Origin of the sequence: Micromonospora sp. DH14, from assembly GCF_029809455.1 — a bacterium.
Lineage (GTDB): Bacteria > Actinomycetota > Actinomycetes > Mycobacteriales > Micromonosporaceae > Micromonospora > Micromonospora parva.
Window position 1 is genome coordinate 1 of sequence record NZ_JARVKT010000031.1, and the last position, 56,128, is coordinate 56,128.

General features: G+C 70.8%; 50 protein-coding genes, 1 tRNA gene and 2 pseudogenes (1 of these 53 cut by a window edge). 35 read left to right on the forward strand and 18 right to left on the reverse strand.

All coding sequences use genetic code 11. The features are described 5' to 3' along the window. The first annotated feature begins 232 nt into the window (after window positions 1-232). The 3 genes from QCZ28_RS28030 to QCZ28_RS28040 all read left to right on the forward strand — a co-directional run bounded on the left by QCZ28_RS28030 (window position 233) and on the right by QCZ28_RS28040 (window position 4,543). Window positions 233-979, forward strand: coding sequence for an SDR family NAD(P)-dependent oxidoreductase (locus QCZ28_RS28030; protein ID WP_279519443.1), 747 nt, complete (start codon window positions 233-235; stop codon window positions 977-979). Window positions 980-1,088: 109 nt separating this feature from the next. Continuing rightward, window positions 1,089-3,221: a DEAD/DEAH box helicase gene (locus QCZ28_RS28035; protein ID WP_279519444.1), complete on the forward strand. Its 2,133-nt coding sequence runs from the start codon at window positions 1,089-1,091 to the stop codon at window positions 3,219-3,221. Between the two features lie 380 nt (window positions 3,222-3,601). Further along, window positions 3,602-4,543, forward strand: a complete 942-nt coding sequence (locus tag QCZ28_RS28040; protein WP_279519492.1) for a hypothetical protein — start codon at window positions 3,602-3,604, stop codon at window positions 4,541-4,543. A 135-nt stretch (window positions 4,544-4,678) separates the two neighbouring features. Here the strand turns inward: QCZ28_RS28040 and QCZ28_RS28045 are convergent, their stop codons facing one another. Then, window positions 4,679-5,095 carry a helix-turn-helix domain-containing protein gene (locus tag QCZ28_RS28045; protein WP_030329791.1) on the reverse strand — a complete coding sequence of 139 codons (417 nt, stop codon included), beginning with the start codon at window positions 5,093-5,095 and terminating at the stop codon, window positions 4,679-4,681. Between the two features lie 247 nt (window positions 5,096-5,342). On the opposite strand from QCZ28_RS28045, the gene QCZ28_RS28050 reads away from it, so the two are divergent. Next, window positions 5,343-5,786, forward strand: a complete 444-nt coding sequence (locus QCZ28_RS28050; RefSeq protein WP_279519445.1) for a hypothetical protein — start codon at window positions 5,343-5,345, stop codon at window positions 5,784-5,786. Window positions 5,787-5,801: 15 nt separating this feature from the next. Here the strand turns inward: QCZ28_RS28050 and QCZ28_RS28055 are convergent, their stop codons facing one another. Both QCZ28_RS28055 and QCZ28_RS28060 read right to left on the reverse strand, forming a co-directional pair. Next, window positions 5,802-6,962, reverse strand: a complete 1,161-nt coding sequence (locus QCZ28_RS28055; RefSeq protein ID WP_279519446.1) for an SAM-dependent methyltransferase — start codon at window positions 6,960-6,962, stop codon at window positions 5,802-5,804. Between the two features lie 88 nt (window positions 6,963-7,050). Continuing rightward, window positions 7,051-8,739, reverse strand: a complete 1,689-nt coding sequence (locus tag QCZ28_RS28060; RefSeq protein ID WP_279519447.1) for a DEAD/DEAH box helicase — start codon at window positions 8,737-8,739, stop codon at window positions 7,051-7,053. Window positions 8,740-9,134: 395 nt separating this feature from the next. Here QCZ28_RS28060 and QCZ28_RS28065 point away from each other — a divergent pair, with 395 nt between their 5' ends. Then, window positions 9,135-9,770, forward strand: coding sequence for a ferritin-like fold-containing protein (locus tag QCZ28_RS28065; protein WP_279519448.1), 636 nt, complete (start codon window positions 9,135-9,137; stop codon window positions 9,768-9,770). 102 nt (window positions 9,771-9,872) lie between these two features. Here QCZ28_RS28065 and QCZ28_RS28070 read toward each other — a convergent pair whose 3' ends face one another. After that, the gene (locus QCZ28_RS28070) at window positions 9,873-10,100 is read right to left on the reverse strand and encodes a DUF3107 domain-containing protein (protein WP_030329796.1); all 228 of its coding nucleotides are present in this window, start codon (window positions 10,098-10,100) and stop codon (window positions 9,873-9,875) included. Between the two features lie 64 nt (window positions 10,101-10,164). Continuing rightward, window positions 10,165-10,803, reverse strand: coding sequence for a TetR/AcrR family transcriptional regulator (locus tag QCZ28_RS28075; RefSeq protein WP_030329797.1), 639 nt, complete (start codon window positions 10,801-10,803; stop codon window positions 10,165-10,167). 1,226 nt (window positions 10,804-12,029) lie between these two features. Here QCZ28_RS28075 and QCZ28_RS28080 point away from each other — a divergent pair. The 6 genes and pseudogenes from QCZ28_RS28080 to QCZ28_RS28105 all read left to right on the forward strand — a co-directional run bounded on the left by QCZ28_RS28080 (window position 12,030) and on the right by QCZ28_RS28105 (window position 19,248). Continuing rightward, a complete protein-coding gene (locus QCZ28_RS28080; RefSeq protein WP_279519493.1) occupies window positions 12,030-14,180 on the forward strand; it encodes a hypothetical protein in 2,151 nt (716 codons plus the stop codon). A gap of 23 nt (window positions 14,181-14,203) precedes the next feature. Further along, a complete protein-coding gene (locus QCZ28_RS28085; RefSeq protein ID WP_279519449.1) occupies window positions 14,204-15,178 on the forward strand; it encodes an alpha/beta hydrolase in 975 nt (324 codons plus the stop codon). Window positions 15,179-15,183: 5 nt separating this feature from the next. After that, complete coding sequence (locus tag QCZ28_RS28090; RefSeq protein WP_279519450.1) at window positions 15,184-16,038, forward strand: DUF3152 domain-containing protein; 855 nt, start codon at window positions 15,184-15,186, stop codon at window positions 16,036-16,038. 185 nt (window positions 16,039-16,223) lie between these two features. Further along, entirely contained in the window at window positions 16,224-16,961 is a 738-nt protein-coding gene (locus QCZ28_RS28095; RefSeq protein WP_279519451.1) for a DUF3152 domain-containing protein, read from the forward strand. 56 nt (window positions 16,962-17,017) lie between these two features. Further along, window positions 17,018-18,266, forward strand: a pseudogene (gene moeZ, locus QCZ28_RS28100) (adenylyltransferase/sulfurtransferase MoeZ). A gap of 94 nt (window positions 18,267-18,360) precedes the next feature. Beyond that, the gene (locus tag QCZ28_RS28105; protein WP_347815137.1) at window positions 18,361-19,248 is read left to right on the forward strand and encodes a prenyltransferase/squalene oxidase repeat-containing protein; all 888 of its coding nucleotides are present in this window, start codon (window positions 18,361-18,363) and stop codon (window positions 19,246-19,248) included. 12 nt (window positions 19,249-19,260) lie between these two features. On the opposite strand, the gene QCZ28_RS28110 is transcribed toward QCZ28_RS28105, so the two are convergent. Further along, the gene (locus QCZ28_RS28110; RefSeq protein ID WP_279519454.1) at window positions 19,261-20,502 is read right to left on the reverse strand and encodes a glutamate-5-semialdehyde dehydrogenase; all 1,242 of its coding nucleotides are present in this window, start codon (window positions 20,500-20,502) and stop codon (window positions 19,261-19,263) included. A gap of 33 nt (window positions 20,503-20,535) precedes the next feature. After that, a complete protein-coding gene (gene proB / locus QCZ28_RS28115) occupies window positions 20,536-21,693 on the reverse strand; it encodes a glutamate 5-kinase (protein ID WP_279519455.1) in 1,158 nt (385 codons plus the stop codon). Between the two features lie 13 nt (window positions 21,694-21,706). Here proB and QCZ28_RS28120 point away from each other — a divergent pair, with 13 nt between their 5' ends. The 4 genes from QCZ28_RS28120 (at window position 21,707) to QCZ28_RS28135 (ending at window position 25,914) form a co-directional block, all read left to right on the forward strand. Next, window positions 21,707-22,021 carry an MGMT family protein gene (locus tag QCZ28_RS28120; RefSeq protein ID WP_279519456.1) on the forward strand — a complete coding sequence of 105 codons (315 nt, stop codon included), beginning with the start codon at window positions 21,707-21,709 and terminating at the stop codon, window positions 22,019-22,021. Window positions 22,022-22,340: 319 nt separating this feature from the next. Continuing rightward, window positions 22,341-23,756 carry an MFS transporter gene (locus QCZ28_RS28125; protein ID WP_279519457.1) on the forward strand — a complete coding sequence of 472 codons (1,416 nt, stop codon included), beginning with the start codon at window positions 22,341-22,343 and terminating at the stop codon, window positions 23,754-23,756. Beyond that, on the forward strand, window positions 23,753-25,246 hold the full coding sequence (locus QCZ28_RS28130) for an aminotransferase class V-fold PLP-dependent enzyme (RefSeq protein WP_279519458.1): 1,494 nt from the start codon (window positions 23,753-23,755) through the stop codon (window positions 25,244-25,246). Before QCZ28_RS28125 ends, QCZ28_RS28130 begins: the two co-directional genes overlap by 4 nt. An 86-nt stretch (window positions 25,247-25,332) precedes the next feature. Further along, window positions 25,333-25,914 (forward strand): NADH-quinone oxidoreductase subunit B, encoded by a 582-nt coding sequence (locus QCZ28_RS28135; RefSeq protein ID WP_210864768.1) that lies wholly within the window; start codon window positions 25,333-25,335, stop codon window positions 25,912-25,914. Between the two features lie 59 nt (window positions 25,915-25,973). Here QCZ28_RS28135 and QCZ28_RS28140 read toward each other — a convergent pair whose 3' ends face one another. Further along, window positions 25,974-26,897: a hypothetical protein gene (locus QCZ28_RS28140; protein ID WP_279519459.1), complete on the reverse strand. Its 924-nt coding sequence runs from the start codon at window positions 26,895-26,897 to the stop codon at window positions 25,974-25,976. A 176-nt stretch (window positions 26,898-27,073) separates the two neighbouring features. On the opposite strand from QCZ28_RS28140, the gene QCZ28_RS28145 reads away from it, so the two are divergent. Then, window positions 27,074-28,390: a DUF2252 domain-containing protein gene (locus QCZ28_RS28145; protein WP_279519460.1), complete on the forward strand. Its 1,317-nt coding sequence runs from the start codon at window positions 27,074-27,076 to the stop codon at window positions 28,388-28,390. 16 nt (window positions 28,391-28,406) lie between these two features. Here the strand turns inward: QCZ28_RS28145 and QCZ28_RS28150 are convergent, their stop codons facing one another. Beyond that, complete coding sequence (locus QCZ28_RS28150; protein WP_279519461.1) at window positions 28,407-29,453, reverse strand: glucose 1-dehydrogenase; 1,047 nt, start codon at window positions 29,451-29,453, stop codon at window positions 28,407-28,409. Window positions 29,454-29,558: 105 nt separating this feature from the next. Here QCZ28_RS28150 and QCZ28_RS28155 point away from each other — a divergent pair. Together QCZ28_RS28155 and QCZ28_RS28160 are read left to right on the forward strand one after the other, a co-directional pair. After that, window positions 29,559-30,140, forward strand: a pseudogene (locus tag QCZ28_RS28155) (NADH-quinone oxidoreductase subunit C); the annotation flags it as partial. 338 nt (window positions 30,141-30,478) lie between these two features. After that, entirely contained in the window at window positions 30,479-31,441 is a 963-nt protein-coding gene (locus QCZ28_RS28160) for a complex I subunit 1 family protein (RefSeq protein WP_210861411.1), read from the forward strand. A 638-nt stretch (window positions 31,442-32,079) separates the two neighbouring features. Here the strand turns inward: QCZ28_RS28160 and QCZ28_RS28165 are convergent. Beyond that, entirely contained in the window at window positions 32,080-33,099 is a 1,020-nt protein-coding gene (locus QCZ28_RS28165; RefSeq protein WP_030329817.1) for a glutathione S-transferase C-terminal domain-containing protein, read from the reverse strand. An 81-nt stretch (window positions 33,100-33,180) separates the two neighbouring features. Here QCZ28_RS28165 and QCZ28_RS28170 point away from each other — a divergent pair, with 81 nt between their 5' ends. The 9 genes from QCZ28_RS28170 to QCZ28_RS28210 all read left to right on the forward strand — a co-directional run bounded on the left by QCZ28_RS28170 (window position 33,181) and on the right by QCZ28_RS28210 (window position 42,560). Beyond that, window positions 33,181-33,609 carry an ester cyclase gene (locus tag QCZ28_RS28170; protein WP_279519462.1) on the forward strand — a complete coding sequence of 143 codons (429 nt, stop codon included), beginning with the start codon at window positions 33,181-33,183 and terminating at the stop codon, window positions 33,607-33,609. Window positions 33,610-33,712: 103 nt separating this feature from the next. Further along, entirely contained in the window at window positions 33,713-34,309 is a 597-nt protein-coding gene (locus QCZ28_RS28175) for an NADH-quinone oxidoreductase subunit I (RefSeq protein WP_030329819.1), read from the forward strand. Between the two features lie 25 nt (window positions 34,310-34,334). Beyond that, a complete protein-coding gene (locus tag QCZ28_RS28180; RefSeq protein WP_210860238.1) occupies window positions 34,335-34,895 on the forward strand; it encodes an NADH-quinone oxidoreductase subunit J in 561 nt (186 codons plus the stop codon). Then, window positions 34,892-35,254: an NADH-quinone oxidoreductase subunit NuoK gene (nuoK, locus tag QCZ28_RS28185; protein WP_279519463.1), complete on the forward strand. Its 363-nt coding sequence runs from the start codon at window positions 34,892-34,894 to the stop codon at window positions 35,252-35,254. The genes QCZ28_RS28180 and nuoK overlap by 4 nt, the downstream gene beginning before the upstream one ends. Further along, the gene (locus QCZ28_RS28190) at window positions 35,251-37,182 is read left to right on the forward strand and encodes an NADH-quinone oxidoreductase subunit L (RefSeq protein ID WP_279519464.1); all 1,932 of its coding nucleotides are present in this window, start codon (window positions 35,251-35,253) and stop codon (window positions 37,180-37,182) included. The genes nuoK and QCZ28_RS28190 overlap by 4 nt, the downstream gene beginning before the upstream one ends. Beyond that, complete coding sequence (locus tag QCZ28_RS28195) at window positions 37,179-38,687, forward strand: NADH-quinone oxidoreductase subunit M (protein ID WP_279519465.1); 1,509 nt, start codon at window positions 37,179-37,181, stop codon at window positions 38,685-38,687. Before QCZ28_RS28190 ends, QCZ28_RS28195 begins: the two co-directional genes overlap by 4 nt. After that, on the forward strand, window positions 38,684-40,171 hold the full coding sequence (locus tag QCZ28_RS28200; RefSeq protein WP_279519466.1) for a proton-conducting transporter membrane subunit: 1,488 nt from the start codon (window positions 38,684-38,686) through the stop codon (window positions 40,169-40,171). Before QCZ28_RS28195 ends, QCZ28_RS28200 begins: the two co-directional genes overlap by 4 nt. A 116-nt stretch (window positions 40,172-40,287) precedes the next feature. Next, window positions 40,288-41,163, forward strand: a complete 876-nt coding sequence (gene htpX / locus QCZ28_RS28205) for a zinc metalloprotease HtpX (RefSeq protein ID WP_210864763.1) — start codon at window positions 40,288-40,290, stop codon at window positions 41,161-41,163. Between the two features lie 137 nt (window positions 41,164-41,300). Then, window positions 41,301-42,560 carry an MFS transporter gene (locus tag QCZ28_RS28210; protein ID WP_279519467.1) on the forward strand — a complete coding sequence of 420 codons (1,260 nt, stop codon included), beginning with the start codon at window positions 41,301-41,303 and terminating at the stop codon, window positions 42,558-42,560. 179 nt (window positions 42,561-42,739) lie between these two features. Here the strand turns inward: QCZ28_RS28210 and QCZ28_RS28215 are convergent, their stop codons facing one another. Beyond that, window positions 42,740-43,234: a YajQ family cyclic di-GMP-binding protein gene (locus tag QCZ28_RS28215; RefSeq protein WP_030329827.1), complete on the reverse strand. Its 495-nt coding sequence runs from the start codon at window positions 43,232-43,234 to the stop codon at window positions 42,740-42,742. 147 nt (window positions 43,235-43,381) lie between these two features. Between QCZ28_RS28215 and QCZ28_RS28220 the strand changes: the two genes are divergently transcribed. After that, window positions 43,382-43,465 (forward strand) — tRNA-Tyr (locus tag QCZ28_RS28220). A gap of 936 nt (window positions 43,466-44,401) precedes the next feature. On the opposite strand, the gene QCZ28_RS28225 is transcribed toward QCZ28_RS28220, so the two are convergent. The 5 genes from QCZ28_RS28225 to QCZ28_RS28245 all read right to left on the reverse strand — a co-directional run bounded on the left by QCZ28_RS28225 (window position 44,402) and on the right by QCZ28_RS28245 (window position 48,309). Continuing rightward, window positions 44,402-45,046, reverse strand: a complete 645-nt coding sequence (locus QCZ28_RS28225; RefSeq protein ID WP_279519468.1) for a DUF6338 family protein — start codon at window positions 45,044-45,046, stop codon at window positions 44,402-44,404. 324 nt (window positions 45,047-45,370) lie between these two features. Then, window positions 45,371-45,847 carry a hypothetical protein gene (locus QCZ28_RS28230; protein WP_279519469.1) on the reverse strand — a complete coding sequence of 159 codons (477 nt, stop codon included), beginning with the start codon at window positions 45,845-45,847 and terminating at the stop codon, window positions 45,371-45,373. Then, on the reverse strand, window positions 45,844-46,797 hold the full coding sequence (locus QCZ28_RS28235; RefSeq protein WP_279519470.1) for a caspase family protein: 954 nt from the start codon (window positions 46,795-46,797) through the stop codon (window positions 45,844-45,846). The genes QCZ28_RS28230 and QCZ28_RS28235 overlap by 4 nt, the downstream gene beginning before the upstream one ends. Continuing rightward, complete coding sequence (locus QCZ28_RS28240; RefSeq protein WP_279519471.1) at window positions 46,794-47,210, reverse strand: TIR domain-containing protein; 417 nt, start codon at window positions 47,208-47,210, stop codon at window positions 46,794-46,796. Before QCZ28_RS28240 ends, QCZ28_RS28235 begins: the two co-directional genes overlap by 4 nt. 676 nt (window positions 47,211-47,886) lie before the next feature. Beyond that, window positions 47,887-48,309 (reverse strand): GntR family transcriptional regulator, encoded by a 423-nt coding sequence (locus tag QCZ28_RS28245; protein ID WP_279519472.1) that lies wholly within the window; start codon window positions 48,307-48,309, stop codon window positions 47,887-47,889. 551 nt (window positions 48,310-48,860) lie between these two features. Between QCZ28_RS28245 and QCZ28_RS28250 the strand changes: the two genes are divergently transcribed. The 4 genes from QCZ28_RS28250 (at window position 48,861) to QCZ28_RS28265 (ending at window position 51,268) form a co-directional block, all read left to right on the forward strand. Then, window positions 48,861-49,196 carry a hypothetical protein gene (locus tag QCZ28_RS28250; RefSeq protein ID WP_279519473.1) on the forward strand — a complete coding sequence of 112 codons (336 nt, stop codon included), beginning with the start codon at window positions 48,861-48,863 and terminating at the stop codon, window positions 49,194-49,196. Between the two features lie 91 nt (window positions 49,197-49,287). Further along, window positions 49,288-49,533 carry a precorrin-4 C11-methyltransferase gene (locus QCZ28_RS28255; protein ID WP_279519474.1) on the forward strand — a complete coding sequence of 82 codons (246 nt, stop codon included), beginning with the start codon at window positions 49,288-49,290 and terminating at the stop codon, window positions 49,531-49,533. Between the two features lie 149 nt (window positions 49,534-49,682). Then, a complete protein-coding gene (locus tag QCZ28_RS28260; RefSeq protein ID WP_279519475.1) occupies window positions 49,683-50,504 on the forward strand; it encodes a GntR family transcriptional regulator in 822 nt (273 codons plus the stop codon). Continuing rightward, complete coding sequence (locus QCZ28_RS28265; RefSeq protein WP_279519476.1) at window positions 50,492-51,268, forward strand: glycosyltransferase; 777 nt, start codon at window positions 50,492-50,494, stop codon at window positions 51,266-51,268. The genes QCZ28_RS28260 and QCZ28_RS28265 overlap by 13 nt, the downstream gene beginning before the upstream one ends. On the opposite strand, the gene QCZ28_RS28270 is transcribed toward QCZ28_RS28265, so the two are convergent. After that, a complete protein-coding gene (locus tag QCZ28_RS28270) occupies window positions 51,258-51,704 on the reverse strand; it encodes a hypothetical protein (RefSeq protein WP_279519477.1) in 447 nt (148 codons plus the stop codon). The genes QCZ28_RS28265 and QCZ28_RS28270 overlap by 11 nt on opposite strands. Window positions 51,705-51,763: 59 nt before the next feature. After that, the gene (locus QCZ28_RS28275; protein WP_279519494.1) at window positions 51,764-53,554 is read right to left on the reverse strand and encodes an AAA family ATPase; all 1,791 of its coding nucleotides are present in this window, start codon (window positions 53,552-53,554) and stop codon (window positions 51,764-51,766) included. A gap of 162 nt (window positions 53,555-53,716) precedes the next feature. On the opposite strand from QCZ28_RS28275, the gene QCZ28_RS28280 reads away from it, so the two are divergent. From QCZ28_RS28280 to QCZ28_RS28290, 3 genes are all read left to right on the forward strand, one after another. Next, window positions 53,717-54,112 (forward strand): transcriptional regulator, encoded by a 396-nt coding sequence (locus QCZ28_RS28280; RefSeq protein ID WP_091402451.1) that lies wholly within the window; start codon window positions 53,717-53,719, stop codon window positions 54,110-54,112. Between the two features lie 175 nt (window positions 54,113-54,287). Next, entirely contained in the window at window positions 54,288-55,883 is a 1,596-nt protein-coding gene (locus QCZ28_RS28285) for an FtsK/SpoIIIE domain-containing protein (RefSeq protein ID WP_279519478.1), read from the forward strand. Next, window positions 55,880-56,128 carry the 5' portion of a hypothetical protein gene (locus QCZ28_RS28290; RefSeq protein ID WP_279519479.1) on the forward strand. 18 nt of this gene lie beyond the right edge of the window, so 249 of the gene's 267 nt are visible here — the first part of the coding sequence; it begins with the start codon at window positions 55,880-55,882; the stop codon falls past the right edge of the window. Before QCZ28_RS28285 ends, QCZ28_RS28290 begins: the two co-directional genes overlap by 4 nt.

A 56,128-nucleotide genomic window follows, 5' to 3' on the forward strand; every position in this document is an offset into this window, starting at 1 on the left:
AAGAAGGCCTCACCAAGAAAGAGATCATCCGCTGCCTCAAGCGATACGTCGCCCGCGAGGTCTACGAGGCCCTCACCAACCCCGCCCAACCCCCACCGACCACACCTTGACATCCATAGGAGCATCCACCCACCCCCAACTCGTCGATCATGAAGTTGTGGCCATGACACGCCGTGGCGCATGGCGATAACTTCATGATCGACGGGGTTCGGTGGATGGGGAGGTAGGGGAGATGGACTCGCGGGTTGCGGTTGTCAGTGGGGGCGGGACCGGGATCGGGGCGGCGGTTGCGGGGGCGTTGGCCCGGGACGGGTACGACGTGCTGATCGTTGGGCGGCGGACGGACGTGTTGGCGGATGCCGCTGCGCGGATCGCCGCCGAATGTGGTCGGCCGGACGCTGTCACCGCCGTGACCGCTGACCTGACCGACCCGGAGCAGCTGGACGGGGTCCTGGCGGCGGTCGACGGTCGGCCGGTCGACGTGGTGGTCAACAACGCTGGCGGCTACCTGAGCGGGGACACCGGCACGTTGGCCGGGACGGCCGCGTACTGGCGGGCCAACCTGGACGCCAACGTGCTCACCGCGGTGCTGCTGACCGAGGCGCTGCGCCCGGCCCTGCGTCGACCCGGCGGGCGGGTGATCCTGGTCAGCTCCATCTCCGCGCAGCGGGGCGGCGGTGGGCCGTACTCGGCGGCGAAGGCGGCCCTGCACGGCTGGGCGTACGACCTGGCGGCGCAGCTCGGTCCGGAGCAGATCACCGTCAACGTGGTCAGCCCCGGCTACGTCGCCGAGACCGAGTTCTTCGGTGACCGGATGACCGCCGAGGGGCACGCGAAGCGGGTGGCGGCGACCCTGGTCGGGCGGGCCGGGCTGCCGGACGACATCGCCGAAGCGGTCCGCTATCTCGCCAGCCCGGCGGCCGGTTTCGTCACGGGTCAGGTCCTGGGCGTGAACGGCGGCTCGGTCCTCGGCCGCTGACCGGGCCCACCCCTGTTGATCAAGAGAATTGCGTCAGGATCCAGCCCGGGAATGACGCAAACCTCTTGATCAACAGGGGGATGACGGACGGCGCTGGTAGAAATGCCGGGTGGAGACAGCAGAGCGGGCAGCGGTACGGGAGCGGGCCGAGGCGGTGCTGCGCCGGCTGGCCGGTGACCACGCCCGGTTGCGCGAGGATCAGTGGCGCGCCATCGAGGCACTGGTCGTCGACCGGCGACGGGTGCTGTGCGTCCAGCGGACCGGCTGGGGCAAGTCCGCTGTCTACTTCGTGGCCACCGCCCTGCTCCGGGACCGCGAGCACGGCGACCAGGCCGGGCCGACGGTCATCGTCTCGCCGCTGCTGGCCCTGATGCGCAACCAGGTCGAGGCGGCCGCCCGGGCCGGCATCCGGGCCCGCACGATCAACTCGGCGAACCTCGACGAGTGGGACGAGATCACCGCCGAGATCCAGACCGGCGCGGTGGACGTGCTGCTGATCAGCCCGGAACGGCTCAACAACCCGGACTTCCGCGACGGCGTCCTGCCGAAGTTGGCCGCCACCACCGGCCTGCTGGTGGTCGACGAGGCGCACTGCGTCTCCGACTGGGGGCACGACTTCCGGCCCGACTACCGGCGGCTGCGGACGTTCCTCGCCGAGCTGCCCGACCGCACCCCCGTGCTGGCGACCACCGCCACCGCCAACGCCCGGGTCACCCAGGACGTGGCCGAGCAGTTGGGTGACGCCCTCATCCTGCGCGGCACGCTCGACCGCGAGTCGCTGCGCCTCGGGGTGCTCGACCTGCCCAGCCCCGCACACCGGCTGGCCTGGCTCGCCGACCACCTGGACCAGCTCCCCGGCTCGGGCATCATCTACACGCTGACAGTGGCGGCAGCGGGGGAGACCGCCGAGTTCCTGCGCTCTCGGGGCTACCCGGTCGCCTCCTACAGCGGGCAGTCCGACGACGCCGACCGGCGGGCCGCCGAACAGGACCTGCTCGACAACAAGATCAAGGCGTTGGTGGCGACCAGCGCCCTCGGCATGGGCTTCGACAAGCCCGACCTGGGGTTCGTCGTCCACCTCGGCGCACCACCCTCGCCCATCGCGTACTACCAGCAGGTCGGCCGCGCCGGCCGCGCCGTCGAGCACGCCGAGGTGCTGCTGCTGCCCGGCGTCGAGGACGCCGCCATCTGGCGCTACTTCGCCTCGCTGGCGTTCCCACCGGAGCAGCAGGTCCGCGCCGTGCTGGCCGCCCTGCACACCGACCGTCCGCTCTCCACCCAGGCCCTCGAACCCCTCGTCGACCTGCGCCGGGCCCGGCTGGAGCTGATGCTCAAGGTGCTCGACGTGGACGGCGCGGTCCGCCGGGTGCGCGGTGGGTGGCTCGCCACCGGCGAGCCGTGGGTCTACGACGAGGCCCGGTTGCGCCGCGTCGCCGAGGCGCGCACCGTCGAGCAACAGGCCATGCGGGAGTACGCGACCACGTCCGACTGCCGGATGAGGTATCTACGGGAACGCCTGGACGACACCGGGGCGGTCGACTGCGGCCGGTGCGACAGGTGCGCCGACCCCCTCTTCGCCGCCGACGTGTCGACGGCCGCGCTCGCCGCCGCGCAGACCTTCCTGGGCCGCCCCGGTGTGGAGATCGCCCCGAAGAAGCTCTGGCCGACCGGGCTCGACGCGGTCGGCGTACCCCTCAAGGGCCGCATCGCCCCCGCCGAGCAGGCGCTGCCGGGCCGGGCCGTCGGGCGCCTCTCCGACCTGGGCTGGGGTGGTCGGCTGCGTGACCTCGTCGGCCCGGACGCACCTGACACGCCGGTGCCCGACGACGTGGCCGGCGCGGTGGTGGAGGTGCTGAAGGCGTGGGCGCACGGCGACGACCCGTGGCCCCGCCGGCCGGTGGCGGTGGTAGCCGTCGGTTCCCGGCGGCGGCCCCGGCTGCTCGGCTCGCTCGCCGAACGGATCGCCACCGTGGGTCGGCTGCCGCTGCTCGGCGAGGTCACCACGGCCGGCCCCGGCGGCCCGGCCGGGCCGCGCGGCAACAGCGCCCAACGGGTACGCGCGCTGCACGACACCTTCACCGTGCCGACCGACCTGGCCGACGCGCTGGCCGGGCTGGACGGCCCGGTGCTGCTCGTCGACGACCTGATCGACTCGGGCTGGACGATGACCTTGGTGGCCCGTGCGCTGCGCCGGGCCGGCGCGACCGACGTGCTCCCGCTCGCCCTCGCCGTGGCCGGCTGACCCCGCAGCCGCAGCCGCAGCCGCAGCCGCAGCCGCAGCCGCAGCCGCAGCCGTCGCCGCTGTTGCTGTCGTCGTCGCCGCTGTCGCTGTCGCTGTCGGTGTCGGTGCCGGTGCCGGTGCCGGCAGGCGGCGGCGCGGGGTCGGTGGCGCAGCTCCGCTCGGTCGGGCGGCGGAAAGTTCCCGGGCGCCGGTGAATGCGACAGTCGCCACGCCGTCCGGGCGTCGGCCTGGCCCCGCCGCCGGCGGCGGTAACGTGGGCAGCATGACCGACCAGCAGCCCGTCACCCACGGCGTCGACGCCGTCATTGACGTGACCGCCGGCCACCCGCTGGGCGCTGGCGGTGCCTGAGCAGCTCTCCGCGGTGCCGGTCCCGGACCAGGTGTCTGCGGCTCCGGTCGTCGACGAGGTTCCCGCCGGGCCGGACCGGAGCACTCTCCGGCTGGCGCTGGTGGTTGGCGGGCTGGTGCTCGCGGTGCTGCTCGGCTTCGGCCTCGGCCGGCTCAACACCACCGGTGCCGCCACCGGCAGCCCCTCGCTGGCGGCCGAGCACACCGATCCGCCGGGCGTCGCGCCGCACAACCACGGCTCCGCCACGGCCGCCGATCAGGGCGCGGCCACCGAGGCGGGTGGTCTGGGGGTCAGCTCGGCCGGGCTCACCCTGGCGCCCCTGGGCACCGAGTTCGCGGCGGGTCGCGCCGGTCAGCTGCGCTTCCAGGTGCGCGACGCGCAACGTCGGCCGGTCACCCGGTTCGCCATCGTGCACGACAAGCCGATGCACCTCATCGTCGTCCGGCGGGACCTGACCGGTTACCAGCACCTGCACCCGACAATGGCGGCGGACGGCACCTGGTCGGTGCCGTTGACCCTTCCGCAGCCCGGGGTCTGGCGGGCGTACGCCGACTTCACAGTGGTTGCCGACGACGGCGCGCAGACCGCGGTGACCCTCGGCACGGACCTGGTCGCGCCCGGCGACTACCGACCCCGTCCACTGCCGGGGCCGGCCACCTCGACGACGGTGGACGGCTTCACCGTGGGCTTCCAGGGCACCCCGCAGCCCGGGACGACAGTGCCGCTGACCTTCCGCGTCGACGGGGCCGGTGGTGCCGCCGCGCTGCAGCGGTATCTCGGGGCGTACGGGCACCTGGTGGCGTTGCGCGAGGGCGATCTCGGCTACCTGCACGTGCACCCGGAGACCGAGCTGGTGGACGGTCAGATCAAGTTCTGGCTGACCATTCCCGGCCCGGGCCGCTACCGCCTCTACCTCGACTTCCAGGTGAACGCCGAAGTCCAAACCGCCGAATTCACCTTAACCATCCCCTAACCACCCACCCCACCCTCGCCCCTTCGGCGTTGATCATGAAGTTATCGCCCCGACACGCCGCGCCGGGAGGCAATAACTTCATGATCAACCGCCCTCGGGGGGCGAGGGGGGAAGGGGTGGGTGGCGGTTAGGGGGTTAGCCGGCTCGGCGGATGGGGCGGCGGGCCAGGTAGCGGAGCAGGTCGCGGATGTGGTGCTTCTCCTCGGCGGGGACCGTCGGGTCGGCCAGCCGGTCGAGGATGGCCCGGACGTCGGCCTCGACCGGGCCGTCGTCGTGGCGTCGGCGGGGTGCGGGGCCGGCGTCGGGCAGCCCGAGCGCGCGGAACGCGGCGGCGACCGGCAGATCCAGGGCGGCGCAGAAGCCGCGCACCTTGGCCAACTCGGGATAGTCCTGCCAGTCACCGGCCAGCCAGCGGAACACTGTGGAGCGCCCCACGCCCGTGTGCGAGGCAAGGTCAGTCACGGTCCAGCCACGTTCGTCACGAGCGTCATCGATAGCGCGCCGGACGAAGCGGGCGAAGGCCATCTGCGGTGATACCTCGGCTGATCCCATCCCTGTGTGTCTTCCCCCTCCCGCCGGAGCACCGGGACGATGCGCCTTCCGAGGGTAGTACGCCCACAGCCGGAAACAATTGACTGACCGCACAAACTGTCCCGTGGATGAGACTTTTCTCTGCAAGCGGGTGTGCAGAACGAAAATTGCATCCAGCGATCATCATCGCTCTTCGTTTAAGCTCGGTCCCCGCCCCGACATGGGTCTTTGCCTGCCGCGTCCGACCGGACCACCGCCGAGGAGCACCATGGCCGAACCGAGTCGCCCCCAGCCGTACCAGCCTGGTGCGGTGAGCCTCTTCTTCGTCGCCAAGGCCGGCGTCTTCGCGGCCGCGTTCTGGATCTGGTTGCTGGTCCTGGTGCTCCGCACCGACTCGGCGACCGGTCTGCAGGTGCTGGCCGCGACCGGCACCATCACCACCACGCTGGTCGCGGTAGTGCTCGGCGCCCGGATGGCGTTGCAACATAACGCCGCCGTCCGGCACGCCGAGGTGAAGAAGCTGCTGGTGGACATCTCCTGGAACGCCTTCGCGGCAGCCGGCAACGCCGAGGCCGGCGGGGGCAAGGTCGTACCATTCCCGATCGCGCCAGGCGACGGGGAGCGGGCCGCCCAACGGCCCGGCGTCGACCGGGTTTCGGTCCACGACCGTGGTGCCGGCGAGCGTAACGGTGGCCGGGACCGTCGGCGTTAGCGAGCCGGGCCGGCGTTAGGAGGCGGACGCCTCGTCGGCGGCCAGCAGGGTCTCCAGTCGGGGGACGATCTGCCACTGGTCCACCAGCTCGCGGTACTCCGCGCGCTGCGCCCCGGTCGCCCCGGCACCGGTACGGCGTGCGCGGATCAGCAGGTTGCGGGGCGTGTGCTGAGAGTCCACGAACTCCACCACCTCGGTCCGGTACCCGTGCAGCCGCAGCTGCCCGGCGCGCAGGGCGTCGGTGAGCACGTCGGCGAACCGCTCGCGCAGGATGCCCTGCCGGGTCAGCAGCTCGTACGGGGCCGGGGCGGGGTGGGCGCGCAGCTGCTTCGCCAGATCGTGGTGGCAGCACGGCGCGGCCAGCACCCAACGGGCCTCCCAGCGCACCGCGCGGGCCAACGCCTCGTCGGTGGCGGTGTCACAGGCGTGCAGTGCCAGCACCAGGTCGGGGGCGGGGTCGACGACGGCGTCGGCGATCGTCCCGGCCACGAAGCTGACCTGGTCGGCCCAGCCGAGCCGCTGCGCCAACTCGGTGTTGCGCCGCCGCTGGTCCTCGCGGACGTCCACACCGACCAGCTGGACGTCGAGCCCGCGACCCGTCAGGTACCGGTACGCGGCGAACGTCAGGTAGGCGTTGCCGCAGCCCAGATCGACCACCCGTAGCGGACCGGTCAGGTCGTCGGGCAGGGTCGCGGCCAGGGCCCGCAGGAACGCGTCCACCTGACGGCGCTTGGCCGCCGAACCGCCGATCTCGGCGAAGATGGGGTCACCGGGGTCGAGCAGGTATTCCTTCGTCCGGTCGTTTCCGGTCGGCTTCGTCGCCGGGCGGGACGTCGCCGCCCGGTGCACCTGCGCTTCGCCGGACTTGGTCACCCGCAGCTGGAGGGTCGCGTCGGCCGTCTCGACGTGCCAGTTGCCGAACGGCTCGGCCAGCAGTTCGTCGACCGCCGCGGCGGCCTCCGGACCGGAGGCGATGTTGCGGGTGTACGGGCGAGCGCCGTCGGACGTGGTGATCTGGATCCGGGGCCCGGCCTTCAGCGTCACCGGCCGCAGCTCGGCCCGCTCGACGGTGGGGCGACGTCCGCGGCGGCGACCGGCGGCGACCGCCCGGGTCAGCGCGGGGTCGAGCAGCAGCGCCCGAACCTCGGTCAGGGCGGCGTCCAGTGGTTGCGGCATCGTTCCAGCTTCAGCAGGCGGGGTGGGAGACGGGAACATCCCCCACGCCGCGCGAGGCGGTGCGGGGGATGTCAGGTGTGGCTGGTGGTCAGTCGGCGGTCGCCTCGGCCGGCGTACCCGCACCGGAACCGCCACCACGGCGGCGTCGGCGGCGGCGCGGCTTCGACGGCTCACCGTCGGACGCGGTGGTCGGCTCGGCGGAGCCGGAGTCGGCGGAGATCACCGCGGTGGTCTCGCCCGCGACCACCTCGCCGGCGCGGCGGCGACGCCGGCGGCGGGGGGTACGGGTGCCTTCCTCGGCGGCGTCGGCAGCGGGTGCGTCGGCGGCGGCCGGCGTGCCGGCGTCGGAGCGGTCGCGGCGGCCGTCGCCCCGACCACGACGTTCGCCGCGACCCTCGCCACGGCTCTCACCGCGTCGGGAGCCTCGGCCGCCGCTGTCGCCCCGGCGGGAGCGGGTCGTCCCACCCAGGTCCTCTTCGATCTCGGCGGACAGCCCGGCCCGGGTGCGCTCGGCCGTGGGCAGCGTGCCGCTGACCTCGGTGGAGATGTGCAGGTCGGTGTAGAGGTGCGGCGACGTGTGGTACGTCTCCGGCGGCTCCGGCATCTCCAGACCGAGGGTCTTGTCGATGATCCGCCAGCGCGGCATGTCGTCCCAGTCGACGAAGGTCACCGCGACACCCGTCGCGCCGGCCCGGCCGGTACGACCGATCCGGTGGGTGTAGGTGTCCTGGTCTTCCGGGCAGTCGTAGTTGATGACGTGGGTGACGCCGGTGACGTCCAACCCACGGGCCGCCACGTCGGTGGCGACCAGGATGTCGATCTTGCCGGCCCGGAAGGCCCGCAGGGCCCGCTCGCGGGCGCCCTGGCCGAGGTCACCGTGGACCGCGGCGACCGCGAACCCACGGAAGTCGAGGTCCTCGGCGACCCGGTCGGCGGCCCGCTTGGTACGCGTGAAGATCATGGTCAACCCACGCCCCTCCGCCTGGAGGATGCGCGCCACCACCTCGACCTTGTTCATCGAGTGGGTGCGGTAGACCAACTGCTGGGTCTGCGGCGACGGGCCGGTCTCGGCGGTGTGCCCGGCGTGGATCGTCATCGGCTGGCGCAGGAAACGCCGCGACAGGGTGACGATCGGGTCCGGCATGGTGGCCGAGAAGAGCATCGTCTGCCGGTCTTCCGGAAGCATCGCCAGGATCTTCTCGACGTCGTCGAGGAAGCCCAGGTCGAGCATCCGGTCGGCCTCGTCGAGGACGAGCGCGCGCACCCGGTCCAACCGGAGGTGCTTCTGCTTCTGCAGGTCCATCAGTCGCCCGGGGGTGCCGACCAGAATCTCGACACCCTTGCGCAGCGCGTCGATCTGCGGCTCGTACGCCACGCCACCGTAGATCGGCAGCACCCGGACGCCGCGCGTCCGGCCAGCGGCGGCCAGGTCCTTGGCGACCTGGATGCCCAGCTCACGGGTGGGGACGACAACCAGCGCCTGCGGGACGCCGTCGCCACCCTCGCTCGGGGCGAAGACCCGCTCCAGCAGCGGGACGCCGAAGCCGAGGGTCTTGCCGGTGCCGGTGGGTGCCTGACCGATCAGGTCGACGCCGCGCAGCGCGATCGGGATCGCGTACTCCTGGATGGCGAAGGCGCGGGTGATGCCGGCCGAGGCCAGCGCCTCGACCGTCTCGGCGCGGGCGCCGAGTGCGGCGAACGTGGGGGCCTCCGGTCGGACCGGGGCGGTGGGGGCCAGTTCCTGGCCGTCCAGCAAATCTTGGGTCAGGTCGCTCATGTGGATGTGGGGGTGCCCTCTCGTGGGTGCGCCCGTCCTGTCCTCAGGGCGCGTTCGGTATGACGCGGGCCACACGGTCGGCGGCAGATTGCCGAGCTGGACCGGGCCGCACGCGCGCCGCAGGCTGAGCTTCGATCAGATCGGCGCCCACGGCAACTGCTCCATGCTACCTGAACAGGCATGCCTGCGTCCCGATTCCCAGTCGGCCATCCGCCACGCGGGGCAAGTGAATGTGACCCACCCCACACCTGCCCCCGCCCCGTCCCCGCCCCCGCCTGCGTCGATCATGGAGTTGTGCTGGTGGACAAAACGCCTGGACGACCCTCGTTCGGGCACCACAGCTCCATGATCGGCCAGGGCGGCGCGGAGGGCGGCCACACGATAGCCTGCCGCTCGTGTCCGCCTCCGCCGTCGTCGATCTTCTGGGTCTCGTCGCCTTCGGCGAGCTGCTGGCCTTCGAGCGGATGGCCGGCGACGCCCGCCTCGCTCCCGACCTGCGCCGCCGGGCCGCGCTGAACGAGATGGCCGCTGCCGAGATCGCCAACTACCGACGCCTCGCCGACCGGCTCACCGAACTGGGCGTATCGCCGGAGGACGCGATGGCGCCCTATGTCGAGCCGGTGCAGGCGTACCACGACTCGACCGAGCCGCGGGACTGGGCGGAAGTGGTCACCAAGGCGTACGTCGGTGACGCGATCACCGACGACTTCGTCCGCGAGATCGCCGACGCGCTGGCGGAACCGGACCGGGCGTTGGTGCTGGACGTCCTGCACGACTTCCGGTACGCGGACTTCGCCGCGGCGGAGATCAGGATGGCCGTCGCCGACGACCCTCGGGTGGCCGGTCGGCTCTCGATGTGGGCCCGGCGGCTGGTCGGAGAGGCGTTGTCCCAGGCCGGCCGGGTCGCCGCCGAGCGGGCCACGCTCACCGCGCTGATCGCGCGGGACGGCCGGGTCGACGTGCCGGGGCTGTTCGGCAGGCTCACCGCCGCGCACACCGCACGGATGACCGCCGCCGGGTTGAACAACTGACCGGTCGACCGCTCGGCGCACGCCTGAGCGTCGGTTGGTCGGAGTCGGTGCCGGCCTGCGGCAGGTGGGCCGGACGCCGACCTGCCGCGATGGCCGGACCGGTCAGCGGACGGTGAACCCGACCGCCCGGGGCGACGCCTCGGCGATCTCGACGTAGGCGACCTTCTCGACGGGAACGATGACCCGCCGGCCCTTCTCGTCGGTCAGGGAGAGCGTGCCGCCGTTGCCGGCGAAGGCGTCGGTCACGATCTGCTCGATCTCGGCCGGCGACTGCGCGCTGTCCAGAACCAGCTCGCGCGGCGCGTACTGCACGCCGATCTTGACCTCCACTGTGCCTCCTCAACTGGGGCGAAAGAACCGCCCTGCGAAGGCTATCCGATCACGGGGTCGACGGTCAGGCTGACTCACCTTGCAGCGGGAAGCTCGCGATGCCCCGCCACGACAGCGCGGCCACCAACGCCTCGGCCTCGGCCTTCGGCACCTGCCGCCCGCCGGCCAGCCAGAACTGCGCGGCCGTCTCCGCGGCCCCGACCAGCCCGGAGGCGAGCAACTCGGCGTGGGCCCGGCTCACCCCGGTGTCGGAGATGATGGTGTCGGTGATCGCCGCGATGCAGCCCTGCTCGACCCGCTCCACCCGCTGCCGCACCGCCGGGTCGTTACGCAGATCCGACTCGAAGACGAGCCGGAACGCCTCGCTCTCGTGGTCGACGAAGTCGAAGTACGCCCGCACCGACGCGCTGACCCGCTCCTTGTTGTCGCTGGTGCCGCGCATCGCTTCCTGCACCTGAGCGACGATGGCGTCACAGTGCGTGTCGAGCAGTGCCAGGTAGAGATCCATCTTTCCGGGAAAGTGTTGGTAGAGCACCGGCTTCGAGACCCCGGCCCGCTCGGCGATGTCGTCCATCGCGGCGGCGTGGTAGCCCTGCGCGACGAACACCTCCTGCGCCGCAGCGAGAAGCTGCTTACGACGCGCGGAGCGGGGCAGGCGGGTGGGCCGGCCGGCGGTCTGTGCACCGTTCCCCGCAGCGGTCATGGGATCCTCCGAGTTCTCCGTACGAGCCGGCATTTTCCCCCCAGACCGGGCGAGGCCCGTGACCTCCGTTGTGGAAATGGCCCGCCGCTGTAACTTATCGCCACTCTCGGCACACGGTAGCCTCAGCGGGGGCGACCAAGGAGCGCGCGGTGAGTGAAACAGGGCAACCCGGAGCCGCCACCCCGGGAGAGCACGGTGACGGAGCGGGTCAGCACGACGACCCGAGCCGTTCCGTCAGCGGGTGGGCGCCACCGGCGGGAGGGTGGCCCCGGGCCGCCGACCGCGAGGACGCCCGGGATGAGGCGCCGCGCTGGCAGCCCGACCCCGCGTCGGGCTGGCGGACCGCCTCGGCGCGACACGGTGACCTGCCATCGCCGCTGGTCGGACGACCGGACGACCCGGAGCCGCCAGCGCGCGCCAACGGCCACCGCGTCAACGGCGTGCACCCCCCGGACGACGTCAACGGCGTCCACCGCCCCGGTCTCGAACCGCCGGCGGGACGCCAAACGCCGGTGAGCGCCCCGCCCGGGGTGCCCTCCGAGGGTCGGCCCGGTGCGGCCGGAGACCGGCTCGTGGTGCCCGCCCAGCGTCCCGCGCCGTCGGCGGAGCAGGGTGTCGCCGAGCCCGACACCGGCCCCGCCCCGCACCCCACCGTCGATCCGGCCGCCGCGCACCGGGCCCGTTGGGCCGAACCCGGCTTGCCCACCTCGGCCCCACCTGCCGTCCAGGTGCCGCCCGTCGGCACCGCGGCGTCGGGTTTCGAGGTGCCGCCCGGCTTCCACGCTCCGATTGCCGAGCGGCTGGCCGCCGACGACAGCCCGACCGGGCCACCCGACTGGCGGGATCCGCTCGCACCGGACCACGCGGCGAGTTCGGGACGCACCCCGGGCCCGGCCGGGCAGGCCGACGACGGCGAGCCCGGTCGCGCTGCCGAGGGTTCCCGGCCGGCCGACCCGCACCGTCCCGGGGACGCGCACCGTCCCGGGGACGCGCACCGTCCCGGGGATGCGCACCGGGCCGGGGAGTCGTCGGCCATCGAGCCCGACTGGTCGGGGCCGAGCTGGAACCGTCCGAGTTGGGGTGGGGGATGGGCCCCGCCCTGGTCCCGCCAGGACGACGAGCCGGCTGGACCGGCAGCCCGGGACGAGTCGGCGCCGGGTTGGGTCGCCGAGCCCAACCAGCCGTACGAGCCGGTGCGCGCCGAGGTGCCCCGCCCGTACGAGCCGGTGCGCGCCGATCCGGCCCGTGGCTACGAACCCGGCCGGGGCGAGTCCGAATCCGCGCCGGAGCCCCCCGCCGAACCGACGAGCGCGCCACCCGCCGACCGGCCGTCCTGGGCGGCGTCCGGGGCGACCGGCAGACCTCGGGCCGACCCGCCTTCCTGGGCGGGTGGGGGCGACCCCGACCCCACCAGCGGGCCGCCCGCACGGCCCTCCTGGGCCGGGGGTTCCGATCCGACGTCACCCGGTGCGCCGACGGCGCGGCCATCCTGGGCCGGCGGGTCCGAGGCCGCGACCAGCGTGCCGCCGGTACGACCGTCCTGGGCCGGCGGGTCCCCACCGCCCGCGGCCAGCGCGCCGTCGACGCGGCCGTCCTGGGCCGGTGGTTCCGATCCGGCACCGCCCAGCTCACCGCCCGCGCGGCCCTCCTGGGCCGCCAGCCCGTCACCGGCCGAGCCGTCGGTCGACACGCCGCCCGCTGTACCGGCCGGCCCGCCGCCGGCACCGGCTGGACCACCTCCCACGCTGGCCGACGCGCCACCGGCCCCGGCCGGCCCGTCGCTGGTGGCGGAGCGCCCCTCCTGGACCGGCGGTTCGCCCGCGGCGAGCAGTTCCCGGGCCGAGCGGCCGGACTGGTCCGAGGGCCGGCTCCCCGCGACCCCTGTCGAACGCCCGTCCTGGCCGGCCAGTCGATCGGCCAGCACCGGTGCGGGTGAGGGCGGTGAGCGGCCCGGCCGGTCCCGGCCCGAGACCCGGCCGACCGCCCCGTTCCGGCTCCGGCCGGCGACACCCGAGCCCGGCCCCTCGTCCGTCGAGTCGCCCCAGCCGGCCGCGCCCGCCAGCGACCTGCCCTCGAAAGACGTCACACCGCCCGCCGCCACGAAGGGTTCCGGCCGCCCCGGTCAGCCCGCACCGTCGTCCGTCTCTCCGTACGCGGCGCGCCGATCCGCCCCGGACCCGGCGTCGCCGGCCGACGACGGCCGGCAGTCGGCCCCGAGCGCGGTGGTGCTGCCGCAGCGCGTCCCCGCGGAACCGGACGTGCCCGTCGTGCCGGAGCCGCCAGCCGTGGAGCCCCCCGCCGAAACCCCGGAACTCGCCCGCATCGCCACCCACCTGCGTCGGGACGACGAGCCCGCCCCGCTGCGGGAGCGCCCCGAGGGGTTCGATGTCAACGCCATCCTGGACGCCGTCCGGGAGGTGGCAGGTGTCCGGGACGCGGCCCTGCGCCGTACCCCGGCCGGGGCGCACAGCCTGCGACTGGACCTGGCCGACGGCGCCGACCCGGCCGAGGTGAGCCGGCAGGTGGCCCGGCTTCTCCAGGAGCGGATGGGGTTGGCCGCGGCCCCGCAGAACGTGCCGGGCCTGCCCAGCACGCCGCCTCCGCCGGTGCGCCGCCGTGCTGCCGAACCCCGACCGGCTGAGCGGCGTACCCCGGAAACTCAGAACGCTGCGGCGCGTGATCCCGGCGAGGTTCGGGCGGCCACGTCGCCGACGGCCGCCCGCCCGACCGGCGGTCGGTCCGAGGCCGGGCCGGCCGGCCCGGAACAGCGGACCAGCACGGACCCGACGCGTCGGCGGCGGTCGAACGCGCCGCACCGGGGCCGGGCCACGGTGGAGGAACCCGGCTCGGTCTCCGCCGCGCCGGCCGGCGCGGCGACCGGTAGCCCGGCGACGCTGGGTACGTCGTACTCCGGTGGTCAGGTGACCACGACGGAGTCCGCGCCGTCCCGGCCGCTGGAGACCGGCGGCGTCCCGGGGCCCCGGGTGGTGATCGACCACGTGCAGGTCAGCACCTTCGGCCTGGACGCGAACGTCGAGGTCCGGCTGCTGGCCGGGGGCGACAGTGCCTCCGGGTACGCTACCGGGCCGGCGGTGGACGGCTACGTGCTGCGGCTCTGCGCGGTGGCGGCGGCCGCCGCCGTGGACGAGTTGTTGCGCGGTGCCGACAACGCCGAGCGGGGGCGCTGCTTCGTCGAACACGCGGCGGTGGTGCCGTTCGGCAACTGCGAGGTGGCCACCGTGGTGGCGTTGCTGGTCTGTGAGGGCTGGGTCGAGCAGCTCGCCGGGTCCGCCCTGGTCGCCGGTGATCCCCGTCAGGCGGTGGTCCGGGCGACGTTGGCGGCGGTCAACCGTCGGCTGGAGGCGCTGCTGTCCTGAGTGGTCCGGGGCAGACTGGAGCAATGAGACGCGCCACCCTCTGGCCGGACCACCTGCTCCCCGACGACCGTGTCCCGCCGCCGTGGCCGGGCCGGGAAGTCCGCCTCGACGGCCGGGTCACGTACGTGCGGGACACCCCGGCCACCGCCGCTGGCGCGCAGCCGGCGCTGTACGTGCACGGGCTGGGCGGGTCGTCGCAGAACTGGACGGACCTGGCCGGGCTGCTCGCCGACCGACTGGACGGTCAGGCCATCGACCTGCCCGGCTTCGGTCGGAGCGAGCCGGGCCCGCGTTACACGATTCCGGCCTTCGCCGATCTGGTGGTCCGCTGGATCGAGCACTCCGGTCGGGGTCCGGTGCACCTGTTCGGCAACTCGCTGGGCGGCGCGGTCGCGGTCCAGGTCGCCGGGCTCCGGCCGGACCTGGTCCGTACCCTCACATTGATCTCCCCGGCACTGCCGTTCCTGGATTTCCGGCGCTCGTTGCAGGGGCGGATGCTGCCGGTGCTCGCCATTCCGCGTGGTGAACGGCTGGTCGCCCGGCACCTCACCCAGCTCGCGCCGGAGGTGATGGCCCAGCAGGTGCTGGAGGCGTGCGTCGCCGACCTCAGCCGGATCTGCGATCAGCGTCGGACCGAGGCGCTGGAGGAGATCCGGGTGCGCTACGAGGCCGAGCACTACGCCGCCGCGTACGTCCGGACGTTCCGTGGGCTGGTTTCCAGTTTCCTGCGGGCGTACCTGCCGGGGCCGGGCTCGCTGTGGCGCCTCGCCGCGGCGGTACGCGCACCGACCCTGGTGGTGGGCGGCCGGCAGGACCGCCTGGTCGACGTGCGGGTGGCACCGCAGACCGCCCGGGTCATTCCGGACAGCCGATTGATGATGCTCCACGGTGTCGGCCATGTGGCGCAGTTGGAGGTTCCCCGGCTGGTTGCCCGCGCGGTGATCGGCCTGCTTGCCGAAACGGCTGACGCGGTGGGGCGCTCTGATCTGGCAGGCTGACCCGGATGCCCAGCTCAGCCCGCCACCCTGTGCGCCGTCGACGGCGTTTCGCGTTGCTCGCCCAACTGGTGGCGGTGGCGGTGGCCGTCGGTGCGGCGGTGACGGTGGTCGCCGAAGGGCGGGGCGGGCAACCCGGTGGTGAACGGCTGGCCGCGGAGGAGGTGGGTACGCCTGCGCCGCTGGTGGCCGGGCCGCTGCCGCCGTCGGCCGACCCGTCGCCCGTCGACGTGGTTTCGCCCAGTCCGTCGCCGGTGTTGCGGGTGCCCGGGCCGGTTCCGAGCGCCGGTACTGGCACATTCGGCTATGACGCGCGCTCCGGCCCGGTGCTGGGTCGGGCGGGTGAGGTGCGGCGGTACCGGGTCGCTGTGGAGTCGGGCAGCGCCGAGGACGCCGCCGAGTTCGCCGACGCGGTCCAGGTGGCACTGGCCGGGCCGGGCAGTTGGGTCGACAGCGGCAGGTTGCGGCTTCAGCAGGTGCCCGGGGCTGCGCCTCGTGACTTCACCGTCTACCTGGCCACCGCCCGGACGGCGGGGCGGATGTGCGCACAGGGTGGGGTGGACATCCGGATCAACGGCCGGCCGTACACGTCCTGCCGGGCACCGGGCAAGGTGATCATCAACCTGGATCGGTGGCGGTTGTCGGTGCCGCACTTCGTCTCGGCCGGTGTGCCGCTGGCGGTCTACCGCACGTACGTGGTCAACCACGAGGTGGGCCACCAGCTCGGGCATCGCCACGAGCGTTGCCCCGGTGCGGGCCGGGCGGCGCCGGTGATGATGCAGCAGACGCTCTTCCTCAACGGGTGCCGGGCCAACCCGTGGCCGTATCTGAACGGGCGTCGGCACGCCGGCCCGGCGCTCTGAGGCGATCGGCCCGACTCGGCAATATCAGTCTCGATCGGGCATCTTGCGGCAATAGCGATAAAAACGGTTAAACGCCCGAATAATCTGGCAGGCTCGACGGTATGACGCCGTCGTCCCCTTACGGCCCGGTCCGGCCGCCCGACCACCGGTCGGCGCGGCGGGATACGCGTCCCACGTTCGTTCGGATGCGCCGACGGCGTCGCCGCAGCATGCTGCTCGGCCTGCTCGTGCTCGCCGCGGGCATCGGCGTGACGGTGAGCCGGGGCGGCGAGCCGGCTGCCGAGCCGCCGGCCGCCACCCAGGGCGGAATGGGCCACGGCGGCGGGGTGGCCGCGCACCCGGCGCCCACCAGCTACCCGTCGGTCGGAGCGGGACGCTTCACCGCCGCCGACGGCGAGACTCCCGTGCGCGGCACGGACGGTCCGCTGCGCCGCTACCGGGTCGTCGTCGAACGCGACGCCGGCCAGGACCCCGACGTCTTCGCCGCAACTGTCGACGAGGTGCTGGCCGACCCGCGCAGTTGGATCGCCTCCGAGGAGCTGCGGGTGCAACGGGTGGCCGACCCGGAGGACGCCGACTTCACCATCTACCTGGCCACCCCGGTCACCTCCGAGCTGATGTGCGCGGAGGGCGGGTTGACCACCGAGCGCTACACCTCCTGTCGCCTGCCCGGCCAGGTCATCATCAACCTGGCCCGCTGGATGGAGGCGGTCCCCGACTACGGCGCCTCCCTGGACACCTACCGGACCTACGTCATCAACCACGAGGTGGGTCACGAGTTCGGCGAGGACCACGAGGCGTGCCCCGGCCCGGGGGAGCCCGCTCCGGTGATGCAACAGCAGACGTACGGCCTGGAAGGCTGCGTCGCCAACGCCTGGCCCTACCTCGACGGCCGTCGCTACGCGGGGGACATCGTCCCCTGATCGGCGGGGTCGTCGGTTATTCCCGCTCCCGCATAGCGGATCACGTGTCGTCAGTCATGGCCGAGCGGGGCTCCCGCGAGCAACAATGGCGCGGTTCACACCGCCGATCCCGGGGAGTCCACCGTGTCGTTGCCCCCGCTCGTCGAGCCCGCCGCCGAGCTGACCGTAGACGAGATCCGCCGCTACTCACGTCACTTGATCATCCCGGATGTCGGGGTGACCGGGCAGAAGCGGCTGAAGAACGCCCGGGTGCTCTGTGTCGGCGCTGGTGGCCTCGGGTCGCCCGCCCTGTTGTACCTCGCCGCGGCCGGGGTCGGCACGCTCGGCATCATCGACTTCGACACCGTCGACGAGTCCAACCTCCAGCGCCAGGTCATCCACGGCGTGTCCGACGTCGGCCGGTCCAAGGCCGAGTCCGCCGCCGCGTCGATCCGCGAGATCAACCCCCTGGTCAACGTGGAGATCCACAACACCGCGCTGGACCGGGAGAACGTCCGCGAGATCTTCGCCCAGTACGACCTGATCGTCGACGGCACCGACAACTTCGCCACCCGCTACATGGTGAACGACGCGGCGGTGCTGCTCGGCAAGCCGTACGTCTGGGGCTCGATCTACCGCTTCGACGGCCAGGCGTCGGTGTTCTGGGCCGAGCACGGCCCCTGCTACCGCTGCCTCTACCCGGAGCCGCCGCCGCCCGGCATGGTCCCCTCCTGCGCCGAGGGCGGCGTGCTGGGGGTGCTCTGCGCGTCGATCGGCTCGATCCAGGTGAACGAGGCGATCAAGCTCCTCGCCGGCATCGGTGAGCCGCTGGTCGGCCGCCTGATGGTCTACGACGCCCTGGAGATGGAATACCGCAAGATCAAGGTTCGTAAGGACCCGAACTGCGTGCTCTGCGGCGAGAACCCCACCGTCACCGACCTGCTGGAAGACTACGAGGACTTCTGCGGCGCGGTCTCCGAGGAGGCCCAGGAGGCGACGCTCGACGCGACCATCACCGCACTGGAGCTCAAGGAGTGGCAGGACGCCGGTAAGGACATCTTCCTCGTCGACGTGCGTGAGCCGGCCGAGTACGAGATCGTCCGGATCCCCGGCGCCACCCTGATCCCCAAGGGCGACATCCTCTCCGGTGAGGCCCTCGCGAAGCTGCCGCAGGATCGGCAGATCGTGCTGCACTGCAAGTCCGGTGTCCGCTCGGCGGAGGCACTCGCCGCGCTCAAGGCGGCCGGGTTCAAGGACGCTGTGCACGTGCAGGGTGGCGTGCTCTCCTGGATCAAGCAGATCGACCCGTCACTGCCCGCGTACTGACGATCGGTCCGGGGCGGCCCGTCCGGCCGCCCCGGCAAATCGACGCAGATGACGCCGGGCGGCCGTCGGGCCGGAGCGACGCAGCCATCCCGGGCTGGCCGATTCCCTGAGGCGGCATCGCGTCTGCGCAGGTAGCGTCTCCGCCGTGGTCGACTTGGAAGCCGCGATCGGGTTCGTCGTGGCGCATGGGGATGCGGTGGAACGTGCCCGCCTCTCCTGGCTCCGCAACGGCACGCCGGTGCCCGCCGAGCTGCTGGAGACGGCCGAGGTCGGCCAGTCACCGGACGGCGGTTGGCCGGCCACCTGGGGCGGCGAGACCGCCTCGATCGACGCCACCTGCTTCCGGCTCGCCGAACTCGACGATCTGGGTGCGCTAGGCCGCCCCGCCGCTCGCCGCGCACTGGACTGGCTGGCGTCGCGGCAGCAGGCCGACGGCAGTTGGGACGAGGACGCGTCGCTGGCCGACTCGGCCCCGGAGTGGGCCCGGCCCGGTGACCCCGAGGCCGGGTTCCTCCAGTCGGCCAACGCCGGTTTCTGGCTCACCGTCGCCGGCCTGGACGCCCGGGCCTCGGGTCCCCTCGACCATCGGGTCGGTGGGGCGTACGCCGGGGTGGTGCAGGCGGCGGCCCACTCACTCGCCGCACGGCTGCGCCCCGACGGCAGCTGGCCGTCGTTTCTCGCCGCCGGCTGGCTGAGTGCGGCGGTGCTGCACCGGCAGGAGATGTTCCAGGAGTCGGCGCGGATCCAGGTGGTGCTCGCCGAGCGGATGCCGAAGATGTCCCCGGGGGACGTGGCGTGGCTGGCGGCCACGCTGCGCCGCGCCGGCGTGGACCCACAGGACTGGACCATGGTGCGGGCGTTGCGCCGGCTGGCCGAGACCCAGCGCAGCGACGGCGGCTGGGAGAGCGACGACGGCCACCAGTTCGACGTGCACACCACGTTGGCCGCCATCCGGGCGGCCCGCCCCGCGCCACCCGGCTAGCACCGGCTGCCGCTAGCGCAGGTGCCCGTTGCCGGTGACGACGTACTTGGTGCTGGTCAGCTCGGGCAGGCCCATCGGGCCGCGCGCGTGCAGCTTCTGGGTGGAGATCCCGATCTCCGCGCCGAAGCCGAACTCGCCCCCGTCGGTGAACCGGGTCGACGCGTTCACCATCACCGCCGCCGCGTCCACCCGGGCGACGAAGTCGCGGGCCGCGCTCGCCGAGTCGGTGAGGATCGCCTCGGTGTGCCCGGTGCCGAAGCGGCGGATGTGCGCGACCGCCGCGTCCAGCGAGTCGACCACCGCCACGGAGATGTCGGCGGACAGGTATTCGGTGGCGAAGTCCTCGTCGGTCGCCGGGACCACGGCGGCGGAGTACGCGGCCACCTCGGGGGAGCCGTGCACCGTCACCCCCGCCTCGGCGAACGCGGCCAGCACCGGCGGCAGGAACGCGTCGGCGATGCCCGCGTGCACCAGCAGCGACTCGGCCGTGTTGCAGGTGGAGAGGCGCTGCGTCTTGGCGTTCAGCGTCACCGCGACGGCCTTCGCCACGTCGGCGGCGGCATCGACGTAGACGTGGCAGTTACCCACCCCGGTCTCGATCACCGGCACCGTCGACTCCTCGACCACGGTGCGGATCAGCGACGCGCCACCGCGCGGAATGAGCACGTCGACGAGCCCCCGGGCGCGCATCAGCTCCTTGACCGAATCACGGGAGCTGGCGTCGAGCAGCTGCACCGCGTCGGCGGGCAGGCCGGCCCCGGCGACCGCGTCGCGCAGCACCGCGACCAGCGCGGCGTTCGAGTGTGCGGCCGACGACGACCCGCGCAGCAGCGCCGCGTTGCCGGACTTGAGGCAGATCCCGGCGGCGTCCACCGTCACGTTCGGTCGCGCCTCGTAGATGATGCCGACCACCCCGAAGGGCACCCGGATCTGGCGCAACTCCAGGCCGTTGGGCAGGGCGGACCCGCGGACCACCTCGCCCACCGGGTCGGGCAACGCGGCCATCTCGCGCAGCGCGTCGGCGATGCCGGCCACCCGACCCGCGTCGAGCGCCAGCCGGTCCAGCACGGCCGCGCTCAGCCCGGCCTCGCGGCCGGCCGTCAGGTCCGTCCCGTTCGCGGTCAGGATCTCCGGGGTACGCGCCACCAGCGCGTCGGCCATCGCCACCAGCGCGGCGTCCTTGACCGTACGCGTGGCCACGGCCAGCGTCTCCGCCGCCACCCGGGCCCGTCGCGCCTGCTCAACCACGCTCATGCCAGCACTCCTCGTGAAGGTGGGAAGGTCTGCTCACAGCAGCACAAGGTCGTCGCGGTGGACGACCTCTCGTTCGTACGCCGGGCCGAGCGCCGCGGCGAGTTCGGACGTGGAGCGGCCGAGCAGCCCGGGCAACTCCACAGCGTCGTAGTTGACCAGCCCGCGGGCGACCGACGCGCCGGCGGTGTCCACCAGGTCCACCGGGTCGCCGGCAGTGAACGTGCCGTCCACGGCGGTGATGCCGGCCGGCAGCAGCGACTTGCGCCGCCCGACGACGGCGGCGACAGCGCCCGGGTCGAGGTGCAGCCGCCCCCGGGGCGAGGTGGCGTGGGCCAGCCAGAACAGCCGGGCCGTCGGGCGTCGCCGCTGCGGGTGGAAGAGCGTGCCGACCGGTTCGCCGGCCAGCGCCGGCGCGGCCAGGTCGGCGGCGGTGAGCACCACCGGGATGCCGAAGCCGGTGGCGATCCGGGCCGCCTCGACCTTGGTCACCATGCCGCCGGTGCCGACGCCGGACCGGCCGGCCCCGCCGATGGTGATGCCGGCCAGGTCCGCGTCGTCGCGCACCTCGGCGATCCGGGTCGAGTCGGGCTTGGTGGGGTCGCCGGTCCAGAGCGCGTCCACGTCGGAGAGGAGCACCAGCAGGTCGGCGTGGACCAGCGCGGCCACCAGGGCGGCCAGCCGGTCGTTGTCGCCGAAGCGGATCTCCTGGGTGGCCACCGTGTCGTTCTCGTTGACGATCGGCACCGCCCGCAGGTCGAGCAGCTTGCGCAGCGTCCGGTACGCGTTGCGGTAGTGCGCCCGCCGGGTCACGTCGTCGACGGTGAGCAGCACCTGCCCGACGGTGCGGCCGTGCCGGGCGAAGCTGGCCGCGTACCGACCGATCAGCAGCCCCTGCCCGACGCTGGCGGCGGCCTGCTGGGTGGCCAGGTCGCGCGGGCGTCGGGACAGCCCGAGCGGGGCGAGCCCGGCGGCGATGGCGCCGGAGGACACCAGCACCACCTCGCGCCCTTCGGCGGTGAGCCGACCGAGGGTGTCGACCAGCGTGTCGACGCGCTCGTCGGCCAACCCGCCGGTCGCGGTGGTCAACGAGGAGGATCCGATCTTGACAACGACCCGCCGGGCCGTCGTGACTGCGTCGCGCACCCGACCATTCTGCGTGGTCACGGACACGCCGCCCGGCGGCGTTCCCATATGGTGGCGGATTGTGACTCCTGACGAGTACGTCGAGGCGGTGCTCGACCTGGTCGAGCGGATCCCGGAGGGCCGGGTCATGTCCTACGGCGGGGTGGCCGACGCGCTCTCCGAACGCTCGGGGCGTGCCTCCGCCCGGTTGGTCGGCAACATCATGGCCCGGCACGGCGGCTCGGTGCCCTGGCACCGGGTGGTGACAGCGAGTGGTCGACTGCCGCCGGGGCACGAGCGGGAGGCGCGGGCCCGACTGCGCGCCGAGGGGGTCCCGCTGCGGGGCGAGGGGGTGGACGTCACGGCGGCGGCCTGGTCGCCGGAGGAGGAGTCGTGATCATCTGCGGGGGTGACCGGTGACGGCCGGGGCGTGCCACACCGACGGTGCCCCGTCCCGGGCAGGGACGGGGCACCGTGCGGCCGCTCAGAGTGGCAGTGGGGACCGCACCTTGTTGTCGCCGCGTTTCAGGTCGGGCCACTGGCGGTCCGCGGCGTCGCAGTGGACGACGAGGAACCTGCGGACGATCGCGTCGGGCCCCGGCTGGCCGGGCACCAGAAGGCGGGCCCGTGCTGCCGTCAACCTGACTGTTCGGCTGTGCGCACCAGGGCCGGCAGGTTGGTCAGGCCTCCCAATAACGTGAGTAACATTCAGCCCCATGAAAACGCCGCCGGGCGCCGGCTCGTCAGCCACCGGCTCGCTGCCCCGCTCGGTGCACGCCGGCTACGCGCTCGGTTCACTGGCGACCGGCGCGTTCGGCACCGTGCCCGGTCTGTTGCTGCTGCCGTACCTGACCGACACCCTGGGCGTGGCCGCCGGGCTGGCCGCCCTGCTGGTGTTGCTGCCCAAGGCCTGGGACGTGCTGGTCAACCCGGTCGCCGGGCGGATCTCCGACCGCACCCGGTCGCGGTGGGGCGCCCGCCGCCCGTACCTGCTCGTCGCCGGCCTCGCGCTCGCCGTCCTGTTCGCGTCGATCTTCGCCGCGCCCTTCGGTAACGGCTCGGCCGCCGCGGCGTACGTGGCGTTCGCCTTCCTCGCCACCGCCACCGCGTTCGCCTTCTTCCAGGTGCCGTACGTGGCGATGCCGGCGGAGCTGACCGACGACTACGCCGAGCGCACCCGGTTGATGACCTGGCGGATCGCGGTGCTGGCACTGGCCATCCTGGTCTCCGGCGCGGTCGCGCCGCTGGTGGTGGGCGCCGGCGGTGACGGCGTCGCCGGGCACCGCTGGATGGGCCTGTTCGTGGCGGCGCTGATCGCCCTCGGCGCACTCGGCGCGTTCCTGGGCACCCGGTCCGCGCCCGCCGGCACGGTGGGGGAGAGCGAGCCGACCCTGCGCGCCCAACTCGCCCTGGCCGGTGCCAACCGCCCGTTCCGGGCTCTGCTGATCTGTTTCGTGGTGCAGTCCGCCGGGGTGGCGACGATCCTGGCCGGGGTCAACTACTTCGCCGGGCAGATCCTGCGCGACGACAAGAGCGGGCCGACCCTGCTGTTCGTCTGCTTCGTCGGGCCGGCGCTGCTGGTGATGCCGATCTGGACCCGGGTCGGTGCCCGGCTGGGCAAGCGGAGCACGCTGGTCGTCGCCTCGCTGATCCTCGCCGTCGGTGCGTTCACACTGGTCGCCGCGCCGGTGCTGCCGCCGGTCGCCGTCTATCTGGTGGTCGCGCTGATCGGCGTGGGGTACGCCGGCCAGCAGGTCTTCGCGCTGGCGATGTTGCCGGACTGCATCGCCCACGAGACGGCGCGCACCGGTCGACGACAGGCGGGAGTCTTCACCGGGCTGTGGACCGCCGGGGAGACCTTCGGCCTGGCGCTCGGCCCCGGCATCTACGGACTGGTGCTGCAACTGTCCGGCTACGTCTCCTCCGACACCGGCTCGGCGGCCGCCCAGTCCGACACGGCGAGGCTGGGCGTCCTGCTCGGCTTCACGCTGATCCCGGCCCTGCTGATCGCCCCGCCGGTCCTCCTGCTCCGCCAGTACACCCTCACCGCCCACAGCGACCTGGTCGATCATGGCGTTGTGTTGGGGGACAAAGCCGTTGACCGTCACCAGAAGGGCACCAGGACTCCATGATCGACGAGAACAGGGTTGAGGCCGGGGCGCTCTCCGCTGCCGGGGTCCCCGCGGAACGGGTTCTTGAAGAGGTACGGGCGCTGCGGGCCGGTGACGCGCCGACCCACGGGGGACGGCTCTTCGCGTACGTCTACGACCCGGCGGTACCGGGGTTGGACGAACTGGCCGCCGCCGCCCACCGGGAGAGCGCACACGTCAACGGGTTGGACCCGACCGCGTTCCCGTCCCTGCTGGCGATGGAGAACGCGCTGGTCGCCGCCGCCGGCCGGGTGCTGGGCGCTGGCCCGGGCAGCACCGCCCCCGACGTCGTCGGCAGCGTCACCAGCGGCGGCACCGAGTCGCTGATCCTCGCCGTCAAGACCGCCCGCGACGCCCACCCGGAGATCGCCGAACCCCGGATCGTGGTGCCGTCGAGCGCACACGCGGCCTTCGCCAAGGCGGCGCACTACCTGCGGGTGGCGCTGGACGTCGTGCCGGTCTCCCCGCAGACGCTGCGTCCCGACCCGGCCGCGATGGCCGCCGCCATCCGCCCGGAGACGGTGCTGGTCGCCTGCTCCGCGCCGTCGTACGCGCACGGGGTGATCGACCCGGTCGCCCAGATCGCTGCTGCCGCCGCCGACGCCGGGGTGCGCTGCCACGTGGACGCCTGCTTCGGCGGCTGGACCCTGCCGTACCTGCGTCGCCTCGGGGAGCCGGTGCCGCCGTTCGACTTCGCGGTGCCCGGGGTCACCTCCATCTCCGTCGACCTGCACAAGTACGCGTACGCGCCGAAGGGGGTGTCGGTGCTGCTGCACCGGGACGCCATGCTGCGCGCCCCGCAGTACTTCGCGTACGCCGACTGGCCCGGCTACACGATGATCAACCCGGTGATCGCGTCCACCCGCTCGGGCGGCCCGATCGCCGCCGCGTACGCCACGGTGCGGCACCTCGGCGACGACGGCTACCTGCGGCTGGCCGGCGTCACCCGGGACGCGGTCGCCGGGCTGGCCGACGCGGTCCGCGCCGTCGACGGGTTGCGGCTGATGGCCGAACCGGAGTCGACAGTGGTCTGCTTCACCGCCACCGAAGGCGGCCCCGACCTGTTCGTGCTGGTCGACGAGCTGACCGCGCGGGGCTGGCACACCCAACCCCAGCTGTCGTACGCCGGTCTGCCCCCCAGCGTGCACCTCACGGTGACCGCGGCGGTCGCGCCCCGGGTCGCCGAGTTCGGGCCGGACCTGACCGCCGCGGTGGCCGCCGCCCAGGCCGCCGGCCCGGTCGCACTCCCGCCCGAGCTGACGGCGCTGGCGACGTCACTGACCCCGGACGCGCTCACCCCGGAGCTGGTCGCGGGTCTCGCCGCCGGGCTGGGCATGGGCGGCGAGACCGACGGTGCGCCGCTGCCCGAGCGGATGGCGGTGGTGAACACCCTGCTCGACGCCGCGCCCCCGGCGCTGCGCGAGCGGCTGTTGGTGGAGTTCGTCGGGCTGCTGCAACGCCCCACCTGGTGACCGGAGCGCCGGCCGGACCGGCCGCTCACTGCCGGACCGCACCGACGGCGCCTGTGATTCACTGTCGGTGAGGAGAGGGGGCGGTCGTGCAGCTGCCGGCAGTGCTCGGTGAGCCGATCCGGTTCGTGCTGAACTGGGGGCGCCGCTACTCGCTCTGGGTGTTCAACTTCGGCCTGGCCTGCTGCGCCATCGAGTTCATCGCCACCAGCATGGGTCGGCACGACTTCATCCGGCTCGGCGTGATCCCGTTCGCCCACGGCCCCCGCCAGGCCGACCTGATGGTGGTCTCCGGCACGGTGACCGACAAGATGGCGCCGGCGATCAAGCGGCTCTACGACCAGATGCCCGAGCCGAAGTACGTCATCTCGTTCGGCGCCTGCTCCAACTGCGGCGGCCCCTACTGGGACTCGTACTCGGTGACCAAGGGTGTCGACCAGATCATCCCGGTCGACGTGTACGTGCCTGGCTGCCCGCCCCGGCCGGAGGCGCTGCTGCACGGCATCCTGCGCCTGCAGGAGAAGATCGCCGCCGAACAGTCCGGCATCGGGGGTGTGCCGCAGCGGGACGTGCTGGCCGCGCCGCTGGACGCCCCGCCCCGCGAGGCCGCCGCACCGCGCTCGGTCGACTCGCTCACCGCCGCCCCGGTACGCCCACCCGCCGCGAGCTGACGGCGGTCAGCCACCACCCGGAACTGGTCCGGGCGGCGGCCGACCGCCGCACCGTCAGGTCAGCTGGCCGCCACGGCCAGGTTGAACGTGACGGTGTTGTCGCTCGGGTCGACGTCCGGCACCGTCTCGTTCCAGTAGTGGGTGGCCAGCGCCACGGTGATCGGGGTCGACTCGTCCGCCGGGTCGGTCGGTCGGCTGATGAACAGCGCCACGTCTCGCTCCTCACCCTGCATCAGCAGCCCGCCCGGCACGAAAGCCTGGGAGCCGTACACCGGGCCGTCGAAAGGCTCGGTGAAGAGGATCATCGACCCGGCGGGCAGCTGTGTGGCGGTGAGTGAGTTGCCGAGCTGGCGGGCGTCACCGGCGTACCGGACCCGGAGCGGCACCCGCCGGGTGTTCTCGGGGCCGTCGGTCACCGGTCCGATCACCTGGACGGACGCGTTCGCCTGGGTGTCCTGCACGTACGTCTGCGGGCGGGCGAGCTTGCCGTCGAGGGAGCGGAACTGCGCGCTGAACGGAACGGTGCCCAGCGATCCGGTTTCGTACGAGTAGGCGGTGACCAGGCCGCCCGCCGCGATCATCGGGTAGCTCCGGGGGGTGGTCAGCACCTGGAATTCGACAGTTGCCCGGCGGGACTCACCCGGGGCCAGGTCGTTGCCACGTGGCAGGGCGCAGGTGCGGACCAACAGCCCTTCCTCCACGCCGTCGGATTCGCAGCGTGACTCCGCACCCCCGGAGAAGGAGCCCGCCACCGCCTCCCGGATCTGGAAGTAAAAGCCCTGGGTGCTGTCGCTGTTGTTGGTGATCGTCACCCGAAGGCTGCCCCGGTAGCCGCGTTCGGTCGGTTCGAGCACCAGCCGGCTCAGCGAGAAGGTGGGCGCATCAGCCGCGGCCGGTGCGGCCGCGGCCGGTACGGCCCAGCCGATCGTCGCGGTCAGGCCGAGCAGTGCGGCGGTGAGCAGGGTCCCCGTTTTTCGGTACATGTGTCTGGTCCTCCATGGTTGACGCCCGGCGAGGGACCTGCCGCCGTTCGTGGCGACGCCCCGATCGACGGACGTAACCATGGTGTCCGGGCCCCCGCGCCGTGACCCAGACAGCATGATCGATGGATGGGGCGTTCGCCACCCCGTTGTGGACCTGCCGCACTAGCCTGCGGACTATGAGCAGCTCAGGGGACCAGCGCTCCGCCCACATCGTCGACGTGCTCACCGAGGAGTTCGGCGCGTCGATGGCGATCGACCCGGCCGCCTTCCGCCGCAAGTTCCGCAAGATGGCGGCCTCGCCGTTCGCGTTCTACCGGGGCAGCGCCGCGCTGTTCTACGCCGACCAGCTCGGCGACTTCGCCGACGACAGCTATCTCGACGAGCGGACCAGCCGGGTGTGGATCCACGGTGACCTGCACGCGGAGAACTTCGGCACCTACATGAACGCCTCCGGGCAGCTGGTGTTCAACGTCAACGACTTCGACGAGGCGTACGTCGGGCCGTTCACCTGGGACCTGCGCCGGCTGGCGGCCAGCGTGGCGCTGCTCGGCTACGGCAAGGCGCTCTCCGACACCGCGATCGGGGAGCTGGTGGCCGGTTTCGCCAGGTCGTACCTGACCGAGCTGCGGGCCATCGCCGCCGGCGGTGACGACGCGATCGGTTCGATCACCCTGGACAACGCCGACGGGGTGCTGCGCCGGGTGCTGCAGCGGGCCCGGCTCAACACCCGCGTCGACCTGCTCGCCGCGCAGACCACCATCGACAACTACGAGCGACGCTTCTCCATCGGCGACGGGGTCTTCGAGATCGACGCCGCCACCCGGGACCTGGTCAGCGTCGCCTTCCAGGACTACCTGGGCACCCTGCCGACCGCCTCGACGCAGCTCCGCCCGGTGGCGGCGCGGATCAAGGACGTGGTGCTGCGCAAGGGGGTGGGCATCGGCTCGGCCGGGCTGCCGTCGTACAACCTGCTGCTGGAGGGGCACACCCAGGCGCTGGAGAACGACGTCGTCATCTACATGAAGCAGGCGCAGGTCCCGGCCGTGGCGCGGTACGTCACCGACGAGTCGGTCCGCGGCTACTTCCAGCACCAGGGGCACCGGACCGCCGAGTCGCAGCGGGCGTTGCAGGCGCACGCCGACCCGTGGTTGGGCTTCACCGAGCTGAACGGGGCCGGTCAGCTCGTCGCCGAGGTCTCCCCGTACGCCGCCGACCTGGACTGGTCGGACGTGAACGAGCCGGAGGAACTGACCGGGGTGCTCGTCGACCTGGGCCGGGCGGTGGCCCGGATGCACTCGGTGGCCGACGACGAATCCAGTCACGACCTGGTGGACTACTCCACCGAGGAGGCCATCGTCGCGGTTGTGGACGCCGACGAGGCGGGCTTCGTCGACCACCTGGTGGACTTCGCGCACGCGTACGGGGTGCGTGCCCGCCAGGACCACCAGCTCTTCGTCGACCTGTTCCGCAACGGTCGCCTGCCGGGCATCTGATCGGGCGCGGCGTCGCTCAGGAGGCGAACTCCAGCACCACCTTGATGTCGTCCGGCCCGGGGCTGTACGCGTCGGCGTACCGGTTCACCGGCACCCGCCGGGTGATCAGCGACTCCAGCCAGACCTGGTCGGCGCGGGCGAGCGCCTGCGCGGCCATGTTCCAGTGCCGCCGGTTGGCGTTCACCGAGCCGAACACCACGTTGTTCTCCAGCACCAGCGACCGGTTCAGCGCCCCGGCGTCGAAGTCGATGGTCCGGCCACCGGTGGACACCCCGGCCAGGCAGACGATGCCGGTCGGGCCCGCCTTGCACATGACGTCGAGGACCACCGTGGGCGCGCCGGTGCACTCGATCACCACGTCCGGTTCGAAGGACAGGTCGTTGACCGGCACCGCGTGGTAGGTGGCGCCGAGCCCGGCGACCAGTTCCGGCTTCGGCCCATCAGTGGCCCGGTCCAGCACGTGCACGGTCAGCCCGCGCTGGGTGCCGAGCAACGCGGCCAGCAACCCGATCGGGCCGGCCCCGGTCACCAGGACGGTCTGCGGCTGCCACTCGGCCCGGTGCCCGATCCGCTCGATGTGGTCCCAGGCCTTCGCCACCACGCTGGTCGGCTCCAACAGCACGCCGACCTGGGCCAGCGCCGGGTCGAGCTTGACCGCGAACTGGGGTTCGATCCGCCACCTGTCGCGGGCGAACCCGGGTAGCGCCTTGATGCCGTGCTCGGTGTACTGGCCGTTGCGACACATGTCCCACTCGCCGACGGCGCAGTTCGGGCAGGGCACCGGGTCGGGATGCCGGACGATCCCGGCCACCAGGTCGCCGGGTTGCACGGTGCCGCTCGGGTCCTCGATCACCCGTCCCAGTGACTCGTGCCCGATGACCAGGCGGTCCGCGCCCGGCGGCGCTTCGCCGTACTCCCCGGCGATGATCTCGTGGTCGGTGCCGCAGATCCCCACCGCCAGCGCCTCCACGAGGACGGCGCCCTCCTCGGCAGACGGCTCCGGCTGATCCTCGACGAGGCTCAGCGAGTTGGCGACCCCGGGTCTCACCGTCACAGCGCGCACGCCCTCATCTTTCCCCGCCGGGACGTGCACCGCGCCCAAAGCCGCGAGATCGGCTGGCGTCGGCGGCGGGCAGGTGCGGGCCCGGCCGGCACTAGGATCAGCGGCATGACTCCCGAAGAGGTCGGCGCTCGACTGGTCGCGCTGCTCGCGCCGGTCGCGGTGACCCCGTCGGTCTCCGGCGGGCAACGGTTCGCCCGGGCCACCGTCGACGTACCTCCGGCGAGCTGGCTGGCCGCGGTGTCCGCCGCCCGTGACGACACCGAGCTGGCCTGCGACTTCTTCGACTGGCTCTCCGCCGTCGACGAGTTGGCCGACGGCTTCGACGTGGTCGCGCACCTCTGGTCGAGCCGACTGCGCCACGGCGTGCTGCTGCGTACCCGGGTGCCGCGCGACGCAGCCGCCGTCGACTCGGTTGTCGACGTCTACCCCGGTGCCGCCTGGCACGAGCGGGAGACGCACGAGATGTTCGGCATCGACTTCGCCGGCCACGGCGAGTTGCTGCCGCTGCTGTTGCCCCCGGAGTTCGAGGGCCACCCGCTGCGTAAGGAGTTCGTGCTCGCGTCCCGGGTGGCGAAACCGTGGCCGGGCGCGAAGGAACCGGGCGAGTCCGAGGCCGGCGGCGGGCGTCGACCGATCCGTCCGCCGGGCGTTCCCGCTCCGGGCGAGTGGGGGCCCACGCCCACCCCGGCTGGCGCCGGTGGTGTGGGGGAGGGCCCGCGTGGCGGCACCCCGGCCAGACCGGCCGGTGAGCGTCCGGCCCGGCCCGCCCCGGGGGCCCGTCCGGCGCGTACTCCCCGGCCTGCCGGCACCGCCGACGCCCCGGCTCCCGCCGACCAGCCCACGCCCGGTGCGGGCCCGGCCGTCGAGCCGGCGTCCGATGCGGGCCCGGCCGTCGAGCCGGCGTCCGATGCGGGCCCGGCCGACCGGCCGGTTTCTGGCGCGGGCCCGGCCGCGTCGGGCGGCGAGCCGGTCGCGGACCCGCCGGGCCGCGCCGACCGCAGCGACCACGACGGGGGTACGCCCTGATGCCGCTCTGGGTGGAGTTGGTGCTCCGGATCGGCGGCGTGGTGGTCGCGTTCCTCACCCTGCCGTTGCTCGTCGGCCAGGCCGAGCACAAGGTGATGGCGCACATGCAGGGCCGGCTCGGCCCGATGTACGCGGGCGGCTTCCACGGTTGGGCGCAGCTCGTGGCCGACGGGGTCAAGTTCGTGCAGAAGGAGGACATCACGCCGCGCGAGGCGGACCGGGCGGTGTTCCGGCTGGCGCCGGCGGTGGCCCTGGTGCCCTACCTGCTGGTGCTGCTGGTCATTCCGCTGGGCCCGGACGACCTGGTCGGGCAACCGTTGGACATCGGCCTCTTCTTCGTGCTGGCGGTGGTCGGCGTCGGTGTGGTGGCGGTGCTGATGTCGGCGTGGGCGTCGGCCAACAAGTACAGCCTGCTCGGCGGGCTGCGCGGGGCGGCCCAGTTGCTCGGTTACGAGCTGCCGCTGGTGCTGGCCGCCGCGTCGGTGGCGATGGCCGCCGGCACGCTCAGCCTGTCGGGAATCGTCGAGGCGTGGCAGCCGTGGTGGCTGCTCTGGCAGGCACCCGCGATGATCATTTTCTTCGTCGCCGGGCTGGCCGAGATCCGTCGGCCGCCGTTCGACATGCCGGTGGCCGACTCGGAGCTGGTCTTCGGCTACATGACCGAGTACACCGGCTTGCGGTTCGCGTTCTTCCTGCTTGCCGAGTACGTCGGCATCGTGGTGATCGCCGCGCTGACCACTGTGCTGTTCCTGGGCGGTTGGCAGGGCCCGTTCGCCGATGACCAGCTCGGCTGGCTCTGGACGCTACTCAAGATCTTCGCGGTCTCCTTCGTGATCATCTGGCTCCGGGTGTCCTACCCCCGGCTCCGCGAGGACCAGCTGCAACGCCTCTGCTGGCTGGTGCTGGTCCCCGCGTCCCTGGCCCAACTGGTCCTCACCGCGGCCGTCCGCATCGCCCTTTGACCTACCGCGGCAGTGCCTGGTCTCTGCGCGGCAGTGTCTGGTCTCTGCGCGCCACTGCCCGGCCCTCGCGCGCCGGGTGATCGCGATCGATCCTGGTAGCAGTGGTGTGGGTCGGCGCGGACAACCACTACATCAGTGATCGAGCGCGATCATCCTGCGCGAGTCGGGCCGGATAGCTCGACGCGGCGCTCTGAGGTGGTCCCGAGAGACGCTTTCGAGCTGATGTCGTAGACGAATCGTTCTCTGCCGCTGCCGCTGCCGCTGCCGCTGCCGCTGCCGCTGCCGCTGCCGCTGCCGCTGCCGCTGCCGCTGCGGCCGAGATACCGCCCGATGTCACAAACGATTCAGCTCGAAAGCGTCCTTACGCCCAACCCCGCCCAGGCCCAAGACTGGCGAGCCCGGCCGCCCTCACGTCCCACGCCTGACGATCCCACGCCCCACGCCCCACGCCCGAGCCCCCGACGCCCGACGCCCGACCGCCGAAGATCCGCGCAACTTCCCCGATGTTGCTGCCTCCGGCAGGCGGGAGACACCAACATCCCTGATGTTGCGCGGATCTTGACGACGAGCCGGGCGACGAGCGACGAGCCGAGCGACGAGCGACGAGCCGAGCGACGAGCCGGTGAGAGGTGGGCCGCTCAGCGCAGCGGGGTGTGCGCGGGGTCGACCGGCTCGGCCGGGGGTGGTGGCGGGGTGCCGTCGCCGAAGGGGCGGCCACCGAGCGTTTCCCGGCCGTGCGGGGTGAGCCAGTTGGACAGGTCGGGGCCGAGCGGAACGATGCCGGTCGGGTTGATGTCGCGGTGCACCTCGTAGTAGTGCCGCTTGATGTGGTCGAAGTCGATGGTGTCGCCGAACCCGGGGGTCTGGAACAGGTCCCGGGCGTACGCCCACAGCACCGGCATCTCGCTCAGCTTCTGCCGGTTGCACTTGAAGTGCCCGTGGTAGACCGGGTCGAAGCGGACCAGGGTGGTGAACAGCCGCACGTCGGCTTCGGTGATGGTGTCGCCGACCAGGTAACGCTGGTCGGTCAACCGCTCGGTGAGCCAGTCCAGCCGGTCGAAGAGCTGGTGGTATGCCTTGTCGTACGCCTCCTGGCTGCCGGCGAACCCGCACCGGTAGACGCCGTTGTTGACGTCCCGGAACACCACGGCGTTGACCTCGTCGATCTGCTCCCGCAGGTGCTCGGGGTAGAGCTGCGGGGCGCCCTCGCGGTGGTACGCCCCCCACTGCGTGGACAGGTCCAGGCTCATCTGCGCGTAGTCGTTGGTCACCACCTGCCCGGTCGGCACGTCCACGATCGCCGGCACGGTGATGCCGCGCTCGTAGCCGGGGAAGCGCTTGAAGTACGCCTCCTGGATGCGCTCGATGCCGAGCACCGGGTCCCGCCCGTCCGGGTCGAGGTCGAAGGTCCAGCTCCGGGCGTCGTGGGTCGGGCCGGCGACCGCCATCGAGATGGCGTCCTCCAGGCCGAGCAACCGCCGTACGATGATCAGCCGGTTGGCCCACGGGCAGGCCCGGCTGACCGCCAGCCGGTACCGGCCCGGCTCGACCGGGTATCCGTCGCGCCCGTCCTCGGTGATCCGGGTGGCGATGTACCGCTGGTCGCGGGTGAATTCGCCGCCCGGCTCGACGTACTTGCCGCCTTTTTCCTCGCCCACGTCGCCCTCCCGGTCTGGTCGGTGTTCCTACCCAATCCTCGCGGATCTACGGCCCATCGTGGTCCCGGATACCCTGCCGGCATGACGGATGTGGAGGCGGCGGCCCGGCGGTTCATCGCCGAGGTGTGGAACGCCCGCCGAGAGGAGTCGGCGTACGAGCTGGTCGCCGAGGAGTGCCCGGGGCTGGGCGGCACCGGGCCGGAGGCGACGCTGGCCTGGCACCGCGAGCGCCGGGCGGCCTTCCCGGACCTGCGCTACAAGATCGTCGACGTGGTCGCGGCCGGTGAGCGGGTGGCCGTGCACTGGCGGGCCGCCGGCACCCACGTCGGGCAGTTCGGGCCGGTGCCGCCGACCGGGCAGGTGGTCAGCTACTCGGGGGCGACGTTCCTGCGTTTCGACGCGGCGGGCCGGATCGTCGAGGTGTGGAGCTGCAACGAGCTGTTCCAACTGCTGCAACAACTCGGTGTCGAGATGCTCCCACCGGCAGCCGGCGGCGGACCGGGGGCGTGATCCGGTTGATCCGCAGCTGACCGTGCTCCCCGGGTGAGCCCTCCGTTCGTGGACCTGTGGGTGGTGGTCGCGCGCGCCGGGGCCACAGGGCAGGATGGTCGACATGAGCGACCCCAGCGAGCGTGGTGACACCAGCGAACGCGGCCTTCCCGGCGCGGGCCTGGTGAAGGGGCTGGCGGTCACCCTCAAGACGATGACCAGCCGTTCGACCACCCAGCAGTACCCGGACACCGCTCCCGACCTGCCGCCGCGCTCGCGCGGTGTGATCGCGTTGTCCGAGGAGAACTGCACGGTCTGCATGCTCTGCGCCCGCGAGTGTCCGGACTGGTGCATCTACATCGACTCGCACAAGGAGGAGGTGGCGGTGCCCGGCGCCGCCCGCCCCCGCCAGCGCAACGTGCTCGACAAGTTCGACATCGACTTCTCGCTCTGCATGTACTGCGGCATCTGCATCGAGGTCTGCCCGTTCGACGCGCTCTACTGGTCGCCGGAGTTCGAGTACGCCGAGTACGACATCAAGGACCTGCTGCACGACAAGGACCACCTCGGTCAGTGGATGGCGACCGTTCCGCCGCCGCCCGCGCACGACCCGAACGGCGAGCCGGCCAAGGAGGAGACCTCCGCCGCGCGCAAGGCCGCCGCCGCACGTCCCGCTCCGCCAGCGGTACGCCCCGACGCCGACCAGGACCCGGCGTCGTGACCGCCCGAGTTGCAGGGGCGGCCCGGTGACCGGGGCGGATGTGCTGCTGCTCGCCCTCGGCGCGGTGGCGGTCGGCGCCGGCGTGCTGGTGGTGACCACGAAACACCTCGTCCGGGCCGGGCTCTACCTGGTGGTGTGCCTGGGCGCGTTGGCCGGTGACTTCCTGGTGCTCAGCGCCGAGTTGGTGGCCTGGGTGCAGGTGCTGATCTATGTGGGCGCGGTGGTGGTCCTGCTGCTGTTCGCGGTGATGCTGACCCGGGCTCCGATCGGCGCCTCCGACGACCTGGACCGGCCCGGCTGGCCGGCCGCGCTGATCGGTGGCGGCGCCGGGCTGGGGCTGACCGTCCTGCTGGTCGACGCGTACCGCTGGAGCACCGTCACGCTGCCGCCCGCCGGCACCGCCGAGCGGCTGGGCGAGCAGATCTTCCAGTCCTGGGTGTTGCCGTTCGAGGTGCTCTCGGTGCTGCTGCTCTCCGCCCTGGTGGGCGCGATCGTGTTGTCCCGGCCGGACATCGGCCGCGCCGGCCCGCCCGGCGACGGCCGGGCGGCCGACCTGGTCGACAGCGAGCCCGGGGGGCGCCGGTGAGGCCGGTCATCCCGTACGTCACCGCCGCGCTGCTGTTCGGCCTCGGCGTGTACGGCGTGTTGCGTCGCCGCAACGCCGTGCTGGTGCTGATGTCCGTCGAGTTGATGCTCAACGCGGTCAACCTGATCCTGGTCACCGCGGACACCACCGCCCGCGCCGTGCTCCCGCACTCGGGGCAGGTCTTCGCCCTGTTCGTCATCGTCCTCGCCGCCGCGGAGATCGGGGTGGGGCTGGCGATCGTCCTTCAGCTCTACCGGCTGCGCGCGACCGTCGCCGTGGATGACGTGCCGTTGACCGAGCCGTCGCCGCCGGTCAGCGGGCGCGAGCCGGCCGTCCTGGATTCGGAGGCGGGCCGGTGAGCGGGCTGCTCGGGGCGCTGCTGCCCGCCGTACCGCTGGTCGCCGGGCTGCTCGGCCTGTTGCTCCCCGCCGCCTCCCGGCGCGAGAACGCGACCGGCGGCGACCGGGCCCGGGCGGCGGCCGTGACGCTCGGCGTGACCGGTGCGGCGGGCGCGTTGGCGGTGGCCGTCGCGTTGCTGCTCTCCGTCGACCGGCCGACGGAGACGTCGGCCACCTGGGTCGACTTCGGCGGGCTGGTGGTGACTCTCGGCGTACGGCTGGACGGCGCCGCCGCGCTGGTCGCGGTGGCGGTCACCGCTGTCGCCCTGGCCGTGCAGGTCTACTCGATCGGCTACCTGCGGCGCGGCCCGCACGACGATGTCGACGTCGATCACCGCTATCCGCCCTACGCGGCCCAGATCAGCCTCTTCACCGGTGCCATGTTGCTGGTGGTGGTCGCCGGCGACCTGATCATGTTGTTGGTCGGCTGGGAGGTGATGGGCCTCTGCTCGTACCTGCTCATCGCCCACGACCGCCGACTGGCCGGCGCGCCCGCCGCCGCCATGAAGGCGTTCCTGGTGACCCGGGTGGGTGACGTCGGGTTCCTGCTCGGCATCGCGCTGCTGGGCGTGTCGACGGGCAGCTTCCGGATCGCCGACGTGCTCGCCCACGACCACTCCGGCACCACGTTGACCGCGGCGGGCCTGCTGCTGCTCGCCGGTGTGGCCGGCAAGAGCGCGCAGTTCCCGCTGCACACCTGGCTGCCGGACGCGATGGCCGGTCCGACCCCGATCTCCGCGCTGATCCACGCCGCGACGATGGTCGCCGCCGGGGTGTACGCGGTGGCCCGGCTCTACCCGCTGTTCACGGCTGCGCCGGTGACGCTGACGGTGCTGGGGGTGCTCGGCGCGATCACGCTGCTGCTCGGCGCGCTCGCCGCCACCGCCCAGGACGACATCAAACGTGTGCTGGCCTGGTCGACAGTGTCCCAGTTGGGCTACATGACCGGGGCGCTGGCGGTCGGCTCACCGTCGGCCGCGTTGTTCCACCTGCTCACCCATGCCGCCTTCAAGGCGCTGCTGTTCCTCGCTGCCGGCGTGGTGATCCACGCCGTCGGCACCACCCTGATGTCGGAGATGGGCGGGCTGCGGCGCAGCATGCCGGTGACGTTCTGGTGCACTGTGGTGGGCCTGGGTGCGCTGGCCGGGGTGCCGCCGTTGGCCGGTTTCTGGAGCAAGGACGGCGTACTGACGGTCGCCGAGTCGGCCGCCCTGGAGGGCACCGGCCCGGCACCGTCCTGGGTCGGCTGGATCGTCTGGGTCGCCGGGCTGGTCGGCGTGGCCGTCACCGCCTGGTACGCCGGTCGGTTGCTGCTGCGCGCCTTCTTCGGCACTGCGCGCCTGCCCCTGGTGCGGCCGCACGACCCGCCGGCGGTGCTGCGCTGGCCGGTGGTGCTGCTGGCCGTGCCAGCCGCGCTGCTCGGTCTGGCCGGGTTCGTCGGGGCATTCGCCGACCGCCTGCGGTTCCCCACCGTCCCGGTGGCGGGTTCCGAGGACGGCTTGGTCCACCTGGGGTCGGGGGTGCTGCTGCCGCTCGCGTTCCTGCTGCTCGGCGCCGGGCTGGTGACGCTGGGCTGGCGTCGTGACCAAGCCGCCGACCCGGCCGCCGCGTTGGGTCCGCTGCGGCCGGTCTTCGCCAGCGCGTTCCGGCTCGACGACGTCCAGCACACCCTTGTCGTACGCCCTGTGCGCGCGTTGGCCCGTGTCGTGCGCACCGGTGACGAGGTGCTGGTGGACGGTGCTGTCGAGGGCAGTGGCCGAGCCGCGTCCGGTCTGGGTGCGGGGCTGGCCGCGCTGCACCGCGCGGCGCTGCCCCGGGCCGCCGCCGGTGTGCTGGCCGGCGCGCTGCTCATCGGCCTGGCCGCCGCGGTCATTGGAGGAACCCGATGAGTGTCGGGCAGGGGTTGCTGGTCGCGGTGTTGGCGCTGCCGGCGCTGGGCGCGGTCGCGGTGGCGGCGACGCCCCGGGACCGGGCGGCCCGGTTGGTCGGGACGGTCGCGGCGGCGTTGACCCTGCTGGCGACGGCGGCGCTGGTGTTCGGCCGTCGGGACTGGCTGGTCTGGTCGGACAACGGGCCGGCGGTGCGCCCGTGGCACCAGCTGGATCTGCCGTGGGTGCCCGGCCTGGAGTTGCGCTTCCACCTCGGCGTCGACGGCATCTCCTGGCCGTTGGTGGTGTTGACGGCGCTGCTCACGCTGCTCTGCTGCGCGTACACGATGTGGCGGGTGCCCGGTGGCGGCAGCGGCCGGGCGTTGGTCGCGCTGCTGCTGGTGGTCGAGGTGGGCATCCTGGGCACCTTCCTCGCCCTGGACTTGGTGCTGTTCTTCCTCTTCTTCGAGGTCGTCCTGCTGCCGATGTACGCGATCATCGCCGGCTGGGGTGGCGCGGACCGGCGTCGGGCGGCCCGGAAGTTCGCGCTCTACACGCTGTTCGGGTCGGTGCTGCTGCTGGTCGGCGTGTACGTCGTGGTCGCCGCCGCCGGCACCGCCGACCTGGTGACGTTGACCGGTGGGGCAGGGTTGTCCAGGGGCATCCAGTTGGCCGCGTTCACGCTGTTGGCGTTGGCGTTCGCGGTGAAGAGCCCGCTGTGGCCGCTGCATTCCTGGTTGCCCGACGCGCACACCCAGGCACCCACCGTGGGCAGTGTCGTGTTGGCCGGTGTGCTGCTCAAGATGGGCACGTACGGTCTGATCCGGGTCGCGGTCGGGGTGGCGCCGGAGGGTGCCCGTTGGGCGGCGCCGGTGCTCGGCGTGCTGGCCGTCGCCGCGATCCTGATCGGTTCGCTGGTCTGCCTGGCCCAGTCGGACGTGAAGCGGCTCATCGCGTACTCGAGCGTGGGGCACATGGGTTTCGTGCTGCTCGGCGTCGCCACGTTGACCGCCACCGGCATCCAGGCGGCGTTGATCGGCAACGTCGCGCACGGCGTGATCACCGGTCTGCTGTTCTTCCTGGCCGGGGCGGTGAAGGACCGTACCGGCACGGGCGCGCTCGCGGAGCTGTCCGGGCTGCGGGAGACAGCGCCCCGGTTGGCGGGTCTGCTCGCGTTCGCGGCGATCGCGTCGCTGGGCCTGCCCGGGCTGGCCGGCTTCTGGGGTGAGGCGTTCGCGGTGGTCGCCGCGCTGCAGGTGGGCGGCCCGCTCTGGACCACCCTCGGGGTGCTGGCGGCGGTCGGTGGGGCGCTCACCGCCGCGTACTTCCTGCGGTTGCTGCGCCAGGTCACCCACAACCGACCGAGCCCCGCCGTCGGGCAGGTGGGCGCCGGCCTGGCCGGCGCGGAGTTGACCGCCTGGGTGCCGCTGGTGCTGCTCGCGTTGGCCATCGGGCTGGCGCCGACACTGGTCCTCGGTGTCGCCGAGGCCCCCGTCGACGCCCTCATCGGGGTGGTCAAGCCATGAACGTCGTGCAGAGCGTGGACAGCGTCGCGCTGCTTCCGGCCTACCTGGCCGCCGGCACGGCCGTGCTCGTCCTCATCACCGACCTGCTCGTGGCGCGGCCACGGGCCACCATCGCGGTGGCTGCGCTCGGCGCGCTCGGCACCGCCGTCGCTTCCGCGCTGGTCGGGGCGGGTGCCGAGCGGCGCACGTTCTGCGTGGGCGCCGACTGCTCATGGATCTTCGGCGGTCGCGCGGCACTGGTCGGCGTGGTGGTCGCACTGCTGACGCTGGGTGTGCTCGGGCTGTCGGTGCCGGCACTGCGGGCCGGGCGGTCACCGGTCGGGGAGTACGCCTTCCTGCTGGCCTGCTCGATGACCGGCGGCGTGGTGCTCGGCGCGGCCGGTGACCTGATCACGCTGATCGTCGCCCTGGAGACGTTGACCCTGCCGCTGTACGTGCTGGTCGGCCTGCGTCGGGGCAGCCTCGCCAGCGCCGAGGCGGCGTTGACCTTCTTCGTGGTCAGCGTGGTGGCGACGACGCTGACCCTGCTCGGCGCGGCGCTGCTGTACGCGGTGACTGGCGGGCTGCACCTGGACCGGCTCGGCGGGTTGCTCGCCGAGCAGCCTGAGCTGCGGGACCTGCCGTTGACCAGCGCCGCGGTGGCGGTGCTGCTGGTCGGGTTGGCGTTCAAGGTGGCGGCGGTGCCGTTCCACGCCTGGGCGCCGGCCACCTATGACGGCGCGCCGCTGCCGGTGGCCGCGTACCTGTCCACCGCGTCGAAGCTGGGCGGCCTGATCGCACTGCTCGCCGTGGTGCAGCGGGCGTTGCCCGCCGACCAGACCGGCCCGGTGCTCGCGGTGCTCGCGGTGCTCACCATGACCGTGGGCAACCTGGTGGCGCTGCGGCAGCGGCGGACCGTCCGGCTGCTCGCCTGGTCGTCGGTCGCGCAGGCCGGCTACATCCTCGCCCCGCTGGGAGCTTTGGCGTTGGCCGCCGGGCGCACCGACGAGGCGCGGTCCGCGGCGTACGCGGCCGCCGTGGCGTACGCCGTCTTCTTCGTGGTGTTGGAGCTTGCCGCCTTCGCCGGGCTGACCGCCCTGCGGCCGGCGGGCGCGGACGGCGGCACGCTGGACGACCTGCGCGGCGCGGCCCGCCTGCATCCGTGGCGGGCGGCGGCGTTCGGTCTCGCGCTGGTGGGTCTGGCCGGTCTGCCGCCGGGGCTGGCCGGCCTGTTCGCGAAGGTGACAGTGGTCCGGGCGCTGCTGGACGGTGGCGCGGCGTGGCTGGCGCTGGTGGTGGCGCTGAACGCCGTGATCGGCCTCGCCTACTACCTGCGGGTGACCGCCGCGCTGTGGGCGCCGACGCCCCTCGCCGCCCCGAACGTCGGCGGTGCCGCGGCCGTACCCGTGGTGGGTGTGGTGGGGGTGGTGCTGGTGGTGGCGACGGTGGCCGCCGTGGTGCTGGGTGTCGCCCCGCAGTTGGTGCTCGACCTGGCCGGCCGTTGACCTGACCTGCGACTTCGGTCTCAGTGAACTCTCAGCGTTGTAACGGATGGTTGGTGGGTACCGGGTTGTTGAACCGGTCAGCGGATCCCGGCGATCCGTGCACCGAAGGAGACATCGTGCACCACAACCGTCTGAAGACCGCAGCGCTGCTTGGCCTGCTCAGCGCCCTGATCCTGGCGGTGGGCTACTGGTTCGGCGGCAGCGGCGGCCTGGTCATCGCCGTCCTCGTGTCTCTGGTCATGAACGGCGTTTCCTACTTCTACTCCGACAAGCTCGCACTGCGCTCGATGGGGGCGCAACCGGTCACCGAGGCGCAGTTCCCCGAGCTGTACCGGATGGTCCGGGAGTTGGCCGCCGACGCCCGGCAGCCGATGCCGCGCCTCTACGTCAGCCCGACCGCGCAGCCCAACGCGTTCGCCACCGGTCGTAACCCGCAGCACGCGGCCGTCTGCGTGACCCAGGGCATCACCGAGATCCTCGACTACCGCGAACTGCGCGGCGTGATCGGGCACGAGCTGTCCCACGTCTACAACCGGGACATCCTGATCTCCAGCGTGGCGGCCGGCCTGGCCAGCATCATCACCCTGCTGGCGAACCTCGCCTTCTTCATCCCGCTGGGCGGCGGGGACGACGAGGACCGTCCGAACCCGGCTGTGTTGCTGCTCACTCTGATCCTGGGCCCGATCGCCGCCACGGTGATCCAGCTGGCGATCAGCCGGAGCCGCGAGTTCCAGGCGGACGCCTCGGGCGCCGAGTTGAGCCGCGACCCGCTGGCCCTGGCCAGCGCGCTGCGCAAGATCGACGCGGTGGCCCGACGCCGGCCACTGCCGGCCCAGGGCCAGCTCACCAGCACCGCCCACCTCATGATCGCCAACCCGTTCCGGGGTGGCGGCATGGCCGCGCTCTTCTCCACGCACCCGAAGATGGAGGACCGCGTGGCCCGGCTGGAGCAGATGGCCCGCAACTCGGGGCCGGTCCAGTTCCAGCGCTGACCCGCTGATCGACCGCCTCCGCCCGTACCCGGCCACGCCGGGTACGGGCGGACTGCTGTATTTCCGTTGTCTACCCGCCCGGCGGTGGCGTTAGGGTCATAACGGCTCACGCTCATTACACCCTCGGGAGGTTCACGGTGACCGCGCTGCGTCAGTACCTGGGTGTCTGGCGGATCCCCGGGGCGCCCATGCTGCTGGTCACCGGCATCATCGGGCGGCTCGGAATCGGCATGACCCCCCTGGCGCTGCTCCTGGTGGTCGAACAGGTGACCGGGCGCTACTCGCTGGCCGCCATCGCGGGCGGCATCTACGCCCTCGCCGGTGCCGCTCTCAGCCCGATCGCCGGACGGATCGCCGACCGGGTCGGCCCCACCCCCGTCCTGCTGCTCACCGCCGTCGCCCACCCGCTGGCGCTCATCGGGTTGCTGTTGGCCAGCCGCTCCGGCGACGACGCTCTCCCCGTCATCTACCTCGCCGCAGGCGTGGCCGGTGCCACCTACCCGCCACTCACCGCCGCCATCCGAGGCGCCTGGAACGACCTGACCAGCCCCAACTCCGGCCGTTCCCACCTCCGCAACACGGCAATGGCCGCCGAGACCACCCTCTTCGAGATCGTCTTCGTCCTCGGCCCACTGCTCGTCGCCGGCTTCGTCCTCGTCGCCGACGCGTCGGCCGCGCTGATCGGTGCGGCGGTGGTCACCCTGTTCGGCACGACCGCCGTGGCCCTCGGCCGGGTCATGCGCGGCTGGAGCCCGCACCCGCGCGAACACCACGCCCGCGGGCTCGGCCCGCTACGGGTCCCCGGCTTCCCGGCCCTGCTGATCTGCGTGGCCGGCCTGGGCATCGCGTTCGGGGCCGCCGGGGTGATCGTGCCGGCGTTCGCGAGCGACCACAGCACCGACGACCCGGAGAGCCTCGCCGGTGTGCTCCTCGCGGTCTGGGGGATCGGCAGCGCCCTCGGTGGGCTCTGGTTCGGCGTCCGCAGGCCAGCACCGAACATGACCCGGCAGTTCGCCTTCCTGCTCGCCGCGCTGGCCGCCACCTTCGCCGTGTTCGCGGTGATGCCCACCCCACTGGCGTTGGGTGTCGCCCTGGTCGCCGGCGGGGCCACCATCGCGCCCGCGTTGACCCTGGAGAACACCCTGGTCGGCCGGATCGCCCCGACCGGCATGCTGAACGAGGCGTACACCTGGGTGGTCACCGTCGCGGTGGCGTCCAGCGCGGCCGGCGGCTCGGTGGCCGGCGTGATCGTGGACCACGCCGGCGGCGTCCGCTGGGCGTTCCTGTTCGCCGGGGCTGCGGTCGCCGTCGGTGCCGTGGTCGCCGCACTGCCCGCCGGCCCCATCGCCCGCGCGGAAACCACAGCGGTACGCTCCGAACAGCCCGTCCCCGCCTGACCGCGTGCGTACCTAGCGGGCGTCTCGGTCGGCCCGTGCTGTGGTCGGATCGTGCTTGATCGACTCAGGTTTCTGAATGTCGCGGTGTCCCAGTCGCTTGGATGCCCCGACTTCCAGGAACCCGAGTCGATCTCACTCGGGTGCGCTGCGTCCCCGGGCCGGATCGCCGTGGACAGCCGTCAGCGGTAGTTGTTGAACTGAAGGGCGACGCCGAAGTCCTCGCCCTTCAACAGCGAGATGACGGCCTGCAGGTCGTCGCGCTTCTTGCCGGTCACACGCAACTGATCGCCCTGGATCTGCGCCTGCACGCCCTTGGGACCCTCGTCGCGGATCTTCTTGCTGATGGCCTTGGCCTTGTCCGCCTCGATGCCCTGGATCACCTTGCAGTCGATCTTGAAGATCTTGCCCGACGGACGCGGCTCCCCAGCATCCAGCGACTTCAGCGAGATGTTCCGCTTGACGAGCTTCTCCTTGAACACGTCCAGCGCGGCGCGGACACGCTCCTCGGTCTCCGCCTGAAGACCGATCGCCTCCTCGCCCGACCAGGAGATCTCAGCGCCGGTGCCGCGGAAGTCGAACCGCGTCGCAAGCTCCTTCTCCGCCTGCCGAAGGGCGTTGTCGACCTCCTGACGGTCAACCTTGCTCACGATGTCGAACGACGGGTTCGCTGCCATGTTTCTGCTCCTGCTGTCCGGCGGTCTGGGCCTGCCGTCGGCCGCCGACCAGCGGCACGACCCCCTGACGGTACCCGGTTGCGTCGGTGCCGGGGGGAGCCGCTATTCTTGCTTCCGCCGCCGCGTTGCGACGCGGTGGGGTGCCCTGGCGGGTTGCCCGAGCGGCCAATGGGAGCGGACTGTAAATCCGTCGCGAAAGCTTCAGAGGTTCGAATCCTCTACCCGCCACCAGGTGCAGACACGGCCCCTGACCAGCAGAGATGCTGATCGGGGGCCGTTGTCGTTTGTCTGGTTGAGTCCGGCTGGGTCCAGGCGTTGACGACTGGTTGTGGGCAGATGGTGGGCAGGTCGATCTTGCCCTTGAGGCCTCCTCTGAGCCTGCGAAAGCTGGTGCTCGGGGAAGCTGGGCCTGGCGTGGGCCGTGCCTGGAGCGACCGGCTGAGGGCTGCCTGTCGGGCCTTGCTGGCTGCCGGAGGTAGACCGGGGGCAAGTCAGTCCCGGGGTTGGACTGGCGCGGCAGTCGGAAGCCCTGGCCCTCGATCAGGTCGACCTGCCGGCTTCCGTATCGCCTGGTCGTGGTCGTGCTGCTTTTAGATCAGTTGAGTTCGGGGCGGCGGTCCGGCGGCACTCGGTGGCTCTCCGCCCCGGCGCCGAAGGCAGCCGGGGCGGCTTGCCGCCGGCCGGTTCACCGCCCGCGCCGCGCGAAGCGCGGCGCCTTGATCCAGAACAGAGGAATTCGGCAGCGAGCGACGCGACGGGGGCGAGACATCTCGCTCGCAGTTTCGGGAGGGTCGCCCGTCTGCATCTACTTGTGATCCAGCTCGTCTTTGGTCCGCCCTCGGCTGGGTTGCATCTGTTGCTCCGGGCTCCGTGGCCTTATCGCCGCCCTCCGAAGGCAGCTGCGGACACGAACATCGCTGCCTGCACTCCACGGGTGCGCCGCCCCGGCATGAGCCTATGGTGTGCGCGCAGTCACTCCTTAGGAGTGGCCTCGGGCTTTGACGGGGCAGGCGCCGAGGCTGGGGCCGGGCCGGCAGGTACCGCCGGAGCGGTGCTCACGGTTATGATCTGCGTAGATGGATTGCCGTTCCGGAATTCCACCTGTGGATTTGGCGGAACATGCGGACGGCCAGAGTCGTTTTTGTCCTCAGTCACTGATCTCTCCTCTTACTCAAAGACCTCAAGAAAGATAACTTCATCCCAGCGGATGAGCATACCACCAGGCCCGAATATCAGCTCCTGATCATCGTTCCTCAGAAACTCTCCTGTAGTGTCATCGACCGCTACGGTCTGCGATAGATACAGATCGCCCGCCTCTGGATACCCGCTAGCGTGCGATCGCTTACCATCCGCCGAGGTGCCAAATGCGCCGGCAATATACTGCCCCGATTTCAGCTTAATCCGCAAAATGGCAGTCGGTCGGCGGTGCGAGAAGAGGAAGTCCCAAGCACGCGGCTCTGGCGATCCCCTTACAAGCGAGCGCAACCGCAGCCAGTCCTTGGTGATCCCTTCCCCGACCAGCCAGCCAGCCAAGTACGGTATTGCGACGTAGCAGACTGCCGTTAGCTCGATGGCCCACGGCGAAACTTCGCCTCGCTCGAGTCTTCCTGTCGCCACAAGTTCGACATAAAGCTTATATGTGAGGCCACTCAGCAACGCCTGGAAGATGATGCTAACGGCAAGGAACCGAGTCACTCGGTCAGGAAGACTAACTCCGTAAGACCCGACTCTCGCGCCGTAGGCGAACGTGCAAGCTGCACCCGGAAGGATGGCCATTATCGCTACGGCCAAGGCGAGGAAAGTGGTTGGCATGCAGGTGCTTGGTCCTTCTGCTGGGCTTACTCTGAGATTCAGAGTGAGACAGTACCGTCTAGGTGCCATCCTGGTGCTCTTGCAGATGTCAAACCGCAACGTTGATACCCAGGCACGAGCAGGGCTCCTTACGCCTCTGACCCGGGGAAAACAGGTCACGTACGTCCATGCTTGCCCAGCGGTTTGCGCTCTCGTCGTCACTCAGTCTCTTGCTAGCCCGTTTTCGGCTCTCGTTGGTTTACGCTCAGGTCTTCGCTTCCTGGGCGGACAGCCGAGGCACGGCGTTTCGCTCACGGGTTTATGCTGAGCAGCGCCCTGCGGCTATCACCGCTGAACGCCGTCCGGCCATACCACGACAACGGGCTTTCCCAATTGTTGGGCGTAATTTACGATATCGGCCGTCCCGCCTTTACCGCGGGCAGGCTTTCCATCCCAAACGGCGATGAGATAGTCGGCCAATCGTGCGATCTCCCGGCCGGCGTCGAGGTATGCCTGCTCGGAAGGTCTTGGATGTTGTAGGACGGTCACTTGAGTTGCCTTGCCACGCAGTTGCAAATATTGTTGCTGCTCCTCGGGAGTTGAGAAGGTTGTTTCGTAATTCTCGGAAGGAATGATTACCCGAAGCTCTCCGCCGTTCGCCAGAACAAGTCGCGCAAACAGCTGGTCGGCCCCCGCCGCAAGTGACGTTATCCCTATCAATGGCCTAGGAGTGAGTTTTATCTCTCTCAGTACTCCACTTGAGACGTAATCTATGGACGCAGCGGGTATGTCCTGATGTCCCGAACTGCCAATCAGGGTCATATCAAATCCTTCTGAACGAGCTGCCAATAATGCTGGCCTAGAGCTGTCAACTGACAGCCCCGGGATCTGACAGCCGCGAAGTACAAGTGGTCTTCGCCGACAGGGTTGATTAGTTTGGCTGAGCGACCCTTCTGAAGCATGCCAAAGTCCGCTTCCTTCTTCTCATCATGTGGCTCCACGTCGGGCTCGTAAGCGGGATCGAGTGGGAGAATGTAGTCCGCTGTTGGGAATAGTGCCAACATATGACGAAGATGACTGAGCGCCATTGCGGGTTCTGCCTGACGTAGCTGATGTAGGCGATCGACGTTTGCCTTGAACGTCGGACGCTGATCCCAGGCGCCAAAGAGTTCTGAAAGATACGCGTAAAGTCCCGCGACCGTTATATTCCCGAGAGTATCAGCCGCGCCACCTTCTAGCGCTGCACAAAGGTAGGTAGAAAAAAGTCCCCGGTGGGCGGCGGTTTCCGCGGCGGTTTGGTCAGATCTCGAAGCACTGAGCATGGTAACGCCGGACTTGATGGATGCCGCAGCGCCTCCTAGTTGAGGAACACCTCCTGCTGCGCCGGAAAAGCAACAATCCAACACTACGATGACTTCGGGAACCTGAGAGTGTTGTATCTTGGTGAGAATCTCGGAGAAGGAGACTCCCGGTGTAGCCGCCGTGCCATCCGTTGTCACCAAGGCGACGTCATTGGTTAGTTGCATGCCGTGGCCAGCAAAATAGAGTAGTGCCACGTTTGCCGACGGTGCAAGTAGGCTATCGAGCGCGGAAATAAATGCGTCCCGCTTCACCGGGCCGCTTGCGCTTACGAGCGCAGCGCAGTCGAAGTTCTTAGTGGAATCCGCATGTCTCGCCAGCAGCGGCTCTAGAGCTTTCACATCATTGCAGCAACCTGCTAAGCGATTGAAATTCGCGTACTCGTCAATTCCGACAAGCAGAGCGCGCTTCACGACGCGTTTTTGCCTTCCCCCATGCCCTGATCGATGAGTGCGGCGACGTTCGGCCAGGTCCACGCTACGGTGCGATTGCGCTGAAGGCCTGCTGGCAGAGTGCTGGACGTGCCCGCACCATCGACGTAGACGCCGAAGACGGGAACATCCTGCGCCTTTGCCATCGCTATTTCCTTTGCGACACCCGTAGCACTTGCCATAAAGCGTCCTACCAGAACAATCAGCAAATTCGTCTTGTTGACCTTCGCTGAGATAGTTGCTTCCCATTCGTTCTGCGGGAGTGAGGACTTTGAAGACCAATCCGAAACCGTAAACGGAGTCGGAGAACTTGATGCGCACTGGCCGGCAAACAAGCGCTTGGAAATCTCATCGTGATCGAAGTCAAAGCTTACAAACGCCCTTGGGCTTGCCACGAAAACTCCCTAGCATCGATCTGTCGGATGTGAGCGCTGGCGGCGGGCCTGCTGACCCTAGGCGGCGCTCGTCGGCCTCGAATCTTAAACCAACAGCGGAGAGCAAAATGCAAGCAGTCGTTAACTCTCCCGTGTTTTTGTCCCAAAAGCGAGAAATCGCGGAAGTCTCTCGAGACGCCGCGCCGCCTTGATGGCGTCCCGGCTGCCCTAGACCCGGCCCGGCGTGGGATCTGGCCGCCACCCGGAGCGCCATGTCGATCGGAGATTGACGAAGGTCGGACGCTGGCGCATCGGGCACGGTCTGCTCAGCCTGCCTAGGGTAGGTGGTTGGCGAGATGGCTGCGCAACCACGCCCGGACTCGATCCTGGAGCCGGAGCACCCTCGCCGGGAGGCTCCTTGGCCGCGATCGCCCCAAGGCGCGCGTCCGGTCGGCGTGCCTTCCCAGCGCCGCGCACGGTGGGACCCGTTTGGCTGCCGGCCAACGATCCGGCCGACTCCTCGGTGCTCTCGTCTTGGGCGGCCCCGATGGGTCGTCCACTGTCCGCGCCAGTCCGTCGGGCCTGTTGCGTGGCCGGAGTGGAGTGATAGTGGGGTCAGCCCGCGCATCGAGGGTGGCTGCCCGTGAGGGCCCCTCTCGGGCCGCGTTGAGGATGTATCGAAGCTGCCGACGGAGTCTTAGGGTCTTGCCCGACGTAGTCGATAGGTCCTGACGACTGTCCTGACGGCTCCGTTCCATCGGGTGACACTCTCGTTTTCGATCAGGATCGCTCCAACGTCAACACCAAAAATTTCTGCAATCTCTGGATCGGCGGGGATTTCACGCTGTCGGGTTTCCGGCTCGGAGCAAGTATCTGACCCGCTCTGGTGGGGGCGGGGGTTCGCGTAGGTGCCGCGGCCGTGTTCGGTTGCGACCAAGCCCGTCTCGCGCAGAACAGCTAATGCCTGGCGTATCGTGCCGCGGCTCGCCCGGAACTCGGTGGTGAGCAGGCTCTCGGCCGGCAGGAGGGCTCCGGGCGGTATCGCACCGCTCTCGATGCGCAATCTGAGTTTGTCCGCGATGACGCGATAACGAGGCTGTCCGAAGTGCGGGATGGGCACGTGTTCACCGTACCTGGCACTTGTCTTACCAAGTGCCAACCAAGTGACCTGTTTCGACGTCTAGACAACTCGTCTACTTGTAGATACGTTTCCTTGGGTGCGGCTGGGGTGACGGCTCGTGTCAGGGATGGTCTTGCGCTGACCCTGGTCGCACCTGATGCGCGGCGTCCTGTCGGACCGGTTGCGGTAGCCGCGCGTACAAGTTGGCTCGGCGATACCCGACCCGTCCGGCGTCGGACGGTGCGCCGTGCCTTCATCCGGGCCGGTGGCCGGCCGCATTCCCCCGCGGCTGGCCACCGGTCCCCGTCTACCTGTGGAGGTGCGATGTCCGGCTCCCATCGTCGACACCATTGGATCTCGTCCTGGTGGTCGCGGAGACGCCCATCTGCCCGGAGTGCCAGCAGCAACGGTCGGTCGGGTCCTCGCGCGGCTTCTACAACCTCCTCCCCTCGGTGGTCGACGGGTGTCACCCGCGAACTGCCTGCGCTCCGGTACGCACCCCTGATGACGCGAGCCCAGCTCTTCCGAGGCAACGGCGGGCGGTGGCCGCGATGAGTCGTACGAACAAGCCGGCTGCCGTCACGAGCCACCCGGACTGGTGCGCCCGGGATCGCTGCGGCTACCTGGTGCCGCCGGTGATGACGCATATGGCCCGTCGTCATCGCGGCCCAATGCAGAGGGCCGGCGACAGCCGAGCGGGCGGGCTCGTCGTCACGTACCTCATCAGCAGTGAGGCTTCGGATGGCCCCATGGTCGGTGTTCACGTGACGTGCCGGGCCGGGAACGCCTGGGCGGAGTTGTCCTTGCCGCAGGCAGCCCAACTGGTCGAGCACCTTCGCGGATCGCTGGCACAGGCCACCGGGCAGCAGGGGGCCGACGATGAGTGAGGGCGCTGCCATTCCAGAGGGCCGGTCGCCGTCGTCGATCGCGCCGGTCGTGTGCCCGGTCTGGTGTCGAGGCTGTGGACCGAACGACCCGATGCACCGCGGGCTTCTCTCCACCATCGGACGGGAACGGACCGGCTGGGTCACCGTCCAACTAATCGTCGACCGGTTCGCCCGCCGGGGCCTGGCCGCGAAGCTCGACGCGACCCGCGATGGCGCGACGCAGACCGTACTTCTGTCGCCCGCGCAGGTGGACCGGCTCATCGACGAGCTGGTCTACGCCCAGTTGGAGATGCTGACACCGGCAGAAGGCGGCGAGCGGGCCGGAGAGACGGGGTGAACGCCAACACCCGTCGGGGCTCAGCCGTTCCTCGTACCCCTGGCCTGCGCCCTGCGCGGCCACCGCAAGCAGCGGTTGCCGTACCGCCGGTTCCTGAGCGGCCCGCCGGCGGGACCACCTGGCAGACGTTGGAACGTCTAGGGGGTACGGTGACCGGTGTGCAAGGCCGGGACTGGCGCCCTCGCTACCTGCAACTCGCCGAAGAGTTGCGGGCGAAGATCGTGAGCGGCGAACTGGCCCCCGGCACTCTGATGCCGAGCGAGACCGAGTTGGCCGACACCTCGGGCCTGTCGCGCACGAGCGTCCGCAACGCCATCCGGCAGCTCCGCGAGTGGGGCCTGGTCCGCGCGGAGCAGGGGCGCGGCACCTACGTGCGGGCGCCCCGCCAGCGGGTACGCCGTCGCAACACCGAGCGGTACCAGTGGGAGAAGGATCGCGTCCTGCTCGACGAGTACGAGCGGCTGAAGACTGGCGCCACCGAGCACGACACCGGCCTGACCGTCGACGACCTGAAGTTCCACGCCGAGTACTCCCGGGTGGTGGCCGATGCGGAGATGGCTTCGGCCTTGCAGGTGGAGCAAGGTACGCCGCTGCTGCGCCGGGTCTACTGGACGTCCTCGCGGCACGAGAACGCGCCGCTGACCGTGTCGTACTCCTACCTGCCGTACGACATGGTGGCCGCGAACCCGGACCTGCTCGACGCGGGCAAGGAACCGTGGCCGGGCGGCACGCAGCATCAGCTCTACACGCTCGGCGTTGAGTTGGACCGGATCGACGACGAGATCCGCGCCCGCCCACCGTCGCCCGATGAGGCCGAGTTGCTGGACATCGACCCGGGCGTCTCCGTGCTCACCGTGCGGAAGACGTCGACCGACACCACTGGTCGAGTCGTTGAGGTCGCCGACGTGGTGATGCCGGGCGACCGCACCGAGCTTGTCTACTCCCACAAACTCCAGCGGTGGAAAACTTGACGCAGCTCGTCTCGGTCATCACCCCGGTCCACGCGCCCAGCATCGAGCACCTGGCTGGCGCCTACGAGTCGTTGGCCAAGCAGGAGATGCCTGACGGCTGGGACTGGGAATGGCTCGTCCAGGAGGACGGACAGACCGGCGCCCTGGTCGACGCGCTGCCCGACGATTCTCGAATTAGTCTCGGCACCGGCCGTCCCGGTGGGCCTGGAGTTGCCCGCACCCTCGCGCTCTCCCGAGTCTCCGGGCAACTCATCAAGGTCCTGGACGCCGATGACCAGCTGACCCCCGGCGCACTCACCCGGGACATCGCCGCGTTCGACGCACACCCGCAGATCGGCTGGACCACCTCGCGGGTACTCGACCTGCTGCCCGACGGTTCGACCGCCGGATGGGACAAGGACCCAGCCGGCGGGGTCATCGACCGCGGTTCTGTCCTGACGTTCTGGAAGGCCAACGACTACCGAGCATCGGTGCATCCGGCGACGCTGTGCCTGCGGCGGGATCTCGTCTTCGCTTTAGGTGGCTGGATGGCTTTGCCAGCCTCTGAGGACACCGGCCTCCTGCTCGCCGCCAACGCGGTCACCGCGGGCTATTTCACCCGGGAGTACGGCTTGCTCTACCGCAAGTGGCCTGGCCAGGTGACCAGCCAGGCCGCGCACCGGGAACCGGCCGAGTACCAGGGACGGATGAGGATCATCGAGGCCCGAGCCAACGCCCTGGCCTCGATGATCCCGAACGGCTTCGATGGCAGCGCTACGTCGTAGCTTCGTGCCCCGGCATCCCGTGGGTACGCCGCCGTTCCTTCATCTCCGCCTCGAAGATGTGCCGCCGTCCGCCGGCTAGCTTCTCCCGGGCGTCTCGCTCAACCTCTTGGAACGCGGCGTAGTAGCCGTCGTCGAACTCCTCCACGATCTGGAACGTCCACCGGCCGGGTAGCACGTTGCGCCCCAACAGCTCGCGCTCGACCCGGTCGGCCATCTCTTCGTGCCCGGCCTCGCGGAGCAGCTTCACGACCCGGTCAAGGGTGAGATCCGCCCCGCCGACAAGCTGGTGCGCCGAGTAGAGGTGCCCACGCACCCGATGGATCGTCTCCAGCGCCTTGCTCAACTCGCCCAACGCTTCGACGGTGGAGTCGTCCAGACCCCTTGGGCGTCGATGTTCCTCATCAACCGAGGATGCTCCCTGGCTCGGCTTAGTCATGCAGGAGACCCCACTCATGATCTAAAAGTATGGCACCGTAACCCACGGTGCCCACACGGTTACTTCTCGACGATGTCAATATTCGAAACCAGGCGCCGCACGTGTGCCACGGCCTCGGAACTTTGATGGGCGTCTGCCGCGAAGGCTGCCGCAAGCCAGGACGGCCCCTTGGATACCCCCGTCGCCGGAGCGAAAGCTTCTAGATCGCCGTCTCGAACTACGCGAAGTCCGAGAGTATCAAGTTCGGTGATCAGTTCCTCAGCTGCTTTGCGGCTCTCACCCTTGAAGGCTCGCATGCCGTATTCCTTGAGAGCCTTCCAAGGGCTCTCCCCAAGTCGCATTTGCACTTGGACTTCTCTTCGGCGCTCGGCGGTGTAGGGTTCGTTTCCGCGCGGGCGAAGGACGGCTTCAACAGCACCGAATATGTCCGCGCAGGTTGCGGGTGTGCGTTGCTGGCGGAAGGCATGAGTTGCCGTCATATACCTAGTTTTCAATGCGTCCCAAGAGCCGCCGATGGATTCTACGAGCTTCTTGATCGTTGGTTCGTCATCGAAAACGTCGAGATCGGGTGTGACTACTACCCTTACGCCGGCAGTTCTGAGTGCTACAGCAATTTTGGCCATTGCGTGTTTGCCTGATGACGGCACGAAAAGCACCTCGCTAGGTGGATAGGAGGCGTAGCTAGGGTCGGACGCTATGAATTCGAGCGTTGCCTGGTAGAACCGACAGTCATCGTTGCCTTCGGCAATTACAACAAGCTTGTGGAAGAGGCCTTCGAGCGCATTGCTGTATCGGAGGATGGAGTCCTTAGTGAGTTCCCCGACGGACTCTGACTCCAGCTGGAATGCTCTAGTGATAGAACCCTCTCGATCCAGCCTGACGATCGATACCGGAATCTTCGTATCATGCAGTAAGCCCGCAACTAAATTCCGGTCATGTGTAGCGAGAATAACCTGCAGTTGCCTTGCGTGCGAAATTTTCGCTAGCAGGCGCCCCAACTCGAAGGCCTGAGGAGGGTGAAGAAAGGCTTCGGGCTCATCTACGAATATTACGGGATAGGATTCGGTAACGATAGGCAGCATCAGGCCTAGCATGCTCCGCATGCCATCCCCCTGTTCGGTGAGGAGGGGGAGTTTTGCCATGGCATGGCGATATTCTAGGGGGATCGCATTCACGGGTGGGGCCGGCATTCCTGGGCGCCCAACTCTAATCTTTACCTGGCGGTCAAGGTAGTCGAGCGTTAGTGCTTGACCAAAAACGGCCATGGATATGCTGTCGAAATCATGCATGAGGTCGGGGTTGTCCTCGATGCGGTGAATCGGGCCAGCGGGCACCTCGAAAATATTTCCGCGGCGCTCGGTTTCACCAATCTCGTACAGTCGATTCAGCGCCTGGGAATGATATGCGAAGTACTCGCGCAGTCCGCCGAAGCTCTCTCCCGTGTCGGCCTGCCTGAACATCGAAATTATTTCGCCAGGTCCCCTCACGCCTTGCCCTCTCGATGAGGCGAAGCCTGGGTTGTAAGAGAAGGCGGAGTCATGGAAATAGCCATGTTCGCGGAGCCAGGCAAAGAGGTCCTTCACTTCGCCACCCTTGATGACCTCTAGCCGTTCAAGGACCCGCCTTCGTTCTCCGGATTGTGGGTTGATCTGGCCAAGCCATTCGTGCATTTCGGCAAGAATGGTGCTCTTTCCGACGTTATTCCCGCCCACGAAGGCTGTTACGCCAGATTCGGTAACTTTGACCACGTCGCCGCTCTGCAGCACTATCGAGTCTATTCGTGCGGCAAAGGCTTCCGCCTTGCCGTCTTGATATCCGGCGGGGATTACCTCTGCCCAACGAGACGGCATCTCTTCCACGGGTGTCATCCTCGCATCTCCTGCTCTGCGTTCTTAGCAGCCGCGCCCGCCGTTCAGGCGTACGACCTTGAGATACTTGTTGACTTGTCTGCCAAGTGCCGTCTACCTTGGATCGCAACTTGGCAGACAAGTTAACAAGCTGGAGGTTGAGCGATGGCTCTGCGTGGCGGCACGAGGTTCGCGGTGCGGTGTGAGGACGTGTTCCCGGCGGGGTGCGCGTTGGTACCCGAGTCTCTGGGCGAGGTCGAGGACTACGACGAGAAGACCGGTCGGCGTAGCCCGGCGAAGGACAAGCTGACCGGCCAGCGGGTGTGGCAGGTCCGGGTGATGGACCTGGATCCGGAGCTGGGGAAGCGGTCGCGGGAGACGACGGTGAAGATCTCGGCGGACTACCAGCCGGTGCCGCCGACGGGCGGCTTGTTCGAGGCGGTGGAGTTCGACGGCATGACCGTCACGCCGTACGTGGGCAACAACGGTCGGATGGCGTATTCGCTGCGGGCGACCGGGATGCGTGCCCCGGCGGGCGTGGCGACGAAGGCGGCGCAGTAGCCGCATGTGGTGGGGGCGGGGCTGTCAGGTCTTGGCGGACGGCAGCCCCGCCCTGTGTCTCTTTCCCCTGCTCTGTCGAGAGAGGTAGTGACGTGTCCAAGCGTATGCCTGCCGTCCTGCGGCGGCCCACAGTGGCGGGTGCCCGATGATGCGCCGGCCGCGGGGCGAGGTCGTGATGACCACCGCCGGGGACCTGATGGTGATCCGCCCGCGTCGCCTTGAGCTGCCGGTCTGGCTGATCGCGCTCGGCCTGGTGCTGCGGTGGCTGTGGCGGGGCCTGTGGTGGTGTCTTCGCCACCCGGTCGCCGTCGGCCTGGTCGTGGTCGGGGTGACCCTCTACCAAGAGTTCGGCCGGGCCGGCGTGATCGTGCCCGTGGTCCTGGCCGCCGCCGTGTCAGCGCTGTGGCGGTGGCGGCACGAATCGTCCTGGTGGACCTGGTGCGCCGGCCCGATCCTCGGCCGGTTCCGTCAGCTCTTCGTCTACCGACGGGCCTGGCGCGAGGCAATGACCCTCTGCGGCCTGGCCAAGGTGTACGACCATCGCACGGTCCTGCCTGAGCTGCTGCGGGTCCGCTCGGACCAGGCGCTCGACGTGCTGACCATCCGCATGGTTCGCGGCCAGACACCCGAGGAATTCCAGAAGGCAACAGCAAACCTGGCGTACGCCTTCGGCCGGCGGCACGCCCGCGTCTACTCCGAGCGCCCCGATGACCCGCCGATCCGTTCGGGCTACTGGGCGCTGGTCCTGGGCGCGGTGGACCGGCTGCGGTTCCGGGACCGGCCGTCGGTGGTCTACCTGGTGGTGGTCCGCACGGACGCGCTGCGCACCCTGGTCGACCCGTTCGACGTCCCGTCGGTGCCCGACTTCACCGCGCTGCCCCTGGCTCGACGGGAAGACCTGCGGCACTGGTGCCTGCACCTGCTCGCCACGCACGTCCTCATTGGCGGCGCCACCCGCTCCGGGAAGGGCTCGGTCCTGTGGTCGCTGGTCCGCGTCCTCGCTGGCGGGATCTCCTCCGGGCTGGTCCGACTCTGGGTGATCGACCCCAAGGGCGGCATGGAGTTCGCCATGGGTCGGCCGCTGTTCGCCCGCTTCGCCTGCAAGTCGTTCGAGGCTATGGCCGACCTGCTCGACGAGGCGGTGACAGTGATGCGGGAGCGGCAGACCCGCCTTGCCGGCGCCGTGCGGGTCCACACTCCGACCCTGGATGACCCCCTGGTCGTGGTCGTCATCGACGAGATGGCGGCCCTGACCGCCTACCTCCAGGACGTCGACCTACGCAAGCGCATCGGAGGCTCGCTCGGGTTGCTGCTGTCGCAGGGTGCCGGCGTCGGCATCCTGGTGGTGGCCGCGTTGCAGGACCCCCGCAAGGAGGTGCTGCCATTCCGGGACCTGTTCCCGACCCGGATCGCGCTCGGCCTGACAGAGGCCGCTCAGGTCGACCTCGTGTTGGGCGACGGTGCCCGCAACCGGGGTGCCCTCGCCGACCAGATGCCGCGCTGGGCCAAGGGCGTCGGCTACGTGATCCTCGACGGCGCCCCAGAGCCGGCCCGGGTCCGCTTCTCCTACATCTCCGACGACCACATCCGGGAGCTGGCCGCCGAATACCCGGCACCGGCCGATGCGGCGGGCATCCTCGCCCAGGTCGGCCGGGAAACCGCCACCGAACCGACCCGACCGCCCCTGCCCCGGCAGCGTCGTGGGCCGCTGCTGCCCGACTCGCTGCTGAACATCCTCGACCGGGACACCGACGGGGGTGAGCCGCGGTGACCGCCCCGACCGACGGCCGGACCTTCTACCGGCTCCGCGCCCCCGGCACCGATGGCGCCACCAGCACGGCGGTGTCTGTGCGCGTCGAGCCCGCCCGGCCCGATGCGTACCCGGTCTATCTCGCGGTCGGTGGCGGCCGGCGCCGCATGTACCTGACCCCCGACGAGGCGTGGGCGCTGTGGCGCTGCCTCTCCGAAGCGGTGGCCTCCCTCGGCGAGCCACCCGACCACATCCGTACCCGCGTC

What these genes read in the sequence shown, in the direction of transcription:
- QCZ28_RS28085 (WP_279519449.1), top strand. Translation starts at nt 14,204, where the DNA reads ATGAGACGCGCCACCCTCTGGCCGGACCACCTGCTCCCCGACGACCGT.
- QCZ28_RS28110 (WP_279519454.1), bottom strand. Translation starts at nt 20,502, where the DNA reads ATGAGCGTGGTTGAGCAGGCGCGACGGGCCCGGGTGGCGGCGGAGACG.
- QCZ28_RS28195 (WP_279519465.1), top strand. Translation starts at nt 37,179, where the DNA reads ATGAGTGTCGGGCAGGGGTTGCTGGTCGCGGTGTTGGCGCTGCCGGCG.
- proB (WP_279519455.1), bottom strand. Translation starts at nt 21,693, where the DNA reads ATGGGAACGCCGCCGGGCGGCGTGTCCGTGACCACGCAGAATGGTCGG.
- QCZ28_RS28130 (WP_279519458.1), top strand. Translation starts at nt 23,753, where the DNA reads ATGATCGACGAGAACAGGGTTGAGGCCGGGGCGCTCTCCGCTGCCGGG.
- QCZ28_RS28045 (WP_030329791.1), bottom strand. Translation starts at nt 5,095, where the DNA reads ATGGGATCAGCCGAGGTATCACCGCAGATGGCCTTCGCCCGCTTCGTC.
- QCZ28_RS28030 (WP_279519443.1), top strand. Translation starts at nt 233, where the DNA reads ATGGACTCGCGGGTTGCGGTTGTCAGTGGGGGCGGGACCGGGATCGGG.
- QCZ28_RS28225 (WP_279519468.1), bottom strand. Translation starts at nt 45,046, where the DNA reads ATGCCAACCACTTTCCTCGCCTTGGCCGTAGCGATAATGGCCATCCTT.
- QCZ28_RS28060 (WP_279519447.1), bottom strand. Translation starts at nt 8,739, where the DNA reads ATGAGCGACCTGACCCAAGATTTGCTGGACGGCCAGGAACTGGCCCCC.
- QCZ28_RS28215 (WP_030329827.1), bottom strand. Translation starts at nt 43,234, where the DNA reads ATGGCAGCGAACCCGTCGTTCGACATCGTGAGCAAGGTTGACCGTCAG.
- QCZ28_RS28160 (WP_210861411.1), top strand. Translation starts at nt 30,479, where the DNA reads ATGCCGCTCTGGGTGGAGTTGGTGCTCCGGATCGGCGGCGTGGTGGTC.
- QCZ28_RS28175 (WP_030329819.1), top strand. Translation starts at nt 33,713, where the DNA reads ATGAGCGACCCCAGCGAGCGTGGTGACACCAGCGAACGCGGCCTTCCC.
- QCZ28_RS28255 (WP_279519474.1), top strand. Translation starts at nt 49,288, where the DNA reads ATGCACCGCGGGCTTCTCTCCACCATCGGACGGGAACGGACCGGCTGG.
- QCZ28_RS28200 (WP_279519466.1), top strand. Translation starts at nt 38,684, where the DNA reads ATGAACGTCGTGCAGAGCGTGGACAGCGTCGCGCTGCTTCCGGCCTAC.
- QCZ28_RS28125 (WP_279519457.1), top strand. Translation starts at nt 22,341, where the DNA reads ATGAAAACGCCGCCGGGCGCCGGCTCGTCAGCCACCGGCTCGCTGCCC.
- QCZ28_RS28280 (WP_091402451.1), top strand. Translation starts at nt 53,717, where the DNA reads ATGGCTCTGCGTGGCGGCACGAGGTTCGCGGTGCGGTGTGAGGACGTG.
- QCZ28_RS28250 (WP_279519473.1), top strand. Translation starts at nt 48,861, where the DNA reads ATGAGTCGTACGAACAAGCCGGCTGCCGTCACGAGCCACCCGGACTGG.
- QCZ28_RS28095 (WP_279519451.1), top strand. Translation starts at nt 16,224, where the DNA reads ATGCGCCGACGGCGTCGCCGCAGCATGCTGCTCGGCCTGCTCGTGCTC.
- QCZ28_RS28170 (WP_279519462.1), top strand. Translation starts at nt 33,181, where the DNA reads ATGACGGATGTGGAGGCGGCGGCCCGGCGGTTCATCGCCGAGGTGTGG.
- QCZ28_RS28230 (WP_279519469.1), bottom strand. Translation starts at nt 45,847, where the DNA reads ATGACCCTGATTGGCAGTTCGGGACATCAGGACATACCCGCTGCGTCC.
- QCZ28_RS28075 (WP_030329797.1), bottom strand. Translation starts at nt 10,803, where the DNA reads ATGACCGCTGCGGGGAACGGTGCACAGACCGCCGGCCGGCCCACCCGC.
- QCZ28_RS28050 (WP_279519445.1), top strand. Translation starts at nt 5,343, where the DNA reads ATGGCCGAACCGAGTCGCCCCCAGCCGTACCAGCCTGGTGCGGTGAGC.
- QCZ28_RS28285 (WP_279519478.1), top strand. Translation starts at nt 54,288, where the DNA reads ATGACCACCGCCGGGGACCTGATGGTGATCCGCCCGCGTCGCCTTGAG.
- QCZ28_RS28145 (WP_279519460.1), top strand. Translation starts at nt 27,074, where the DNA reads ATGAGCAGCTCAGGGGACCAGCGCTCCGCCCACATCGTCGACGTGCTC.
- QCZ28_RS28055 (WP_279519446.1), bottom strand. Translation starts at nt 6,962, where the DNA reads ATGCCGCAACCACTGGACGCCGCCCTGACCGAGGTTCGGGCGCTGCTG.
- QCZ28_RS28275 (WP_279519494.1), bottom strand. Translation starts at nt 53,554, where the DNA reads ATGCCGTCTCGTTGGGCAGAGGTAATCCCCGCCGGATATCAAGACGGC.
- QCZ28_RS28090 (WP_279519450.1), top strand. Translation starts at nt 15,184, where the DNA reads ATGCCCAGCTCAGCCCGCCACCCTGTGCGCCGTCGACGGCGTTTCGCG.
- QCZ28_RS28270 (WP_279519477.1), bottom strand. Translation starts at nt 51,704, where the DNA reads ATGACTAAGCCGAGCCAGGGAGCATCCTCGGTTGATGAGGAACATCGA.
- QCZ28_RS28140 (WP_279519459.1), bottom strand. Translation starts at nt 26,897, where the DNA reads ATGTACCGAAAAACGGGGACCCTGCTCACCGCCGCACTGCTCGGCCTG.